Raw genomic sequence first — 55,070 nt, 5'->3', positions numbered from 1 at the left:
ACGGGGTGCTCCTGGTTCTTCGGTGGACGGTGGCGGTGCTGGTGCTGCTGGATCGGGTGGTGCCGGCCGGCTCAGCCGGCGTGGGACTCGTCGGCGACGACGACCTCTTCCTCGGTCACCTCGCCGTCGACGATCCGAAAGGACCTGAACTCCACAGGGCCGTCGTTATTCCCGTGCTCGCGCGTGCTGACGAGCACGTAGTGCGCGTTCGGCTCGCTGGCCAGGCCGATGTCGGTGCGGCTGGGGTAGGCCTCGGTGGCGGTGTGGGAGTGGTAGACGACCACCGGCTCCTCGTCGTTGGCCCACATCTGCTTGTAGAGGTCGAGCAGCTCGGTGGAGTCGAACTCGTAGAACGTGGGGCTCCCGGCGGCGTTGACCATCTCGACCAGGCGGGTCGGTCGGTCGCTGCCCTCGGGGCCGGCGACGATGCCGCATGCCTCGTCGGGGTGGTCCCGCTTGGCGTGGGCGACGATGCCGTCGTAGAGGGCCTGGCTCAGGTGCAGCACCGTTCCAGCCTAGGGGCTGCGCGGGCGTCGGCCCGCATCAGACCAGGAAGCGGGCCGCCTGCTCCTCCGACGTCGCGGCGTCGACGCGCTCGCGGTGGTCGGCGTCCATCGGCGGCAGCGCGGCCAGCGGCCACCAGGCGACCTCGAGGTTCTCGTCGTCGCCCACGTGGGCCTCGCCGGAGACCCACGCGCAGGCGAAGGCGAGGTCGAGGTAGACCGCACGGTCGCCGTTGGCATAGGTCCGCACGTCGGTGCAACGCACGCCGGCCAGCCGCTCGACGCGGATCTCGACGCCGCACTCCTCGAGGGCCTCGCGGGCGGCGCCGGCCGCCGGCTCCTCGCCGGGGTCGAGGATCCCGGTGATCGGCGCCCACGCGCCGGTGTCGGCCCGGCGGGTGAGCAGCACCTCGCCGTCGCGCACCACCACCGCCGTGACGCCGGGCATCCACAGCAGCGCATGGCCGACGTGCTCGCGCAGGGCCAGGACGAAGTCGGGGGTCGGGCTCATCGCTCGACCCTAGGCGGACGGCGTCTCCTGAGCGCCGTCTCGGAGCGCTCAGCGGCTCAGCGCGCCGACCAGCGTCTCCTGCAGGTAGCCGACCCACTCGTAGATGTCGTGGGCCTGCGAGCGGGGGTCGTCCTCGGGCAGCGAGGCCCAGTGGTCCTCGTCGTCCTCCTCGATCCCGAGCCGGGTGGCCAGGGCCAGGCGGAGGTCGGTGAAGGAGCGCATCCACGTCATCGCCTCGGGCTCGGAGAGCTCGACGTCGATCATCAGGCCGTCCTCGTCGAGCTCCGGCGGCAGGCCGGCGTCCTCGAGGAGGTCGATGATGCAGGAGGCCGCCGCGACCTTGCCCGAGCGCAGCCCCTGCTCGGTGTAGCGACGGAAGTCGGCCGCGGCCTCCTCGTCGTCGGGGTAGGCCGTGGGGAAGAGCCGCGCGAGGACGGGGTCCTCGGGCTCGGTGATCGGACCGGAGAAGTCGAGCATCGCCTCGAGCGGGTCGGTGGCGTCGACGGGCGCGGCCGCCTGGTCGCGCAGCAGCTCGACGAGCTGGCCGGCCAGCGAGCGCAGGAGGTCGGCCTCGAACCCGGTGAAGGTGGCGATGACCGAGCCGGACCGGCGGTGTCGGGCGAAGCCGCTCACTCCTGGTGCTCCATCGTGGCCCACAGGCCGTACTCGTGCATGGCCTGGACGTCGCGCTCCATCTCCTCGCGGGTGCCGGAGGAGACCACCGAGCGGCCGTCCTCGTGCACCTCGAGCATCAACTTCTCCGCGTGCTTCTCGTCGTAGCCGAAGTAGGTGCGGAAGACGAACGTCACGTACGACATCAGGTTGACGGGGTCGTTCCACACGATCGTCACCCACGGCTTGGCCGGCGAGAGCCAGGTCTCGCCGAGCTCGTCGGGCGCCGAGGTGGGGTCGACCTCGACCGGGCTGGGGGCGGACACGGCTCCATGCTGTCACATCGCCCGCCCCCACCTGCGGGTGCGGTGGCCGCGCCCTCGTGGCACGTCGACGGCACTAGGTTGGCCCCGTGACCCGGTCCACGGCGCTCCTCACCGACCACTACGAGCTCACCATGCTGCAGGCCGCGCTCGCCTCGGGCGCGGCGTCGCGACGCTGCGTGTTCGAGGTCTTCGCCCGTCGCCTGCCCGAGGGCCGCCGCTACGGCGTCGTCGCCGGCACCGGCCGGGTGCTCGACGCCCTGGAGGCGTTCCGCTTCGGCGAGGAGGAGCTCACGGTGCTCGCCGACGTCGTCGACGGGCCGACGCTGGAGTGGCTGGCCGACTACCGCTTCCGCGGCGACGTGTGGGGCTACGGCGAGGGCGAGGCGCACTTCGCCGACTCCCCCGTGATGGTCGTCGAGGGCGGCTTCGGCGAGGCCGTCGTCCTGGAGACCCTGGTGCTCTCGATCCTCAACCACGACGCCGCCATCGCCGCCGCAGCGTCGCGGATGACGACGGTGGCCCGCGGACGTCCCTGCATCGAGATGGGCTCGCGCCGCACCCACGAGGAGGCGGCCGTCGCCTCGGCCCGCGCGGCCTACGTGGCCGGCTTCGCGACGTCGTCGAACCTCGCGGCCCGGCAGCGCTACGGCGTCCCGACGGCCGGCACGAGCGCCCACGCCTTCACCCTCGTCCACGACTCCGAGGCCGACGCCTTCCGGGCACAGGTGCGCTCGCAGGGCACCGGCACGACGCTGCTCGTCGACACCTACGACGTCGCCGAGGCGGTGCGGCTCGGCGTCGAGATCGCCGGGCCCGAGCTCGGCGCGGTGCGCATCGACTCCGGCGACCTCGGCGTCCTGGCCGTCGAGGTGCGCCGCGAGCTCGACGCCCTCGGCGCGCACGACACCCGCATCGTCGTCACCAGCGACCTCGACGAGCACGCCATCGCCGCGCTCGCCGCAGCTCCCGTCGACGGCTACGGCGTCGGCACCCGCCTGGTCACCGGCAGCGACCACCCCACCTGCGGGTTCGTCTACAAGCTGGTGGCGCGCGAGGGCTCCGACGGCGTGCTGGCGCCGGTGGCCAAGCGCAGCCCGCACAAGGCGTCGGTGGGGGGCCGCAAGTGGGCCGGACGCCGCCTCGCCGGCGGCGTCGCCACCGCCGAGGTCGTCACCCGCTCCCCCGAGCTGGCCGACGACGAGCGGCCGCTGCTGGTGCCGCTGGTGCGCGAGGGCGAGGTCGTCGGCCGGGAGCCGCTGGAGGCCGCCCGGGAGCGGCACGCCCGCAGCATCGCCGAGCTGCCGCTGGCCGCCCGCTCGATGTCGCGCGGCGACCAGGTGATCCCGACCGAGCACCGCTGAGCCGCCGGGCGCCGCGACCCGCGCAGCGCGGTAGCGTCGCGGCATGACCCGTGCCCTGATCGTCGTCGACGTGCAGAACGACTTCTGCGAAGGCGGCTCCCTGGCCGTCACCGGCGGTGCCGCCGTGGCCGAGAAGGTCGCCGCGCTGCTGGCCGAGCCCGACGTCCGCGAGCGCTACGCCGCCGTCGTCGCCACCCGCGACCACCACATCGACCCCGGCGACCACTGGTCCGACACCCCCGACTACGTCGACTCCTGGCCGGTGCACTGCGAGGTCGGCACCCCCGGCGCCGAGCTGCACCCGGCGCTGGCCGACGCCGTCTTCGACGCGGTGTTCCTCAAGGGCGAGCACCGGGCCGCGTACTCCGGCTTCGAGGGCGCCGCCGACGGCCGCGACCTCGCCGGGTGGCTGCGCGAGCGTGCGATCACGCAGGTCGACGTGTGCGGCATCGCCACCGACCACTGCGTCCGGGCCACGGCGCTCGACGCCGTCGAGGCCGGGTTCGCCGTCCGTCTGCTCGAGGGTCTGTGCGCAGGCGTCGCGCCGGAGTCCACCGCCGACGCGCTGCGCACGATGGACGCCGCGGGGGTGGCCCGTGCCTGAGATCCCCGAGTCCGTCGCCGGGCGGATCAGCATCGAGCAGCGCGGGGCCGCGCTGTGGATCACCTTCACCCGCCCCGAGGTCCTCAACGCGCTCGACGGCGCGATGATGGCCGTCGCCAGCGAGGCCGTCGAGGAGGCCCGCGCCGACGACGGCGTCCGCGTCATCGTCCTGACCGGCACCGGCGCCGGCTTCTCCGCCGGCGCCGACATGGAGTCGCTGCGGATCGCGCCGCAGTTCCCCCACGAGACGATGGACGGCGCGAACCGGCTCGTCCGTGCCGTCGCCACCATCGACAAGCCGGTGATCGCCGCCGTCAACGGCATCGCCGCCGGCGTCGCCTGCGGCGCGGCGCTCGCCTCGGACCTCATCGTCGCCGCCGAGTCGGCCGCCTTCCTGCTGCCCTTCACCCGTCTCGGGCTGATGACCGACGGCGCCTCGTCCCTCACCGTCCCCGCCGCCATCGGCCGGGCCCGGGCGATGCGGATGGCGCTCCTCGGCGAGCCGATGCCCGCCGCCGAGGCGCTCTCGCTCGGCCTCATCACCCACGTCGTCCCCGACGCCGACCTGGTCGCCACCACCGAGGGCCTGATCGCCCAGCTCGCCGCCGGCCCCGCCCTCGCCCAGGCCGCCATCAAGAAGGCCATCAACGCCTCCGCCCTCGGCGACCTCGAGGGCGCCCTCGACCGCGAGCACTCCGGCCAGCGCACCCTCTTCCGCACCGCCGACTTCGCCGAGGGCCTCGCCGCCTTCGCCGAGCGTCGGCGGCCTGAGTTCCGGGGCGAGTAGGCATGTAACGCGGAGTCCCGTGCACTGGCCCCCGGTCATAACCGGTGGGAAGTGCACGGGACTCCGCGTTACATGCCGAGCCGGCCGACCTCAGGAGATCGTGATCGCCTGACCGCCCGAGACCAGCCGCCAGTCGACGGAGGCGAAGCGGGCGGGGTCGATGGTCTTGTTCTGGGTGACCCAGTCGATCAGCAGCTGACGGATCTCGCGCTGCTGGTTGTAGACGACGGGGGCGGTGGAGACGGCCGGGAAGCCGCCGCCGCCGGACTGGCGGTAGTTGTTGACGGCCAGCACGAACTGCTGGTCGTCGGCCACCGGGGTGCCGCCGTAGGCCAGGGAGCCGATCCGCGAGCCCGGGGCCGCGGCGACGTCGATGGTGTAGGTGAGCGGGGCGTCGAGGCCGGCGACGGAGTCGAAGTTGTAGTCCGGCGTCCCGTTCGGGGCGGTGGGGGTGACGGCGTTCGTCAGCTGGTCGACGGTGAACGGGCCGGTGCCGCTGACCTGCTTGAAGTACCGCGCGGAGTACTCCAGGTAGGCCCTCACCTGCGCGCCGGTGACCCGGACGGCCGCCAGGGTGTTGTCGTAGATGTACAGCCCGGCGACGTCGCGGACGGTGACCTGACCCGACGGGAAGGACGCCGAGCGGTTGAACGGCGCGGCGATCGAGAGCACCGGCAGGGCGGCGTCGGAGCCGGTGAGCGCGGCCTTGACCGCGTCGGCCTGCACGAAGTTCACGAAGTCGATGATCGGGACGTCCTCGACGACGGCCCGCGCGGCGGAGAGCGCGGTCGTCGAGGTGCCGACGACCGAGTTCACGTAGGCGATGACGGTGTCGTGGGACTTCTGCACGGCGGCGGCGACCTCGGGGTCCGCGGCGACGGTGTTGGAGTTGAGCACCTGCGAGGTCGCCGAGGCCAGGCGCCAGCGCGGACGGCCGTGACGACGCTCGAGCTCGACCTCGAGGTCCATGACGGCCAGGCGCATGCCCCAGTACGACGGCTCGCACAGCAGGACCTGCTGGCCGGTGGCGTCGCTGGGGACGTAGCGCTGGGCGATCTCCTTGTGAGCGTGGCCGACGAGGATCGCGTCGATGCCGGGCACCTGGGCGGCCAGCAGCGAGGAGGCGTTCTCCGGGTAGGGCAGGGCGTCGCCGTAGGAGCTGGAGGTGTCGGCGCCGGAGTGGGCGGCGACGACGACGAGGTCGCAGCCGCGTCGCTTGAGCTCGGGGACGTAGATCCGCGCCTGCTCGACGAGGCCCGGGAAGGCCATCTTGCCCTCGACGTTGGCCTTGTCCCAGATCGCGATGCCGGGGTTGGTGAGGCCGAGGACGCCGACGGTGAGCGTCTGGCCGTGCACGCGGAACCGCTTGATGACGTAGGGCGGGAAGACCGGGCGCTTGGTCTTCGGGTCGACGGCGTTGGCGCCGAGCAGCGGGAAGTCCAGCTGCGACTCGAAGGTGCGCAGGGTGTCGAGCCCGTAGTTGAACTCGTGGTTGCCGAGCGCGGCGGCGTCGTAGCCGACGAGGTTCATCGCCGTGGCCATCGGGTGCTTCGAGCCCTTCGTGATGGGGTCGATGCGCGCGTAGTAGTAGGCCAGCGGGGTGCCCTGGATGGTGTCGCCGGCGTCGAGGGTGAGGATCGGCTCCCCGCGACGCTCGTGGCGCACGGCCTCGATGAGGGTGCGGACCTTGGCCAGGCCGATGTCGTCGTGGGTGGCGTTGTCGAACTCGGCGTTCTTGAAGTAGTCCCAGTTGTAGACGTTGCCGTGCAGGTCGGTGGTGCCGAGCACGGTGACCCGGGCTCGACGGCTGGAGCCGTGCCCGTGGTGGCCGTGGTGGCCCCGTCCGGGGTGGGCGTCGGCGGGCGCGGCGTAGCCGGCGGCCGCGAGGGTGGCGGCGGCGGTGGCGCCGGTGAGGACGACGCGGCGCGAGGTGCTCGCGGGCGCGTCGAGGTCGTGCTGGGACAAAGGGTCCTCCCGAGTCAGGTCCGAGACAGCGGGATCCAACCTAGGCCGGACGACCCTCCGGCGACCACCCGGAGTCGGCACGGCGACGGTGAGGGTTCGCTCATCCGAACTCCTCGACGGCGCGGTCAGCACCAGCGACGCGCGACCTCGCGGACCACGGTGACGCGTCGGGCCGTCGCGGTGCCGAGGTGGCGCTCGACGACGGTGTTGCTCAGATGGGCCCGGTGGTACTCCGGACCGAGCAGCAGGTGCACGGCGCGCCCCTCGACGACCGCCCGCTCCCCCGGCCGGACGACCGCCTCGAGCGCGGCGACGGCCTCGGGCGTCGGCTCGTGCTTGAGGAAGGCGACGTGGTGGCCGACGTCGGAGCCGAGCTCGGCGTCGATCGCGTCGGCGGTGGCGACGACGGCGTGCATCTCCGCAGGCGTCAGGACGACGGTGGGCACCTCGAACCCGCCGGCCTCGAGGAACGCCGCCTCGAGGGCGGCCTCGATGCGGGCGCGCGAGCGCAGGGCGATGCCGAAGCCGACGTTGCCGGTGTTGAGGTGGCTGGCGACGTCGGTGCCCCCGGCCTCGCGCACCGCCTCCTCGACGACGGCCTTCGGCAGCCTGCGACGCGCACCGAGGTTGATGGCGCGGAGGAAGGCGACGTGGCGGGCCATGGGAGCACTGTGGCAGAGGCCACCGACGACCGGCCTGGCATTTACATAGGCATCCTATGTATAGTCGACGACGTGACCACCGATCCCCGTCTCGCCGAGCTCTCCAGCGAGCTGCTCATCCAGGCGGCCCGCCTGGTGCGCGCCGTGCGCCAGCACGGCCGCACGAGCACCGGCTTCCGGGTGCTCTCCGTGCTCGACCACCTCGGCCCCCTGGGCGTCACCCGCCTCGCCGAGATCGACCAGTGCTCCCAGCCGACGATGTCCGGCGTCGTGGCCGGCCTGGTGGAGCGCGGGCTGGTCACCAAGACCCCCCATCCGGACGACGCCCGCGCCAGCGTCGTCGCCCTCACCGAGGCCGGTGCCACCGAGCTGCGCGAGACCCGCGCCGCGCACGCCGAGATCGTCGCGGCCCTGGTCGAGGCCAGCGGCCACACCACCGACGACGTGGCCACCGCCGTCGCCGTCCTGAGCGACCTGCTCGGCCGCTCCCGTCCCGACTCCCTCGCCGTCCAGGAAGGAACCCGATGAGTCACCCCACGTCCACCCACGCCCCCGAGGAGCAGGGCTCGCTGCTGCGTCAGCCCCGCGCCGTCTGGGCGGTCGCCTTCGCCTGCGTCATCGCCTTCATGGGCATCGGCCTGGTCGACCCGATCCTCAAGGACATCGCCGCCAAGCTCGACGCCACCCCGTCGCAGGTCTCGCTGATGTTCACCAGCTACATGGCGATCATGGGCGTCGCGATGCTCATCACCGGCGTCGTCTCCAGCCGCATCGGCCCGAAGCGGACGCTGCTGGCCGGCCTCGCGCTCATCATCGTCTTCGCCGGCCTCGCCGGCGCCAGCGACACCGTCGGCCAGATCGTCGGCTTCCGCGCCGGCTGGGGCCTGGGCAACGCCCTGTTCGTCGCCACGGCGCTCTCGACGATCGTCTCGGCCGCCAAGGGCTCCACCGCCCAGGCGATCATCCTCTTCGAGGCCGCGCTGGGCATCGGCATCGCGTCGGGCCCGCTGCTCGGCGGCCTGCTCGGCGAGCAGTCGTGGCGCGCGCCGTTCTTCGGCGTCTCCGTGCTCATGGTGATCGCGCTCGTCGCGACCTCGTTCCTGCTGCCGGCCACGCCCCCGACCGGACGCCGCACCTCGCTGCTCGACCCCTTCCGCGCCCTGCGCCACCGCGCCCTGCTGCTGATCGGCGTCACCGCGATCTTCTACAACATCGGCTTCTTCACGATCCTGGCCGCCGGCCCGTTCGCGCTGCCGAGCTTCGAGATCCTCCAGGTCGGCTGGGTGTTCTTCGCCTGGGGTCTCCTGCTGGCCTTCACGTCGGTCTTCGTGGCCCCGGTGGTGCAGCGCGCGCTCGGCACCGTGCCCGCGATCATCGCGATGCTGGTGCTCTTCACCCTCGACCTCGCCGCCCTGGCGCTCTTCACCGAGCACACCGCGGTGGTCGTCATCGGCATCGTGCTCACCGGCGCCTTCATCGGCGTCAACAACACCCTCATCACCGAGGCCGTCATGGGCGCGGCGCCCGTCGAGCGGCCCGTCGCGTCCGCGGCCTACTCCTTCCTCCGCTTCACCGGCGGCGCCGTGGGCCCCTACGCCGCGCTGAAGCTCGGCGAGAACGTCAGCCCGCACGCCCCGTTCTGGTTCGGCGCGGCCGCCGTGCTGATCGGCGTCGTGGTGATGACCGCCGGACGCCGCCTGGTCGCCGGCCACACCCCGCACAGCGAGGTCGGCTCGCGCACCGAGGCCGAGGCCGTCCTGGTGGGCGACGCCTGAGCCCTGCTCCGCACGCACGAGGGCCGCCGCACCCCGCGAGGGGAACGGCGGCCGTCGTGCGTCTGCCAGGGGATCCGGAGCGACTCAGAGGTTGCCGCGGGCGTCCTGCTCGCGCTCGATCGCCTCGAAGAGGGCCTTGAAGTTGCCCTTGCCGAAGCCCAGCGAGCCGTGGCGCTCGATGAACTCGAAGAACACGGTCGGCCGGTCGCCGAGCGGCTTGGTGAAGATCTGCAGCAGGTAGCCGTCCTCGTCGCGGTCGACGAGGATCTTGCGCGCCTTGAGCTCCTCGATCGGCACCCGCACCTGGCCGATGCGCTCGCGCAGCTCGGGGTCGTCGTAGTAGGAGTCGGGGGTGTCGAGGAACTCCACGCCGCGGGCGCGCAGGGCGTCGACGGTGGCGAGGAGGTCGCCGGTGGCGAGCGCCAGGTGCTGGCAGCCGGGGCCGGCGTGGAACTCGAGGTACTCGTCGATCTGCGAGCGCTTCTGGGCGATCGCCGGCTCGTTGAGCGGGAACTTCACGCGGTGGTTGCCGCTGGCGACCACCTTGCTCATGAGGGCGGAGTACTCGGTGGCGATGTCGTCGCCCACGAACTCGGCCATGTTGGCGAAGCCCATGACCCGGCCGTAGAAGTCGACCCACTCGTCCATGCGGCCGAGCTCGACGTTGCCGACGGCGTGGTCGATGGCCTGGAAGAACCGACGCGGCTCGTCGTCGCGGCGCACCGCGGTGGAGCGGCGCTCGACGAAGCCCGGCAGGTACGGGCCGTGGTAGCGCGAGCGGTCGACGAGGGTGTGGCGGGTCTCGCCGTAGGTGGCGATGGCGGCGGTGCGCACGGTGCCGTGCTCGTCGGTGACGTCGTGCGGCTCGACGAGCACCGTGGCGCCCTGGGCACGGGCGTGCTCGATGCAGCGGTCGACGTCGGGGACGTCGAGCGCGAGGTCGACGACGCCGTCGCCGTGGCGACGCTGGTGGTCCAGCAGCGGGCTGTCGGGGGTGACGGCGCCGGTGAGCACGAAGCGCGCGCTGCCCGAGCGCAGCACGAACGACTTCGCCTCGCGGTGACCGGTCTCGGGGCCGCGGTAGGCCTCGAGCTCCATGCCGAGCGCGAGCTGGTAGAAGCTCGCGGCCTGGGTGGCGTTGCCGACGACGAACTCGACGGCGTCGAGCGCGTTGACGGGGAAGGGGTCGGTGGCGGGGTCGTGGTCGACCAGGCCCACGAGCTGGCGCAGCTGGTCGGCGGTGAGGTCGGCGTCGCGTTCGTCGGCGGTGAGCTCCATGCCCGAAGCCTGGGCGCGCAGGACAGAGTGTGCAACCGTAGGCTCCAGCACTGGTCAGACTGCTCGAATCAAAGGTGTGACGTGGACGACCTGGACCGCAATCTGCTCGACCTGTTCAGCACCGAGCCGCACGTCGGCGTGCTCGGTGCGTCACGACGCCTGGGCGTGGCGCGCGGCACCGTGCAGGCGCGGCTGGACCGGCTGGAGGCCCGCGGCCTGATCACCGGCTGGGCCCCCACCCTCTCCCCCGAGGCGCTCGGCTACCCCGTCACCGCGTTCCTGACCCTGGAGATCCAGCAGGGCGTCGACGGCGGGCACGTCGTCGTCGGACGCCATCTCGAGGCGATCCCCGAGGTGCTCGAGGTGCACACCACCACCGGCGCCGGCGATCTCCTCGCGCGCGTCGTCGCCGCCTCCAACGCCGACCTGCAGCGGGTGATCGACCGCGTGGTCGCCCACCCCTCGATCGTCCGCTCCTCCACCGTCATCGCGCTCGCCACCCAGCTGCCGTACCGGGTGCTGCCGCTGGTGCGGGCGGGGTCCGGGCCGGCAATGACCCGGCCAGCCGGGTAATCGTCTGGTTGGCACGCGAGATGTCGTGTGCCAACCAGACAGGTCGCGTGCCAGGTCGTCCGAGGACGGACCCCTCAGACGGCGGCGAGGATGGCGGCCAGCCGCCGGGCGGCGTCGAGGACGGCGTCGCCGACCTCCGCCTCGTCGACCTCGCCGAGGGTGACGACGCCGACGCTGGCCTCGAGGTCGGGCGAGCCGAGCGGAGCGGCGATGCCGCGGGCGCCGCGCTGCAGCTCGCCGACGGTGGTGACGTAGGGCTCGGTGCTCTCCTCGTCGCGGCCGAGCAGGATCGCCTTGCCGGCGGCGCCGGCCTCGAGGGCGTGCCGGGTGCCGACGCGGTAGGAGACGTGGAAGTCGGTGCGGGTGGGCTCGACGACGGCGATGGCCAGCGCCTCGCCGCCGTCGGCGACGGTGAGGTGGGCGGTGCAGCCGACGGCGTCGGCGAGCTCACGGAGCACCGGGACGGCCGCCTCCCGCAGCACCGGGTGGACGGCCGAGGCGAGGTGCAGGACGCCCAGGCCCACCTGGATCCGGCCGCCCGGCTCGCGCCGCACCAGGGCGTGCTGCTCGAGCGTGGTCACCAGCCGGTAGACGATGGTGCGGTTGACGCCGAGCGCCGCCGCGAGCTCGGTGACCGTGAGGCCGTCGGGCGCCGCGGCGAGCGCGCCGAGCACGCGGAGTCCGCGGTCGAGGGTCTGGGAGGTCTCGGTGGGCACGCGGGGAGTCTAGGCCGCGCGACGGCGCCGCCCCGTGCCCAGCCCGTCAGGACGAGCGGCGCTCGCTGGCCCACTGCCGGACGCGGTCGATGCGCGCACGCAGCTGCTCGGCGTTGGCGATCGCCGCCGCCGGTCCGCCGCACTCCTTGCGCAGGGCGGCGTGGGTGACGGCGTGGGGCTGGTTGGTGCGGTGGTGCCAGGCGGCGACGAGGCCGTTGAGCTCGCGCCGCAGGACGGCGAGCTGCTCGTGGGCGGTGACCTCGCCGACGGTGTCGGGTGCGGGCGCGGCGGCCGGACGGGCGGCGCTGCGCCGGCTGGCGCGGTCGCTCTGGCGCTTCTGCAGCAGGGCGCGCATCTGGTCGGGCTCGAGCAGGCCGGGGATGCCGAGGAAGTCCATCTCCTCCTCGGAGCCGACGTGCACCTCGCCCTCGTGGCCGAAGGCGGCGCCGTCGTAGAGCGCGTGGTCGAAGCGGGCCTGGGAGTCCAGCGCCTCGAACGCCCCTCCCATCTCCTCGGCCGACGCGCTCTCGCTGGCCTGGGCCTGGGCGAGGAGGTCGTCCTCGGCGGCGAAGATGTCGGCCTCGTCGGTGATCCGCTTGCCCAGCACGTGGTCGCGCGAGCGCTCGAGCTCGGCGGCGAAGCCGAGCAGCGTCGGCACCGAGGGCAGGAAGACCGACGCGGTCTCGCCGCGGGTGCGCGCGCGCACGAAGCGGCCGACGGCCTGGGCGAAGAACAGCGGGGTGGAGGTGGTGGTGGCGAAGACGCCGACCGCGAGCCGCGGCACGTCGACGCCCTCGGAGACCATGCGGACGGCGACCATCCAGCGCTGCTCGCCGGCGGCGAACTCCGAGATGCGCTTGGAGGCGCCCTTGTCGTCGGAGAGCACGACGGTGGGGCCCTCGCCCGTGATCTGGCGCAGGATCTTGGCGTACGCGCGGGCGTCGTCCTGGTCGGTGGCGATGATCAGGCCGCCGGCGTCGGGCACGTGGCGCCGTACCTCGGAGAGCCGCTTGTCGGCGGCGGCCAGCACCGAGGGGATCCACGAGCCGTTCGGGTCGAGGGCGGTGCGCAGCGCCTGGTTGGTGAGGTCCTTGGTGAGCGGCTCCCCCAGGGTCGCGGCGACCTCGTCGCCGGCGCGGGTGCGCCACTGCATCTCCCCGGAGTAGGCGAGGAACAGGACGGGTCGGACGACGTGGTCGGCCAGCGCGTGGGCGTAGCCGTAGGTGTAGTCGGCCACCGAGCGCGGGATGCCGTCATCGCCGGGGGCGTAGGTGACGAACGGGATCGGGTTGACGTCGGAGCGGAACGGCGTGCCGGTGAGCGCGAGGCGCCGGGCGGCCGGCTCGAAGGCCTCGCGCACGCCCTCGCCCCACGACAGGGCGTCGCCGGCGTGGTGGACCTCGTCGAGGATCACGAGGGTCTTGAACCGCTCGGTGCGGATGCGCATGGCCAGGGGGTTCACCGCGACGCCGGCGTAGGTGACGGCGACGCCGACGAAGTCGTCGGCGGTGCGGCCCTTGCCGGCCGAGTAGGTGGGGTCGATCGGGATGCCGGCGCGCGCGGCCGCCTCGGCCCACTGCAGCTTGAGGTGCTCGGTGGGCGCGACGACGATGATCCGGTCGACCTGGCGTCGGCCCAGCAGCTCGGCGGCCACGGACAGCGCGAAGGTGGTCTTGCCGGCGCCGGGGGTGGCGACGGCGAGGTAGTCACGCGGCTGGCGTCCGAAGTAGTCGCTCATCGCGGCCTGCTGCCAGGCGCGCAGGGACGTCGCGGTGCCCCAGGCGGCGCGGTCCGGCCAGGCCGGGGGCAGGCCGGAGGCCAGCGACGGCGCCTGCGAGGGGACGGACGACGGGTGTCCGCCCGTCACGCGTCGGAGCCCTCGTCGCCCGAGAGCGACTCCCAGATCTCCTTGCAGTCCGGGCACACCGGGAACTTCTCCGGCGCCCGACTGGGCACCCACACCTTGCCGCACAGGGCCACGACGGGCGTGCCCATGACGGTGGCCTCGGTGAGCTTGTCCTTGTCGACGAAGTGCGAGAAGCGCTCGTGGTCGCCGGCATCGGTGGGGACGGTGCTGCGGTCCTCGCGGACGCGCTCGTCGACGGCGGTGCCGGTCCCGAATCCGATGGTGCTCACAGGCCCCAGTGTAGGTCAGACCGGCCGCGTCCCGGGCCTCGGCGACGTCCGCTGGGCCCGTTCACGTCCGCTAGTTCATGTCCGGGTCGACCGGACGGGTGGCGTGCCAGGCCAGCTCGCCGGGCTGGCGCCGCATGACGACGCGCCACAGGTCGGAGTTGTCCTCGCCGAAGGGGTCCATCGGCTGGGCGGGCACGACGTACCAGGAGCCCTCGGCGATCTCCGCCTCCAGCTGTCCCGGCCCCCAGCCGGCGTACCCGGCGAAGATCCGCAGCTCGTGGACGTAGGCGGTCATGAGGTCGTGGTGGTGCTCGAGGTCGACGACGCCGAGCCGGCCGCCGAAGACCTCGGGCGCGACGGCCCGGAAGCCGTCGGGGGCGGGGGCGTCCTCGGCGAGGAGCCCCAGCCCGAGCGCGCCGTCGGAGCCGACCGGACCGCCCTGGTAGAGCACCTCCGGGAAGCTGCTCATGTGGCCCCAGTCCGGCAGGACGTCGTCGACGGGGACGCCGGAGGGCCGGTTGAGCACGACGCCGAGCGCGCCCTCGGCGTCGGCGTCGAGCAGCAGGACGACGGAGTCGGCGAAGTGGGGGTCGGTGAGCTCGGGGCTGGCGACCAGCAGGAGCCCGGGCCCGAACGCACTCATGGGCCCCATCATCGCGCCACGGTGCGCCGGGAGGGTGCGCGGGGCGGGGATGGGGCCCATGAGTCGGCGCCGAAGGGGAGGGGCGCCGGAGGGGTGGATCAGTCGATCACGCGGCCAGGGCGGCCCGGAGCCGGTCGATCAGGGAGCCGCGGCCGGCGTCCTCGACGCGCGGTCGGGCGACGTGCCCGGCGCGGGCCTGGGCGACCAGGCGGGCGCCGACGGCCTCGGTGGCCGGGCCCTCGCCGCTGGCCAGACCGGCCATCATCGCCAGGAGCACGTGCTCCTTGCGGGTGGCGGTGGCCAGGGCCTGGGCGAGCTCGGGGTCGAGCTCGCCGCGCTCGGCACGGGCGGCGTGGGCGTCGATGACGGCCCGGATGCCGGGGTGCTCGTCGACGGTGGCGCGCCAGGCGGCGACGACGGCGTCGGGGAGGCGGTAGGGGTCGGCGAGGATCTCGCGCTCGATGCGACCGGCGAGGCGGGTGTGCCAGCGCAGCATGAGCGCGCCGAGCAGGTCGGAGTCGGAGGCGAAGGCCTCGTGCTGGCCGTCGATCCCGGACGGCAGGGTGCCGTCAGGACGGGCGTCGGCGGCGTCGATCACCTGGCGGAGGATCTCTCCGCGGTTGCGATAGGACGTCCAGGTCATGGGGGATGCTCCTGTGTGGGGAGGGTTTCGGGGCTTCACATACCCCGAGTACGGTTCCCACGGTACGGAGACATACTCTCGGTATCCAACATTCCGAGGCGTGATCCTCCCCACCCGCCCAGGGTGTGGTGCCTAGACTCCGCAGGTGCCGAAGACCCCCAAGCAGAGCGTCGCCAAGCTCGTCCCGCGCGTCTCCGACGTCGCGAAGGCCGCCGGCGCCGTGCCCGGCGTGAGCCGTCGCCAGCAGTACTCCGCCTCCACCAAGCGGGCCCTGGTCGACGTCGCGCAGGAGCTCTTCACCGCCCAGGGGTACGCCGCCACCTCGCTCGACGCCATCGTCTCCGGCGCCCGCGTCACCAAGGGCGCGCTCTACCACCACTTCAGCGGCAAGCAGGCGCTCTTCGAGGCCGTCTTCGAACGCGTGGAGGCTGAGACCAGCAAGGCGATCCAGCGCGCGCTCAAGGGTCACCGCGACCCCTGGGCCAAGGCCCGCGCGGGCCTGGAGGCCTTCATCGTCGTGGTCCAGGACCCCGGCTACCGCCGCGTCGTGATCCAGGAGGGCCCGGCCGTCCTGGGCTACGAGCGCTTCCGCGAGCAGGAGGAGCGCTCGACCTTCGCGATCGTGCTCGACATCGTCCGCGCCGTGCTCAATGCCGGCACCTGGGAGATGGAGGAGGAGATGCTGCAGACCTTCGCGCGGATCTTCTTCGGCGCCCTCTCCTCGGCCGGCGACGCCGTCGCGAGCGCCGAGGACCCCGAGGCCGCCGCCGAGCGCGTCGAGGTGGCGCTCGGCTTCATCATCGCCGGCTTCCAGGCGCTGGTCGACAACGGCGTGCAGCTGCCGACGTCGGCCGAGGGCGCCGCCGACGCCTGACCGCCACGCCAGGAGCGCGCACCTACTAGCGGTAGGTGACGTTCCCGCCCGAGGCGGGCACCAGCTCGATCCAGGTGCGACCGGCCGGGACGGCCAGCGTCGAGCCGCCCGCGGAGAGCTCGATCGGCGAGGTGAGATCGGCCTTGCGCCACGTCGCCGCGATCGCCTTGCCGCCGCTGAAGAGCACGGCGCGGCCCGAGCCGACCAGCTTGGTCTCCGGCACCGGGTTGCCTGCCGGGTCGCGGTAGCCGGCGTCCCCGACGCGCACCCGCAGCACCAGGACGTTGGTGGCGTTGAAGCGGTCGCCCTGGGCGGCGAAGGAGTTGGTGTTGCGGTAGGTGCCGGACTGGTAGGTCCACTGCGAGGTGCGGCCGCCGCCGAAGGTCGCCGAGACGCTGCGGGCCGAGCGTCCCGCGGGCAGGTCGGAGGCCGAGCCGAAGGTCAGGTACGACGCCGGCGCGCCGTCGCTCTTCGCGAGCGTGGCGGTGGCGGCGAGGTCGGAGAAGAGGTTGTAGGGCGCCCGTCGTCCGTAGTCGCGGCTCAGGCCCTTGGCGCCCTCCTCGAAGAAGGTGAGGCCGGCGTTCTGGATGCGCTTGATGGTGCGGGTGGCCGCGCCGCTGGTGACGATGTCGCCCTTCACCGGCGAGACGATGCCGATGTCGCTGGCGCGCATCGAGCGCACGGGGCCGACCTTCGACGGGAACCCGGACTGGTAGAAGGCCGCCAGGCGCGTGAGCCCGCCCTCGACGAGCTCCTCGACGACGAGGTCCGCGCGGCCCAGGCCCAGCTGGGGCGAGCTGGCGTAGGTGTTGTCGATCTTCACCACCATCACCCGACGCCCGGCGACCTTCGCGCTGACCTTCCGCCCGGTGAGCGGGGAGAGGATCGGGGCGTCGGGGGCGGGCGACGAGCCCGTCACCGGCGTCTTGGCGGCGCCCGGAGCGGCGGCGTCCTCGCCCCCGCAGCCGGCCAGGCCGAGCGAGGCGACGAGCGCGAGGGCGGGCAGGACGGCGGTGGTGCGGCGCACGGTGACTCCCGGGTGCTCGGCGTGGCGGGTGGCTCCACCCGTTCGGGTGCTGCGCCCAGCATGGACAACGGGCGCGCCTCCGCTCGGGAGGCGCGCCCGTCGAGGGTGCGTCAGGGGCGGGACGCCGGGCCTCAGCCCAGGGTGGCACCGCCGTCGACGTAGAGGGTCTGACCGGTGATGTAGGACGCCTCGTCGCTGGCCAGGAAGGTGACCGCCGCGGCGATGTCCTCGGGGCCGCCGACGCGCTTGACCGGGTTGGCCTCGGCGGAGAGACGACGGAACTCCTCGACGTCCATCTTCAGGCGGGCGGCGGTGGCGTCGGTCATCTCGGTGGCGATGAAGCCGGGGGCCACGGCGTTGACGTTGATGCCGAACGGGCCGAGCTCGATGCCGAGGGTGCGGGTGAAGCCCTGGATGCCCATCTTGGCCGCGGAGTAGTTGGCCTGGCCGCGGTTGCCCAGCGCCGAGGTGCTGGAGATGTTGACGACCTTGCCGTACTTCTGCGCGGTGAAGTGCTTCTGCGCGGCCTGGGTCATGAGGAACGCGCCCTTGAGGTGCACGCCGATGACGAGGTCCCAGTCCTGCTCGGTCATCTTGAACAGCAGGTTGTCGCGGGTGATGCCGGCGTTGTTGACCAGCACGTGCAGACCGCCGAGCTCCTCGACCACGCGGGCGATCGCGGCGTCGACCGAGGCGGCGTCGCTGACGTCGGCGCCGACGCCGATCGCCTGACCGGGCAGCCGGGACGCGGCCTCGGCGGCGGCGGTCTCGTCGAGGTCGATGATCGCGACCGCGGCGCCCTCCTCGGAGAAGCGCGTGGCGGTGCCGAAGCCGATGCCGCGAGCGGCGCCGGTGATGACGGCGACGCGTCCGTCGAAGCGACCCATGATGACTCCTGTTCTGATCGGTGGAGCCACCGGACGGTGGCCGCTGGCCACCCTAGGACAGCCTCAGGCCAGGGCCTCACGCAGTCTCGCCGCGTACGCCGCCCGCTCCCCCTCGGCGTAGCGGGTGCGCGGCCAGAAGAAGCCGCGCAGCCCGTCGCCCTTGGTGCGCGGGACGACGTGCAGGTGCAGGTGCGGCACGGACTGGCTGACGACGTTGTTGATCGCCACGAAGCTGCCCTGGGCGCCCAGCCCGTCGACGACCGCGGTGGCCAGGCGCTGGGCGGCGGCCAGGAACGGGTCGCGCAGGTCGGCGGGCAGCTCGGGCAGCGTGACGACGTGGACGCGCGGCACCAGCAGGACGTGGCCGCGGAAGACCGGGCGCTGGTCGAGGAACCCCAGCAGGTGCGGCTCGTCGAGCACGACGTCCGCGGGCGTCTGCCCCGCCACGATGCCGCAGAAGACGCAGTCGCTCGGGGCGGTCGGGGTGGTCGGGGCGCTCACGGACGGCCTCAGGCGTCGAAGTGCTGGGTGTCGCCGATGCCGTAGGTCCAGCGCAGCCCGTAGAGCGCCATCACGCGAACGACGATGTGGGAGCGCGTGCGCCAGGCGTAGCGGGCATTGCTGCGCGAGATCCACCAGGTGTTCGGGACCACGCCCTGCCGCGAGCGGTAGGGGTTCTCCCAGGTGTTGACGTCGAGCGAGCGACCGGTGGCGTGCGGCGAGCGGACGCCCGGCGTGCCGACGACGTTGCGGCAGTTGAAGGCCGAGGTGTTGCCGGCCTCCATCGACTTGTAGTCGTTGGCGCCGTGCAGCGTCGCGGACCAGCCGAAGCGGTCGACGCGGTACATCGAGCGGATCGGCAGCCGACGATCGTGCATGCTGCGCAGCGCCTTGGCCATGTTGTCGATCGCGCTGGTGGCGGCGACGAGCTCGCCGCGGTGCCGGTAGCCGTCGTAGCCGTAGTAGTTGATGCGCAGCAGCCGCAGACCCGAGCGGCCGACGGGGCACCCGGCGTGCCACGAGCGGCCGACCATGTCCTTCCAGACCGAGTCGGGGATCGAGGTGATCACCGCGTTCGCGCCCGAGCCGACCGCGCGCGGCTGCGCGGGCAGGGTGATCTTCGGGCTCGGCGCACCGGCCGGCAGGACGACGGGGGTGCCCGGCGGACGGTTGTCGACCGAGCGCTCCGCGCTGAGGCCGGCGAGCAGCCAGGAGTACACCTTGGGGGTCCGGACCCGGTAGCGGGTGTCGACGCGGGGCGTGAGCGCCACGGACCCGATGCCGTTGGACGCCGTGCGCACCGAGGCCACCTTCCTCCAGGTGCCGCCGGCGGGGCGGGCCTCGACGGCGGCGATGCCGCGCACCGGGGCGCCGCCGCCGGTCCAGGTGACCGTGAGCCGCAACGAGTGCTCGTCGACCACCGAGCTCGGCACCGACACCGAGATGCGCGGCGTGCGGGGCTTGAAGACCATCTGGTGGTCGGTGGTGACGGCGGCGTGCTCGGGGGTGCCGTCGTAGACGAGGCGGACGACGTTGAGCACCGGGGAGCGGTCGAGCCGCTGGGTGGTGCTCGCGCGGCCGGCGGCGTCGGTGGTGAGCTCGGCGACGGTGCTCCAGGCGCCGTCGACGCGACGCTGCACGTGGACCGGCGCGGAGGCCACGGGCGAGCCGCCGTCGAGGAGCGTGAGGCTGACGACGCTGTCGCGCTCGGGCCAGGAGACGGTGGACGTCGCCTGGAGCCCGGTGGCCCCGCGGGCCGAGGCGGCGCCGGCGCTCAGGCCCAGGCAGGTGGCGACGAGCGCCACCACGACGAGCCCCGCCAGCGCGGCCGGACGCCGGCGACGACGGTGACCTCCGCGGACCTCGCCGACGGACAGGTGCACACCCCGAGGGCGCCGAGCCGCTGCTGCCATGGCGGGCATCATGCCCCGCGCGCCTGTGATCATGCGCTCCCGCGCCGCGGCGTCCGCGACCAACCGACGGGGCGAGGTCGCCGGCGCTCTGGACCAGGGATCCGAAGTCGACCAGATCGCTCTACTATCGCTGCGTGCGTCCCTCCCCCTCCCCCCGCGTCCCGAGCGGCGATCGCCGCCGTCCCCGGACCGCGGCCCTCCTCGCCCTCGCCCTGCTCGGTCTCCTCGCCGGCCCCGCGCTCGCCGCCGGCGACGGCGTGGTCGTCCCGGTGCCCTCGACCCCGACGACGGCTCCCGCGATGGTGGGCGCGGCCGCGACCGCGCGTCCGGTCCGCGGCGTGCCCGCGGTGCCGCAGAACCCCTACCTGGCGGCCAACGGCCGCTCGGGCATCCACGACGACGGCTGGCAGAGCGACACCTACCGCTACCCCGGTCCGCTCGGCGTCTCGCCGCGCACCGCGTCGGCGAGCCTCGGCGGCATCTGCGGCTCGATCGCCTTCGACGCGCGGGGACGCCTCGTCACCACCTGCATCGGCGTGACCCGCGCCCTCTACCTGCTCGACCCCGACACCCTCGACGTCATCGACTCCTACCCCCTGCCTCGGCCGACGCCGGGCTCGGGCCTGGGCGGCAACCCCTTCCAGTACTTCAGTGGCGGCGCCTACTTCTACCTCGACCACCGCGACCGCGCGGTGATCGGCACCGTGGACGGGCACCTCCTGGTCATCGCGGTCGAGCCCGACGGGCTGCGGCTGGTCCGCGATCACGACCTCACCGGGGTGCTGCGCTCCGGCGAGACCCTGAACTCGGCCCTGCCCGGCACCGACGGCCGCATCTGGTTCGTCACCAAGGCCGACGGCGGGGTCGGGACGCTCGACCCGCGCACCGGCCGCGCGGCGATGATCCGGCTCGGCAGCGGCGAGGACGGGCAGATCCAGAACTCGCTGGCGGTGGGGTCCGACGACGAGGCGTACGTCGTCACGAACCGGCGCCTCTACCGGCTGGCCCACCGCGCCGACGGCACGCCGCGGATCGTGTGGTCGGTGCGCTACCGCAACACCGGCGTCGCCAAGCCCGGCCAGGCCGACGACGGCACCGGCACGACGCCGACGCTGCTGCCCGGCGGGTACGTCGCGATCGCCGACAACGGCGACCCCATGAACGTCGTGGTCTACCGCACCGCGCCGCGGGTGCGCGGCTCCCGGACGGTCTGCGAGGTCCCGGTGTTCGGCCGCGGGGGCGGTGCCACGGAGAACAGCCTGATCGGCGCGGGCCGCACCCTCGTCGTCGAGAACAACCTGGGCTACACCGGACCGGAGGCCGTCGCCCTCGGACGATCGACGACGCCGGGCTTCGCGCGCGTCGACATCGCCGCCGACGGCAGCGGGTGCCGGCTGCAGTGGACCAGCCGCACCACCGCGGCGCCCACGGTGGTCGCCAAGCTCTCGCTGGCCACCGGGCTGATCTACGCCTACACCAAGCCGGCGGGCGATCCCACCGACCCCTGGTACTGGACGGCCCTGGACCTGCGCACGGGCCGCGAGGTCTGGCGGATCCGCGCGGGAGCGGGCCCGCTGCTCAACAACAACTACGCCGGTCTGGCGATCGCTCCCGACGGCACGGCCTATCTCGGCGTGCTCGCGGGCCTGATCAGCCTGCGCGACGGAACCACGCGCTGATCCCTCGACCGGCGATTATTCCCGTCGCCGGGTCCCGCTCACCCCTTCGGTCCTACTTGTCGACGGAGCAGGTCGTTCGGGTTTCAACCTGTGTGTGATCAGGGCAAGTGACTCCTCGGACGCTGCGGCGTCCTCCCCGTCACCTGCCGACCTCGGGTAGGCGTCCCCCGTCGAAAGGTCTGATCCTCCGTGCGTGCACCGATCCGCGTCGCCGTCGTCGACGACCACCCGCTGACCGAGCCTGGCCTGCGGACCATGCTCAGCGCCCACCCGGCGCGCATCCGCCTGATCCAGGTGGGCCCGGCCCTCCAGCCCTCCGAGATCGACCTCGTCCTCTTCGAGCCCGTGCGCCTGACCGTCCAGAGCCGCGCCCTGCTGCGCCGCCTGACCTCCGCCGGCGCCGCGGCCGTCGCCTACACCTGGCGCGAGTCGACCTCCACCGGCCACGCGATCATCTCCAAGGCGCTCAACGGCGCGGCCCTGGCCGACGCCATCGAGGAGACTCACCGCAAGCTCACCTCCGCGATCCCCTCGGCGACGCCCATCGCCGGTGCGCACCGCTCGGTCGGCGACCTCTCGCCGCGCGAGTCGGAGATCCTCCACCTCATCGCCGAGGGCCGCTCCAACGACGAGATCGCCGACGACCTCGGGCTGTCGATCAACTCCGTGAAGACCTACATCCGCCAGGCCTACCGCAAGATCGACGTCGTGCGTCGCTCGCAGGCCGTGGCCTGGTACGTGCAGCACCGCGAGGCGACCCAGGCCGCCGAGCAGCTCACCGCCGTCTGACGTCCCTCGACGGGGACCCGGCCCTCAGGGCCGCGGCTCGTAGACGTACCCGGTGCCCTCGACGGTGCGGATCCACTCGTGATCCGCACCGTCGCCGGCCTTGCGCAGCTTGCGGCGCACCGAGGCGATGTTGAGGTCGACGAGGTAGTCGGACTCCATGAAGTCGCCGCGCCACACGCGGGCGACCAGGTCGCCGCGGTCCCAGACGCGTCCGGGCTCGGAGGCCAGCGCGCCGAGCAGGTCGACCTCCACCGGCGTCAGCGGCAGCGGGACGCCGTCGAGCACCGCGACGTGCGCCACCGGCACCAGCACCAGACCGCCGCCGGCGTCGACCGTGACGTCGTCCTTGGCCGTCGTGGCTCGGGGGCGACGCATGAGCGCCGCGACCCGCGCCCGCACCTCGCGGGCCGAGAACGGCTTGGAGAGGTAGTCGTCGGCGCCCACCTCGAGGCCGACGAGCCGGTCGACCTCGTCGCTGCGGCCGGTGATCATGATGACGTAGGCGTCGGTGAACGAGCGCAGCTCGCGACAGACCTCGGTGCCGTCCATGTCGGGCAGCGAGAGGTCGAGCGTGACGACGTCGGGCGAGAGCTCGCGCACGAGCGCGAGGGCCTCGGCGCCGCTCTCGGCGGTGGCGACCTCGAAGCCGTCGGACTCCAGCGCGAAGCCGAGCAGAGCGCTGATGTCGGGGTCGTCCTCGACCACCACGATCCGCCGAGCCTGATCCACCGTGCGCTCCTCCTCGCCTGCGAGCCGTCCGCCGACCCGATGGCCCACGCTACCGGCCCATCGGCGAGGTCCCGCACCACCTGAGGAGGCGCCGGGACGGGTCGACCAACGCAGGGTGACGGATCAGCCACGGCTCGACCACCCGCGGGCCACGTCCCGGCAAGGCCCGGGCCACACCGCTCGTCCGAACGGCCAGGATCGGCCCACAGGGCTGGAAGCGGCCAGGGGCATGTGACAGGTTGATCCGGTGACTCCCGGTTCTTCCCTCGGGCGCGAGGAGCGGCGTCAGCGTGCGGTCGAGAGCCTCCTGCTCACCGAGGAGCAGCTCGGCGAACGACTCGCCCGCGTGACCCGCGTGGCCCGCCTCCTCTTCGACGTCGCCTGGTCGTCGGTGACGGTGCTCGACGGCGAGCAGGCGCTGTTCCCCGCCGCCGAGGGCTTCGCCGGCGAGCCGACGCCGCGTCGCCAGACCTTCTGCCACACCACCACCGATCTCGGCGAGACGGTGCTGGTGCCCGACGCCCGCCTCGACGACCGGTTCTCCGGGCTCGACCTCGTCGTCACCGGCCAGGTCGTGTTCTACGGCGGCGTGCCGCTGCGCGACGGGCAGGGCAACGTCGTCGGCACCCTGTGCCTCTTCGACTCCCGGCCCCGCGAGCTCACCCACGAGCAGCGACGCGCCTTCGCCGACCTCGCCTACTGGGCCGAGCGCGAGCTGACCTCCTCCCACGACATGGCCGCCGCCGAGCGCGTGCAGGCCTCGATGCTCCCCTCCAGCGCCCTCACCGCCGAGGGCTGGGACATCTCCGGCATCTGCCTGCCGGCCCTGGCCGTCGGCGGCGACTTCTTCGACTACGGCGTCAGCAACGGCGTCGCCGACCTCGTGCTCGGCGACGTCATGGGCAAGGGCACCGGCGCGGCGCTGGTCGGCGCCGGCGTGCGCGCGGCGGTGCGCGGCACCCACAGCGCGGTCACCGCGGGCGTCGACCTCGGCATCACCTCCACCCAGGTCGCCCGCGCGCTGCTGCCCGACCTCGAGCGCACCGGCGCCTTCGTCACCCTGCTGCAGGTGGCCGTCGACCTCGACGACGGCTGGACCCGCTACGTCGACGCCGGCCTGGGCCTGGCCCTCGTCGTCCGCGCCGACGGCGGCGTCGAGGCGCTCGGCTCGGAGGACCTCCCGTTCGGGGTCGTCGTCGAGGCCCACTGGACCGAGCAGCGCCTCTCCCTGGCGCCCGGGGACCGGCTCGTCGTCTTCAGCGACGGCCTCCTCGACCTGCTCGAGGACGACCAGGCCTGGGTGGAGGAGGTCGGCGCCCTCACCCGGGCCGCCGCCGACGCCCGCGACCTCCTCGCGCGCGTCACCGAGCTGGCCCGCGGCTCCGTGGCCTCCGACGACGTCACCGTGCTGGCCGCCTTCCGGGACGCAGCGCCGGCATGACCGCCCAGGAGCCGACCCGCCTGACCCGCCGACTCGTGCTGGTGCGGGTGATCGTCGTCCTCACCACCGTCCTCGGGCTGAACTACCTGATCTGGCGCTGGGGCTTCTCGGTGCACTGGTCGGCCTGGTGGATCGCGGTGCCGCTGGTGATCGCGGAGACCTACAGCCTCATCGACTCCCTGCTCTTCGGGCTGACGATGTGGCGGCTGCGCGAGCGCGGCGAGCCGCCGCCGGCGCCGGAGGACGTCACGGTCGACGTCTTCATCACCACCTACAACGAGCCGCTCGAGCTGGTCATGGAGACCGCACGCGCGGCCAAGGCCATCCGATACCCCCACCGCACCTGGATCCTCGACGACGGCAACCGGCCCGCGATGCGCGAGCTCGCCGAGGCCGAGGGCATCGGCTGGATCACCCGCTCGGCCGACTGGGTGGGCATGCCGCGGCACGCCAAGGCCGGCAACCTCAACAACGCGCTGCTGGCCACCGACGGCGAGCTGATCCTCATCCTCGACGCCGACCAGGTGCCGACGCCGGAGATCCTCGACCGCACCGTCGGGTACTTCTCCGACGAGCAGGTCGCGCTCGTCCAGACCCCGCAGTACTTCGTCAACGTGCCCGACTCCGACCCCCTCGGCAGCCAGGCCCCGCTGTTCTACGGCCCCATCCAGCAGGGCAAGGACGGCTGGAACGCCGCGTTCTTCTGCGGCTCCAACGCCGTCATCCGCCGCGAGGCCCTCATGCAGCTGGGCATCGCGCGCTACGCCCACGAGGTGCAGGTCGGCGTCCGCAAGGCGCTGCGAGCCGCCCGCACCGTGCTCAGCGAGGCACGTGAGGCCCTCGAGCCGGGCCAGGAGCGCATCGGCGAGGCCCTCGACGCCATCGCCCACGACGTCAAGCGCGCCCAGCGCGAGCTCGACCGCGGCGTCGCGCTCTTCGACGTCACCTACCGCTTCCAGCGGCGCGTCGACTCCGTGCACCGCGAGCTCGTCGAGGCCGATCTGAGCGCGGTCGCCGAGGACCTCGCGATCATCGCCGAGCTGGAGGCGCTGGCCGACGACCCCGTCGACACCCTCGCCGGCGTCTCGGCCACCGCGCTGGACCGCCTCGCGCACCGCCAGTGGTCGCCGCTGGGCGCCGTCGACGCCGTGCGCGCGCTCGTCGACGCCGTCGACGTCGGCCGCTCCGGGGAGGCCCAGCCGATCATGCCGCTGGCGACGATCTCGGTCACCGAGGACATGGCCACCTGCATGCGCATGCACGGCCTGGGCTGGCGCAGCGTCTACCACGACGAGGTGCTCGCCCACGGCCTCGCGCCGGAGGACCTCGAGACGATGCTGACCCAGCGGCTGCGCTGGGCGCAGGGCACGGTGCAGGTGATGTTCCGCGAGAACCCGCTGACCCAGCGCGGCCTCTCGATCACCCAGCGCCTCATGTACTTCGCGACGATGTGGAGCTACCTCTCGGGCTTCGCGGCGCTGGTCTACCTCGCAGCGCCGATCACCTACCTGACGATCGGCGTCCTGCCGGTGCAGGCCTACAGCGTCGACTTCTTCGCGCGGCTGGTGCCGTTCCTCATCGTCAACCAGCTGCTGTTCATCGTCGTGGCGGCCGGCAGACCGACCTGGCGCGGCCAGCAGTACTCCCTCGCCCTCTTCCCGACGTGGATCAAGTCCTTCACCTCCGCCTTCGGCAACGTCTTCCTCGGCCGCGACCTCGACTTCGCCGTCACCCCGAAGACCAAGCGCGAGGACGTCGGCCCGCGCTGGGACCTCGTCAAGCCCCAGCTGATCGCGATGGGCCTGCTGGTGCTGGCCCTCGTCGTCGGCGTGGTGCGCATCGCCGTGGGCCAGGCACCGCTGTTCGGGGCGATCTTCAACATGGTCTGGGTCGTCTTCGACCTGGCGATCTTCTCCATCATCGTCCGGGCCGCCCGATACAAGGGCTACGAACCCGCACCCCGGCCCGACTCGACCGACCCCACCCCCCGGCACGCAGCCCAAGGAGCACCATGATCGACATCGACGTCAGCACCGACTCCCAGGGCATCGGCGTCGTCGTCCCGCGTGGTCGGCTGACGATGGTCTCGGCGCCGCAGCTGCGCACGACGCTGGAGGCGCTCATCGCCGACGGCACCAGTCGCATCGTCGTCGACCTCGCCGAGACGTCCTTCCTCGACTCCTCCGGGCTGGGCGCCCTCATCGGCGCGCTCAAGACCGCCCGTCAGGCCGGCGGCGACCTGCGCATCGCCCGGCCGACCCAGGCCGTGCTCACCGTCCTCAAGCTCACCAACCTCGACAAGGTGCTGCGGCCGCGCGACACCGTGGAGGGCGCGTTCTATGTCTGAGGCCACGAGCCCCGGAGCTCCTGGGACGCTGCGGCTCACCGCCCCGGCGGAGCCCCCGGTCGTCGACCAGGTGCAGGAGCGCCTGGTGGCGGTGTGGGAGGCCGTCCCCGACCTCTCCCCCGACGTCACGATGCGCTTCGAGATGGGCCTGGTGGAGATCCTCGGCAACATCGTCGAGCACGCCTACGCCCCCGACGCGCCCGGCCGCCTGCTGACCGTCGAGGTCGACGCCTCCGCCGACGGCGTCCTGGGCACGCTCTTCGACAACGGCCAGCCGGCCGCCATCGACCTCAGCACCGTGACGATGCCGCCCGACGACGCCGAGTCCGGGCGCGGCCTGGCGCTGGCGCTGGCCGCCCTCGACCACCTCTCCTACGAGCGCGACGGCGACCGCAACCGCTGGCACCTGCGCTGCGGAGCCGCCGGATGAGGCGCCCGCTGCTGGCGCTCCTAGCACTCGCGGCCCTGCTCGCGCTGCTGGTGCCCGCGCCGGCCCAGGCGGCCGAGGACCCCTCGCCCGACCCCGTCCCGGAGCTCCCCGCGGCCGGGGCGCCGTGGTTCGGGCCCGCCCTGGACTGGACCAAGGACACCGCGAAGGCCTACGCCCAGCGGCTGGGCACCCAGCCCTCGCTGTACTCCCAGCGGGTGCACTACCCGCTCACCGACGACGACGTCACCTACCTGCGCCAGTTCGCCCAGCAGGCCGCCTCGCAGGGCGCCGTGCCGGTCGTCGACCTCGAGCCGCAGATCGGCCTCGGCGACCTCACCATCGCCGACGCCCGCCGTCTCGGGCAGGTGCTCGACCAGATCCACACCGACTTCGACTCCTACACCCTGGTGCGGTTCGCCCCGGAGATGAACGGCTCCTGGGTGATCTGGGGCCAGCAGCCCCGGGCCTACGTCGCGGCGTTCCAGCGCGTGGCGCGGGCGGTGCACGCGGCCACCGACCAGGCGGCCATGGTGTGGTCGCCCTCGTACGGCGCCGGCTACCCGTTCGGGCGCGCGTACGGCGAGGTGGACCCCGCCGGCACCCGCGACCCCGCCCAGCTCGACACCAACGGCGACGGCCGCGTCACCGACGCCGACGACCCCTACGGCCCCTACTGGCCCGGAGCCGACGCCGCCGACTGGGTCGGGCTCTCGGTCTACCGCTTCGGCACCGCCCAGCCCTTCGGCGCCAACACCGAGCCGGCGCCCGAGGAGTACCAGGACCGCCTCAGCGAGACGTGGGCCTACGCCAGCACCACCGCGCGGCGCTCGTTCTACCAGCGCTTCGCCGAGGGCCAGGACCGCCCGATGCTGGTGGCCACCTCCGCGCTCTACAACGCCGACGCCCCCGCCGGCCCCGGCGTGCTGGCGATCAAGCAGGCGTGGTGGCGTCAGGTCTTCGCCGCCGACGCCGATCATCCGATGATCCGCGGCATCACGTGGCTGGAGCTGACCCGTCCCGAGGACGAGATCGACGGCGACGAGGCCCGATGGGGCGCCACCCGCCCGCGGGCCGTGGCCGGCGCGCTGCGGCGCGATCTCGACTCCTCCGACCTCAGCCTCGGCCCGGTCACCCGCGTCCTCGACCAGGCCGTCAGCAGCGCCGCCACCGCCCAGGGGCGTCAGACCGACGACCCCAGCGGCGAGATGGGCTGGATCGTGTTCTGCGTCGCGCTGCTCGCCGTCGCGTACCTGCTGGCCGGCCTGATCGGGCGGTTCGTTCCCTCGTGGCGCTATCAGGGCGACGGCACCAGCCGCGACCACCGGCTCGACCTGTTCCGCGGCTGGATCATCATCACGGTGGTCGCCACCCACATCGAGGTCTCCGGCGTCTGGAGCTACGTCTCCCTCAACGCCATCGGCGCCATCACCGGCGCGGAGATGTTCGTGCTGCTCTCCGGCGTCGTCCTCGGCATGGTCTACCGGCCCGCCCTCAAGCGGGCCGGGGAGTGGGCCACCGCCGTCATCATGTGGCGGCGCGCCCGCAAGCAGTACGTCACCGCTCTGGTGGTCGTGCTGCTGGTGCCGCTGCTCGGGCTGATCCCGAAGGTCAACAGCGAGGTCGTCACGACCTTCGTCGACCGCGGCACCGGCGAGGGCGGCGGGGCCGACGTCGGCCAGGTCTACGACCTCTACCCGAACCTGCCGCGCCTGCTCGACTACCCGCCGCCCTGGTACGCCGTCAAGCAGCTGCTGCTGCTGGAGATGGGCCCGTGGGTCTTCAACATCATGGGCCTCTTCGTGGTGCTCAGCCTGCTGCTGCCGGCGTGCATGTGGCTGATCAAGCGGCGCCTGTGGTGGGTGCTGCTGGCGATCTCGTGGGCGCTGTACGTCGTCGAGACCCAGACGGGCTACCACCCGCTGCCCTCGCAGTTCGAGTACGTCTTCCCGCTGCTGACCTGGCAGCTTCCCTTCGCCCACGGCCTCGTGCTCGGCTGGTACCGACGCCAGATCGTCTCGTCCCTCACCACGCGGCTGGGCAAGGTGCTCGTCGGCCTCGCGGTCGCCGCCTACGCCGGGGTGCTGGTCTACCTGTGGGTCTGCCACCACCAGGGCGTGACGCCGCAGCTGCTGCCGGCCGACTCCTACGCCTGGCTCTACCAGAACGCCTACGTGCGCGTGTTCCTGCAGCCGGGCCGCCTCGTCGACCTCGCGCTGATGATCGTCGTCGCCTACGCGGTGCTGACCACCTGCTGGAAGCCGATCGACAAGGCCGTCGGCTGGTTCTGGACGCCGATGGGCGAGAACAGCCTCTACGTCTTCATCGTCCACGTGTTCTTCGTGATCGCCGTCGGCTCGATCCCCGGCCTCGACCGAGGCTCGTTCTGGATCGGCACCCTCGTGCACACCGTCGTGGTGCTGATGATCTGGGCGATGGTCAAGCGGCGGTTCCTGTTCTCGGTGATCCCGCGGTAGCGGGCGTCGGTCAATGACCCGGCTGACCGGGTAGTTGTCTGCTCGGCACGCGAGATGTCGCGTGCCAAGCAGACAACTCGCGTGCCACGTCGCGACGGATCGGCCCTCAGGACGGGTCGGACGCGCGGGCGGCGACCCACTCGCCGCGCATCATCGAGTACAGCCAGCCGTCGCGGTAGGCGCCCTGACGCCACTGCGCGCCGCGGATGACGCCCTCGCGCCGGAAGCCGATCCGCTCGAGCGCGCGCTGCTCGGCGAGGTTCTCCACGTCGGTGTGCGCCTCGACGCGGTGCACGCGCAGGTGCTCGAAGAACAGGTCGACGAGCGCGGCCTGGGCGGCGACGCCGACGCCCCGGCCACGCGCCTCGCGGCGCAGCCAGATGCCGATCATCGGGTTCGACGACTCCGGGTTGGGGCCCCAGCGCTGCCAGACCCAGCTGACCATGCCGAGCAACGCATGGCTCTCGGGGTCGACGACGGCCAGGCCGCCGGGGCTCGCGCGCAGGTCGGGCGAGGGCGGGGACGTGCGCGGCGCGCGCGGACCGAAGTCGTCGAAGGGCGAGTCGCCGCCGGGCAGCAGCCCGAGGTCGACGCCCTCGATCGCGCGGAGGCGGACGCGGGGCGGCATCGTTCCACGGTAGTCCGCGGAGCGCGGGCCGGAGGCCGGTTCGGGAAGGACGAGCACCCGGACGTCGGGGGCCTCCGGACCGGGCTCGCCCAGCCATCCCGGACGCACCCGGCCGGCCTCGATCCAGCCAGTCTCGGTGTAGAGCGCGAGCGCCGCCGGGTGCACCGGCAGCACCTCCAGCGCAGGACGCCGGCCGGCGGCGCGGATGCCGGCGACGGCGGTGGCCAGCAGCGCCCGACCGACACCGGTCCCCCGCGCCTCCTCGGCCACGACCAGGCTCGACACCCAGCCGAGCGCCTCGGGCTCGCAGCCGTGGGCGGCCGCGGCCAGCCCGAGCGAGGTGGCGTCGGCCAGCCGGGAGCCGGGCTGGGTCCAGGCGACGTGCCCCACGATGCGTCCGCCGTGCTCGGCCACCCAGGCGCCGCGGGCGTCGTGGCCGTGGAGGAACTCCGCGGCGGGCATCGGCAGCGGGTCGCGGTAGGGGTAGTGCGAGCCGGCCTGCTGGGCCAGCAGCATCCGGCCCGCGGCCGGCAGGTCGTCGGGACGACGCTCGCGCACCACCGGTCCCTCGAGCAGGGCGAGCGCCTGCGCGACGGCGGCGCGGGGGCTGGCGAGCACCGGGACGCCGAGGTCGCCGAGCAGGTCCGCGGCCGGGGCCATGCTGGCCTGGGCGAGCACGACGACGTCGACGGGCTCCTGCGCCACGCGGCGGCGCACCCCGTCGGCGATGGAGGCGACGAAGCCGTCGCGGTCGCCGTCCTCGAACAGCGGCCAGGCGGCGGTGAGGACGAGCTCGCTGACCTCCAGGCCCCGCTCCTGGGCCGCGGCCTCGTCCTCGAGCAGGGCCCGGCTCGGCTCGAACGTCGAGGCGAGCGCGGCGACGAGCAGCACCCGCGGCCCGGCCGCGACGGCGGCCGCGGCCATCGGGCGATCGACCCGCACCACCGGCAGGCGCAGCGCCGGGGCGAGGGACTCCGCGACGGCGCCGAGGGTGGAGCAGGTGCACACGATCACGCCGGCGCCGTCCTGACGCAGCCGGCGCAGCGCGGCCTCCACCGAGGCGGTGACGGGCTCGCCGGCCCGGGCGGCGGTGAGCAGTCCGGGCTCGACGACGTGCCAGCGGTCGAGCTCGGGTGCGAGGTCGTCGAGCAGCGCGTCGAAGGTGGCCACGTGGACGTCGGCGGTGTGCAGGAATCCGAGGCGGGCCATGGCTCCATCCAACCTCACCCGGTCTCGCCCGCTCTCGCCGAACCTGATCGACCGCACGCTCCGGCATCCCTAGGCTGCCGGGCGTGAGCGATCTCTGGAGCACGCTGGACGACGCCGAGCGCGCCGTCACCGAGGCCGCGACGCTGGAGCGTCGCCTCGCCTCCGCCCGGGCCGAGCTGGACGCCGAGCGCGGCCGCCTGCGCACGACCCGCGCGGTCCTCGACCTCGAGGACGCCGACGTCACGCGCCTCGAGCGCGTCGGTCCTACCCGGATCTGGGCGGCGCTGCGCGGCGTCCGGGACGCCGAGCTGACGCGCGAGCGCGCCGAGCAGCAGGCGGCGCTCTACGCGCACGCCGCCCAGGAGCAGCGGGTCGCGCAGGCACAGGATCGCCTGCACGCCCTCGACGCGGCCCGCTCCCGCCTCGGCGACGTCGCGGCCCGGCGTCGTCGCGCTCTGGACGCCGTCGAGCAGGCGCTCGTCGAGGGCGGTGGCCCGCACTCGGCCGCGCTGGCCGACGTCGCGGTGGCGCTCGGCACCGCGAGCGCCCGGCAGCGGGAGGTCGACGAGGCGATCACCGCCGCGGCCCGTGCCGACACCGCCCTGGGCTCGGCCGCCGACCTGCTCGGCCGCGCCGGCGACTGGGCCACCTACGACACCTTCCTCGGCGGCGGCCTGCTCACCGACGCCATGAAGTACCAGCGGATGGACGAGGCCGAGGCCCGCCTGCGCGACGCCGACGCCGCCCTGCGCGCTCTCGCCCGCGAGCTGGCCGACCTCGGCCAGGCCGGCGTCGACGGGGTCGGCGTGTCCGGGCTGCTGACGACCTTCGACGTCTGGTTCGACAACATCTTCAGCGACTGGTCGGTGCGCTCGCGCATCCGCGAGGCCGCCGAGCGCACCCACGAGGCCGCCCGTCAGCTGGCGGGGCTGCGCAGCCGGCTCGAGGCCGAGCGCCGGCGTCTGGGCCAGGAGATCGTCGACCTCGGACGCCGCCGCGCCGAGATCCTGGCGGCCGCGCGATCGTGAACGACCCTCGCCGCGCAGGCGTCAGTCGTCGGCGAACGCGAGCAGCCGTCCGTCGGTGACCCCGATGACCAGGGCACCGTCGGCGGTGAGCGCCGGGTAGGAGTCGACGGTGGCTCCCGCGTCGTGGGTCCACAGACGGCGACCGTCGCGATCGACCGCGTAGACGAGTCCCTGGCGGGTGCCGGCGTACACGGTGTGGCGGCCGTCGACGAGCACCGAGGTCCAGATGCCGATGCCCCCCGGGCCGTCGTCGACGGTCGAGCCCTGGTGGCTGAAGAGCCTCGCACCGGACTCGGCGTCCAGACCCACGATCCGGTTGCGGTGATCGCCGAAGTAGGCGACGCCGTCGCGGGTGACGCCCGGCGAGGAGTAGGTCCAGACACCTCGACGGTAGCGCCAGCGCACCGAGCCGTCAGCGGGGTCGAGGCCGTACTGGAAGTCGTCGTTGGTGCCGATCACGACCGTGCCGGACGGCGAGACCGCCGGGCTGACCTCGATGAGGCCTCGCGGCACCCGCCAGCGCCAGGCCACCGCGGCCTTCCGCACGGCGACGACCCCGGAGAGCACCGACTGGTAGACGGTCCGACCGTCGTCGGAGAGCACGGGCGAGCCGTAGCCGCCCTCCCCGAGATCCAGGCGCCACCGCACGCCCGGGCCGGCGAACGACGGGATCAGGGCGAGGAGCAGCCCCGTGTCGGTGCCGACCACCACCTTCCCGTCGGCCCGGACTGCGGGCGAGGTGACCAGTCCGCCGAGGCCGAGGCGCCATCGCTCGGTGCCGTCGGGTGCCACGGCGATGAGCGCACCTCGCGGGCCGGGCCAGAGGATCAGGCCGCTCGGCAGGACGGCCGGGCTGGTGGAGAGGTCGAGGCCGTAGGAGCCACCCCCGTCGAGGGTCCACCGGTCCCGCCCGGTGGCCGGATCGAGGGCGTGGAGGATCCCGGCGTTGGACGCCGCGTAGATCGTGCCGTCGGCGGCGACCACCGGGCCCGGGGTGACGTCGCCCTCCAGCCGCCGGGTCCAGCGCAGCCGTCCGGTCGTCGGCCCCGCGGCGGGGCTGGCGCCGGAGTGTCCGGCGTCGTGGAGCGCCTGGGGCCACGGCGTCCAGGACGACGTCGCGGGCGCGCCTCGATGGCCGGCGAGGGGACGATCGGCCGGACCCTGGGACACCGACCGGCCACCGCAGCCGGCCGCGACCAGGAGCGCGACGAGGAGTGCAGCGAGGAGCTGGGCCCTGCTCCGAGGACCGTCAGCGCTCACCGGACCAGCATGCATGCCCGACCTCTGCGTCGGAGGCCGCGGACCTGACGATCCGGTGACGATCGACCGGACCTCCCACGCTCGCCGCGCGCTGATGGCACCGAGGCGTCGCTGGCGGCACGAGACGAGCCCCTCGACCACGAGAGCCGCCCGACGACGTCGGGCGGCTCTCGTCCAGCAGGGGCTGTGCGCAGTGGAGCTGCGGGGAATCGAACCCCGGTCCTCGAGCGCCGAACCAGGTCTTCTCCGGGTGCAGTCAGTGAGGTCGCTTTTCTCGGCCCCGGTGCTCACACTGACATGTCACCGACAGGCTCAGTCGGGTTTGAGTCCCACGCATCCACCCCGACAGCAGATGCAAGGCAAGTCTCCTAGATGACGCCTGGGTCCGGGACGGAGACGGATGCCCGGTCAGACGCTTCGATCACCGCTCAGGCGGCGAGAGCGAAGGAACTGCGCTTAGCGTTGGCAGTTATGGGTTTCCAGCGGTCGTTTACGAGATGTCGCTGGCTCCTCGACCCGCTTCCCCTGGAACTAACGTCCCAAGTCGAAACCGATCAGCCCCCTGTTGAGTTGTGGCACCAGTCTAGCGGCCGGTGCCAGCGTCGAGCATCCGGTTAACGCAGGCGAGCGGCGAGCACCTCGACGCCGGGGCCGCGCAGGTCGTCGAGGGCGACGACGCGCCCGCCGAGGGCCATCGCGAGCGCCTCGCTGGGGCCGGCGACCTCCGCGCCGCGCCCCCACGCCCACGCCTGGTCGGCGGCCACGAGGCGCAGGCCCTCGCAGCGGCGGCGCGGCACCAGGCCCGGCATCCCGCGGGGCAGGCGATCGAGCAGCACCCGCCAGTCGTCGAGGCCGGCGTCGTCGTCCAGACCGAGCGGACGAGCGCAGTCGCGCAGGTGCAGGCAGCAGTCGGCGAGCTGACCGAGGGGCCCGACACCCGGCGCCGGGCGGTGGACGTCGGGCCCGCTCCCGCAGCGCGGAGGTGAGCTCGCCGACCGGGCGCTGCGCCAGCCGTCGAGCGACCGCGACGCTGGCGCGGTCGAGCGAGCCCCAGGCCCGCACGATCTCGCGCATCAGACCGCTCCCCGCGACCAGCGGCATCGCGAGGTGACCGAGCACCTCGCGCACCGTCCAGGCGTCGCAGAGACTCCGGGTCTCCAGCTGAGCGTCGTCGAGGCGGTCGAAGAGGTCCGCCAGCCGACGCCGCTGAGCCGTGGTCCGAGCCCGAGGATCCATCCGGCGAGCCTAGGTCGTCGACGCGCCGGCGTCAGCCCTCCGTCAGCCCTCCGTCAGCCCTCTGTCAGCCCTCTGTCAGTCCGGCGGCGCCCCGAACAGCGCGACGCCGTTGTGCCAGCACACCGCGCGCAGCCACTCCTCCCCCAGCCCGAGGCGCTCGAGCGACTCCAGCTGGTGGAGGTAGGGGTAGGGGATGGTCGGGAAGTCGCTGCCGAAGAGCACGCGGTCCTGCAGCGCGAGCAGGCGCGGGCCGAGCTCGTCGGGGTAGGCGGTGTCCCAGAAGTCGGTGAAGACCATCGTGGTGTCGAGGTGGAGGCGCTCGTAGCGCTCGGCGAGGTCGCAGAAGTCGAGGTAGTCCGGCGCCCCGAGGTGGGCCGCGACGACGGTGAGGTCGGGGTGGGCGGCCATCAGCCGCGCCATCGGCCCCGGGCCCGTGTGGTCGGTGCCGACGGGCGCGTGGCCGGCGTGGATCAGCACCGGCACCCGGGCCTCGGCGAGCAGCCGCCAGGCGTCGTCGAGGAGCGGGTCGACGAGGTCGAAGGCGCCCACCTGCACGTGCACCTTGACGATCTCGACCCCGGCCTCGATCGCCGCGGCGACGTAGCCGGCGGCCCCCGGCTCGGGATAGAGCGTCGCCGACCACAGCGACTCCGGCGCCTCGGCCTTCACCTGCGCGCCCCACGCGTTGAGCCCCTCGGCGACGCCGGGACGGTGCGCGTAGGGCAGGGAGGAGAACCGCCGGACGCCGAAGTCGCGCAGGATCGCGAGCCGCTCGGCGTGCGGCAGCCGGTAGCGGATCGGCCAGGGTCGGCCGATGAGCGGGCCGGCGTCGTCGAACTGCGCCCAGACCTTGGCCTGCAGCCGCTCGGGCAGGAAGTGGGTGTGGACGTCGAAGAGCCCCGGCAGGCCCAGCCGCGTCCAGAACGCCCGGACGTCGGCGGCCTCGCCGGCCGCGACGACCGCAGCGTCAGTCACGCATGCCCTTCAGGCGACGGCCGACCTCGACCTCCACCTCGCGCTTGGCGGTGCGCTCGGCGATGGCGTTGCGCTTGTCCCACGACTTCTTGCCCTTGGCCAGGGCGATCTCGACCTTGGCGCGGCCGTCCTTGAAGTACAGCGACAGCGGGACGACCGTGAGGCCCTTCTCGCTGATGCGGCGCTCGATCTTGTCGATCTCGTCGCGGTTGAGCAGCAGCTTGCGCTTGCGGCGGGCCGAGTGGTTGGTCCAGGTGCCCTGGGAGTACTCGGGGATGTGGACGGCGTGCAGCCACGCCTCGTGGCCGTCGATGTCGACGAACCCGTCGACCAGCGACGCGCGTCCCTGGCGCAGCGACTTCACCTCGGTGCCCTGCAGGACCAGCCCGGCCTCGTAGGTGTCCTCGATGTGGTAGTCGTGGCGCGCCTTCTTGTTCTGCGCGACCAGCGTGCGCCCCTTCTCCTTCGGCATCCCGCCATCCTCCCAAACGAGGTCAACCGAGTTGCCGGCGGCGCCGCCTCGGCGCCGCCTCAGCGTCCGGTCAGAGCCACTTCTCGGGGTCGACGGGCGTGCCGTTGACCATGACGATGAAGTGCAGGTGGCAGCCGGTGGACCAGCCGGTGGAGCCGACCCAGCCGACGGTCTCGCCGCGCGTCACGCGCTGACCGACGTTCACCCGGTACCCCGAGGCGTGGTTGTAGACCACGGTGAGGTTCTTGCCGTTGACGCTGCCGAGGCTGACGTAGAGCCGGTTGCCGTACACCTCGTCGAAGTAGCGCTGGGTGACGACGCCGTTGCCGGCCGCCTTCATCGCCTCACCGCACGAGACGCCGAAGTCGGTGCCGTTGTGCAGGCCGTAGTAGCCGTAGATCGGGTGGATCCGGTAGCCGTAGGGCGAGGTGACCGGGCCGTTGACCGGCGGGGTCAGGTAGCCGTCGCCGGCGCGGATGTTGCCGGTGGCGCGCGCCTGCTGGGCGAGGATCTGACGGCGGATGCGGTCCTCGCGGGCCTTGAGGCGGGCCAGCACCCCGCGATCGGCGCGGGCCGCCGCGGCGGCCTTGGCCTGGACGGCGGTGCGCTCGGCGACGAGGCTGCGCACGGAGTCCGCGGCCTTCTTCGCGCTGGCGCGCAGCGTGGAGATGCGGGTGAGGTTGTCGGCGGCGGCCTGACGCTGACGTGCGACGTCGGCGGTGGCCTGCTGCACCTCCTGCTCGCGGTCGGCGAGCTGGTCCTCGGTGGCGAGGAGGTCGTCGTAGAGCCCGGCCTCGTGGGCGATGACGGCGTCGTTGAGGCCGTCGCGCCGGGTGAGGTCCTCGGGACTGTCGGAGCCGAGCAGGTTGGCGAAGGCCCGCAGCCGCGGGTCGCCCTGCGCGTAGTAGGTGCCGACCGTGGTGCGCACCCGCTGGCGCTGCGCCTCGACGGCGGCCGTCGCCTCCTCGAGCGCCGCGCGGGCGTCCTCGAGGCGCTGCCGCGCGGTGACCAGCGCTGCGGCCAGCCGCGCGTCGGTGCGCTTGGCCTCGGCCAGCTGGACGGTGAGCCCGGAGAGCCGCTTCTTGGCCGCCGCGAGGCGCTTCTCGGCCGCCTGCACCGCGTAGGCGGCCTTGCGCGTGGCCGCGCTCGACTCGTCGAGGTCGCGCTGGGCGCCCTTGATCTGCGAGCGCACCTGGTTGCGGCGGTCCTTGAGGCTGTCGTCGGCGTTGGCCAGCGGCAGCGTCAGGACGCCGAGCAGCAGCGCGATCATCGCCGCGACGGCGAGCAGGCGTGGGTGGGTACCGCGCGGGAGCACGGCGCCGGGGAAGAGGCGCATGTCAGTCCAAGGTGTTCGGGGAAGTGAACCCCTCGACGGTAGCCCGCCGAGGTCAGACCTTGATGTATTTGCGGGTCAGCAGGAGTGTCGGGAGCAGGGTGATGACCGGTCCGAGGATCGCGACGACGACCAGCGCGTAGAGGAAGTCGTTCATGCCGATCCACGGGATGAAGCCGAGGAAGTCCTTGAGCCATTGGTGCACGCCGAACCACATGCCCGCCGCGAGGGCGCCACCGGCGAGCACGACGCCGATGAGCGCGGTGATCAGCGCCTCCAGGAGGAAGGGCAGGGCGATGTAGAGCGTGGAGGCGCCCACCAGTCGCATGATCGCGATCTCCTTGCGGCGGGCGAACGCCGCGAGGCGGATCGTGTTGGCCACCAGGAGCAGCGCTGCGATGACGAGGAACACCGCCACGCCGAGCGAGGCGATCTGCATGACGTCCATCGAGCGCAGGATGGGCTGGACGACGTCGCGCTGGTCCTTGACGCTGGCCACCCCGTCGAGGCCGAGCACGGCGCTGGTGATGCCCTTGAACTGCTTGGGGTCCTTGAGCGTGATCCAGATCGACTCCGGGAAGTCCTTCGGGGTCAGCACCGGCTGGTCGCCCTCGAAGAGCTTGGGGTCGAAGAGCTTCTGCGCCTTCTCGTAGGCGGTCTGCTGGGACTCGAAGTAGAACGACTTGACCTCGGGGTTCTCCTTCACGACCTTCGAGATCGCGGCCTTCTGCTCGTCGTCGACGGCGCCGAGGCAGCGCTGGTCGGGGTCGTCGTCACGGCACAGGTAGGCGGTGATCTGCAGGTCGTTGCCCCACTGGTACGCGGCGGCGTCGGCCTGCCGCTTCACCAGGACGCCCGCGCCGACGAGGGCGAGGGAGACGAAGAGGGTGAGGATCACGGCGAGGTGCATCGACAGGTTGCGTCGCAGGCCCTGGCCGAGGTTGGAGAAGACGTAGCGCATGAGGACTCTCTGGATCGGGGTCGATGGCGCGGAGGCGGGCGCGGGTGGGCCCGCGCGTGGTCAGATCGGGATCAGATCGGGAGGGAGTGGGACGGCCTCAGTGCTGGAAGCCGTAGGCGCCGGACGCCTCGTCGCGCACGACGCGGCCGTGGTCGAGCTCGACGACGCGCTTGCGGAAGGTGTCGACGATGCCGTGGTCGTGGGTGGCCATGACGACGGTGGTGCCGGTGCCGTTGATCTCCTCCAGCAGCGTCATGATGTCGGCCGAGGTGGAGGGGTCGAGGTTGCCGGTGGGCTCGTCGGCGATGAGGATCATCGGCCGGTTGACGAAGGCGCGGGCGATGGCGACGCGCTGCTGCTCGCCGCCGGAGAGCTCGTCGGGCAGGCGGTCGCCCTTGTCGGCGAGGCCGACGAGGTCGAGCGTGGCGGGCACGACCTTGCGGATCTCGCGGGACGGGGTGCCGATGACCTGCAGGGCGAAGGCGACGTTCTCGGCGACGGTCTTGCTCTGCAGCAGGCGGAAGTCCTGGAAGACGGTGCCGATCTGGCGGCGCATCCGGGGCACCTTCCAGCCGGCGAGCCGGTTGATCTCCTTGCCCGCGACGTACACGCGGCCGGCGGTGGGGCGCGCCTCGCGCAGCACCAGGCGCAGCGCGGTGGACTTGCCCGAGCCGGAGGTGCCGACGAGGAAGACGAACTCGCCCTTCTCGATGTCGACCGACACGCCGTCGAGGGCGGGCACGGTGGTGCCGGGGTAGGTCTTGGTGACCTTCTCGAAGCGAATCACCCGATCGAGGTTAGTCGAGCCTGCCCAGCGGATCGCGCACCCGCACCGGCACGGCGGGATTCGGTGATCTGGCTCATGTCGGGGCTCGCACGGCCGTTGTGAGGGCTGAGCCGTGAAGGAGTCCCCCATGCGCCTGCCCCGACACGTCCGCCCCCTGCTGCGTCCGGCGGTGCCGGCGCTCGCCCTGCTCGCGGTGGTCGCGACGACCTCCGTCGGCGCGCTCGCGGCGGGCTCGCCGGGCGACTCCGGCGCCGCGCGCATCGCCGCGTCCGACGGCCCGACGCCGCGGCCGATCGTGCCGCAGCTGCGTGGCCCGCAGGCCCTGGCGCGGCTCGGCGACGACGACCTCGCGACGGTGGCCCGTCTCAACGGCCGCACGCCCGCGGCGCTGGCCCGGCTGCTGGAGGACCCCACGACGGTCGTGACGCGCCCGGGCCTCGTCGCCTTCCGCGACCAGCTCGCGCAGCGCACCGACCCCGGCTCGATCTCGCAGCGGCTGGTCGTGCCGGCCGCCGACACCTTCGCCCTGCACAGCCGTCCGGGCTCGAAGCGCACCATCTACCTCGACTTCGACGGCGTCACCCTCGCCGAGGGCAGCAACGGCTACGGCGCGGCCTGGATCGGATCGGGCATGGCCGCCGGCGCCTACGGCGGCTGGTCGCTCGACGCCGACTACGCCACCTTCTCCACCACCGAGCGCGGCGTGATCCAGGCGGTGTGGCAGCGCGTCGCTGAGGACTACGCGCCCTTCGACGTCGACGTCACCACCCAGGAGCCCTCGGCCGCCGCGATCGACCGCGCCGGCTCCTCCGACGCCGTCTACGGCGCCGTCGCCGCCATCACCGACAGCGCCGCGGCCCACGGCTCGTCGGCCACCTGCCAGGGCCAGTCGGGCTGCACCGGCATCTCCTACGTCGGCACCTACGGCCGCACCTCGGGCCACCAGGCCACCCAGCCGGCCTGGGCCTTCACCCGCTACTACGACGACACGGTCTCGATCGCGGAGACGGTGAGCCACGAGATCGGCCACCAGCTCGGCCTCTCCCACGACGGCCTGACCAACGGCACCTCCTACTACGGCGGCGCCGGCGGCTGGGCGCCGATCATGGGCTCGGGCTCGCAGCCGGTGATCACCTGGAGCAAGGGCGAGTACGCGGGCGCGAGCAACACCGAGGACGACCTCGACGTCATCAGCCGCAACGCGCCGGTGATGGCCGACGACGCCGGCGACACCGTCGCCACCGCGGCCACGACCCTGCCCACCACCGCGGCACCCGGCCTGATCGCCACCCGCTCCGACGTCGACGTCTACGCCCTGGGCACCTGCACCGGACCGGTCTCGGTGCACGCCTCCCCCGACGCCGAGAGCCCCGACCTCGACGTCCGCCTGCGGCTGCTCGACTCCACCGGCACCGCGCTGGCCACCGCCGACCCGGCGATGGTGCGGCAGAGCTACCAGGCGGCCACCGGCCTCGACGCCACCGCGACCCTCGGCGACGGCGGCGGGCGCAGCCTGTTCGTCGAGGTGGACGGCGTCGGCTACACCACCGCCCAGGACGCCGTGATCTACAGCGACTACGCCAGTCTGGGCCGCTACTCCCTCACCGCCTCGGGCTGCACGCCGGGCGGCGCCGTCGATCCGACGCCGGTCGATCCCAGCCCGACCACCCCCACGCCGACCGACCCCACGCCGACGAACCCCACGCCCACCGACCCGCCCGTCGACCCGACCCCGGCCTCGCCTCCGGGCGTCCCGCTGAGCCTGGCCGCCACCGCGGTCGGCACCGGCTCGGCGCGCCTGGCCTGGAGCGCCCCGACCACCGACGGCGGCAGCCCCGTGACGGCCTACGTCGTCGCCGTGCCCGGCCAGCCGCTGGTGCAGCTGGGCGCCGACGCCCGCGGCGTCACCCTCACCGGGCTGAGCGCCGGCACCACCTACGCCGTGTCGCTGGCGGCGGTCAACGCCGCCGGCACCGGCACGACCGCGACGCTGAGCGTCCGCACCGCCTCGGCCCGGGTGCCGAGCGCGCCGGCACGGCCGACGCTGACCCGCGGCGCCTCCGGCGGCTGGCTCTCGCTGACGGCGCGCTGGAGCGCCCCGTCGGACGGCGGCTCTCCGATCACCGGCTACCTGCTGCGCGCCACCCGGCTGAGCCTGAGCGGACGACTGCTCGAGACCCGCTGGTTCCGCACCGGACCGGTCGGCGGCGCGACGCTGCGGCTCGCCGACGGCCTGTGGGCCGTGCGGGTGCGGGCGGTCAACGCCGTCGGCACCGGACCGGAGAGCCCGCGCTCGCTGCTGGCGCGGCCGCGCTGAGCCCGGTCTGTCAGATCAGGCGTCGGCCTTCTCGGTGTTGCGGCGCCAGCGGATGCCGGCCTCGAGGAAGTCGTCGATCTCGCCGTCGAAGACCGAGCTCGGGTTGCCCGACTCGTAGCCGGTGCGCAGGTCCTTGACGATCTGGTACGGGTTGAGCACGTAGTTGCGCATCTGGTCGCCCCAGGACGCCGCGACGTCGCCGCGCAGGCCGTCGAGCTGGGCCTTCTCCTCGGCCTTCTTCAGCGCCAGCAGCTTGGCCTTGAGCACCACCATGGCGCTGGCCTTGTTCTGCAGCTGGGACTTCTCGTTCTGGCAGGAGACCACCGTGCCGGTGGGGAGGTGGGTCAGGCGCACCGCGGAGTCGGTGGTGTTGACCGACTGCCCGCCGGGGCCGCCGGAGCGGAAGACGTCGACGCGGATCTCCTCGTCGGGGATCTCGATCTCGTCGGTCTGCTCGAGCACGGGCACGACCTCGACCGCGGCGAAGGAGGTCTGGCGGCGGCCCTGGTTGTCGAAGGGGCTGATGCGCACCAGGCGGTGGGTGCCGGCCTCGACGCTGAGCGTGCCGTAGGCGTAGGGCGCGTGGATGGCGAAGGTGGCCGACTTCAGGCCGGCCTCCTCGGCGTAGGAGGTGTCGAAGACCTCCACGGAGTACTTGTGCTGCTCGGCCCAGCGCGTGTACATGCGCATGAGCATCTCGGCGAAGTCGGCGGCGTCGACGCCGCCGGCGCCGGCGCGGATCGTCACGAGCGCCTCGCGGGCGTCGTACTCGCCGGAGAGCAGGGTGCGGACCTCGAGGGACTCCACCGAGCCCTTGATGGAGCCGAGCTCGCGCTCGGCCTCGGCGAGGGAGTCCGCGTCGCCCTCCTCCTGGCCGAGCTCGACGAGGACGCCGAGGTCCTCGATGCGGCTCATCAGGCCCTCGTAGCGCTCCATCTGACCCTGGAGGTCGGAGAGGCGGCCGGTGACGCGGGTGGCGTTGGCCTGGTCGTCCCAGAGGTCGGGTGCGGCGACCTGCTCGCCGAGGTCGGCGATCTCCGAGCGCATCTGGTCCAGGTCGAGCACCTGGCCGATGGTCTTCATCGTCGCCTGGAGCTGCTTGATCTCGACGTCGTAGTCAGGGCCTGCCACAAGGGGTCACCCTACGGGGCGCTCCCGCCTGCGGCCCACTCCCCGGCGTCGTCTGCGGGGCCACCAGCGGTCAGCGGGCGCGGCCGAAGACCTGCGAGACGTACCAGGTGCCGTCGCTGGACTGGCGCGCGGCGAGGCCGATCAGCTTGAAGTTGCCGTTGAGGATGTTGGCACGGTGGCCCGGCGAGTTCATCCAGGCGTTGACGAGCGACGTGCCGTTCTTGAAGCCGTAGGCGACGTTCTCGCCGGCCAGGTTGAGACCGCAGGTGCGCATGATCGGGCTGAGCGACTGGTGGTACATCTTCCGGCGGCTGGCCTGGTTGGTCGCCTGCTTGGCGGCGAAGCGCTGCAGGCAGGTGCTCTGCTTGAGCGCGACGCGGCCGTTCTTGGTGCGCTGGGCGTTGGTGGCGGCGATCGCCTCCTGCTGGTACTTGCCGGCCGCCGACACCTTCGCGCTGGCGGTGGGCGCGGTCGCAGCGGGGGCGGGGGCAGCCAGGACGCCTGCGGTCATGAGGACGGCTGCGAGCACTGCGCCGACGGCGGCGGGGGTACGACGTCGGGAGCTCTCGGAGCGCCGGGGGAAGCTCCACTCCATGCTCGGCAAACTACGCCGCCGACCGGGCTCCCGACAGGGGAATGGGTCCTTCGGGCTCCCTGCGTGAGCACATTCTCATCCGGTCTAGTCCACTCCCGCGTCGCATCCGGTACGCCCCCGGGCATCGGCTCACGCAGCGCCCGGGCGGACGCCCCCGCTGAGTCCCAGATCCCCCCGGGGGCCGGCACCCTTGCGGACCGGAGGGCGGTCCTTCAGCGTGGACTCATGACTCGGGGCGGATCTCGGAGAGGGCCTTCGCTGCCGCGCAGCGTGCGGCTGTGGTGGGTGGCGATCGGCGCGGGCGTCTTCGAGACGCTGCTGGTGCTGGCCGCGGTGGCGGCCGGGCACGGCCCGGATCTCTCGACGGGGGCACTGGTGGCCCAGGTGGCGGTGCGCAGCGTCGTGTTCGTGGTGGCGGGCGTGATGGTGGTGCGGCTGGCGCGGGGCTCCCGTGCGGCGGCCTGGGTGCTGACGCTGGGGCTGGGCGTCGTGGGTCTGGCCTCGCTGCTGGTGGGTCCGCTGGGGTGGCTGCTCGACGGCGCGCCCCTCGACGCGGTGCCGACCTCGGGGCTGGATCTGGCGTTCGCGCTCAGCCGCGTGGTGCACGTCGCGGCGGTGCTGGGCGCGACGGCCCTGATGTGGCGCGGCCCCAGCCGGGCGGAGCGAGCAGCGCGGGCGGCGCGGGCGACACGGGCCTGAGTCAGGGGTCGATCGTCGTGACGGCCGCTCCCGTGGAGCCGATCGTCGGACGGGCGGGCGAGCCGGGGATGGCGAGCGGCAGGTCGAGTCCGGCGTCGAGGCGCACGACGACCTCGGTGGGCCGCACCTCGACGGCGTAGCGCAGACCAGGGTGCTCGGCGAAGGCGCCGACGTCGCGCAGGTAGTCCTCGACGGCGGCCCGAGCGCTGGCGTCGTCGACCACGAGCCGCTGGTCGGCCACCCCGCCCTGGTAGGCGCGTCCGGCGGCGCCGAGGTCGGCGGCCTGGAGTGCAGCGCCGTCGGCGAGGGTGTCGAGCGACTGCCGCTGCAGGAACGCGGCGGTGGCGTCGACGACCAGGGCCACCGCGAGGGCCAGCACCAGCGCGAAGCCGATGATCAGCGGGGTCACCGAGCCCCGCTCATCGCGCACCGTCCGCCGGCTCATCGGTCGCGCTCCTGGAACTGGCCCACGGGCACCCGGTGGCTGGCGTCGAGCGCCACGCTGGGCGCGCCCCCGCCGAGGATGCGCGGCAGCAGCGGGAGGTCGACGCGGGTGTCGATGCGGACGCTGACGATCGAGGTGCCGGCATGGCAGTCGGTGGGGATCGGCTCGCAGGCGATGCTCACCCACACCGGCGCGTCGACGCCCTGGTCGCGCAGCGCGAGCCGGGCGGCCTCCTCGGCCCGCTGCCGTCCGGTGGCGTCATCGGGCGCGAGCACGAACGCGCGTCCGGCCGCGCGGGCGGCGCTGGAGGTGCCGTAGGCGCCGCGCTGCACCTCGAAGACGCTGAGCAGGATCCAGATCAGCGGGATCAGGAGCAGGATGCCGAGCCAGACGAACTCCACCAGCGCGGTGCCCCGCTCGTCGCGCGCGGCGGCTCGCCGGTGCCGCCTCACGGCTGCTCCTCGATCGCGCGGGAGGTGACGTCGAGCTCGACGGCAGGACCGCCGAGGCCGAGCGCTGGCACCCGCACGTGCACGGTGATCTGCGCCGCGGGCGCCCCGTCGACCAGCGTCGGCTGGTAGCGCACGCCCTCGGCGAAGCGGGCCGCGAGCGCCTGCGCGATCAGCTGACGGGTGCGCAGCACGCCGTCCCCGCCGTCGCGATCCAGGGTCGCGGCGTAGCGGGCGCCCTCGGCCGCGGCCGAGGCGACCGAGTTGCGCACGAACAGCACCAGCGCCACCTGCAGCACGCCGAGGACGAGCGGCACGAGCAGCACCAGCACGAGGACGACGTCGACGACGGCGGCTCCCCGCGCGTCGTGAGGCCGTCGGCGCCGGCTCACTTCACCGAGGACAGGGCGTCGGAGAGCATCTGCGAGAGCAGCGGCCCCGCGGTCTTGGTGAGGATGCCGACCAGCGCGACGCTCATGACGGTGACGAGCACCCAGCCCGGCACGTCGCCACGATCGTCGCGGCCGTCGCGGTGCTCACGCGTCGGTAGCGCCCCGGTGAGCAGGGCGATCAGCCGCAGGGCGAGGCCATCGCCGGTGTTCCGAATGGTTCCCATGGTGGTGCTCCTCTCGGTGCGGGGCGGCCCGATCCGCCCCGCGCGGGGGTCTAGGGGGCGGTGAGGTGAAGGCCCACGAGCCCGGGCCAGAACGCGAAGACGACGGTGATGGGCAGCACCAGGAAGACGACCGGCACCATCATCGCGATCTCCTTGCGCGAGGCGGACTCGATGAGCTCGCGGCGTCCGGACTCGCGGACGTCGGCGGCTTGGGCGTGGAGGACGTCGGCCAGCGGGGTTCCCCGCTCGACGGCGACGGCGAGGGCCTGGGCGAAGCGGGCGACCGACGGCAGCCCGGAGCGGCGGGAGTAGGCGTCGAAGGCGGCGGCGACCGGCTCGCCGGTGCGGATCTCGGCCAGCACGCGACGGAGGTCCTCGGCAAGCGCGCCGCTCCCGCGGCGCACCACTCGCTCCAGCGCCGCGACGGGGCTCTCGCCGGCGGCGACGGCGAGCGCGAGCAGCTCGGCGATGGTGGGGAACTCGACCAGCACGCGTCGGTCGCGAGAGGTGGCCTGCTGGCTCAGCCACCAGTCGCGCACGACGATGCCCCCGGCCAGCGAGGCGCCGAGCACGAGCACCGACGGAACGACGTCGGCCGGACGTCCCGGCGGCTGGAGGATCGTCCAGGCAGCGGCGACCGCGAGCCCGATCAGTCCCCATTGCACCTGCTGGACGCGGAAGGCCTGCACGTCGGGCTCGAGACCGGCCCGCTCGAGGCGGCGGCGCACCGATGCGGCCCCGCCGAGGACGTCGTCGACGCGGTAGGCGGCGGCCTCGAGGAGGTTCTGGACGATGCCCGTGCCGCCGCGCGCCGACCGCAGCCGCGACGCGGGGACCGCTGGGAGGTCCTGCAGGTAGGGCAGGACGCGGTCGGCCAGGCTCGGGCGCAGGATCGCGCGCACCCGCGCGAGGGCCAGCACCAGGCCCAGGCCCGCGATGAGGCCCAGGCCGGCTCCCGTCCAGGCCGGGCTCACGAGAGCACCCTCGGCTCCTCGGGCAGACGCCCGATCCAGATCATCGCCCGGTAGGCGACCACGCAGGCGACCGCGCCGCCGATCAGCACCGCCACGCCGCCCGGAGAGGAGTAGCGCCGGATCGCCTCGGACTGCCAGGCCATCAGCAGGAGCACGAGCCAGGGGGCCGCGACGGCCAGGCGCGCGGCGTTGACGGTCCAGGACTGGCGGGCCTCGAGCTCGGAGCGGGTGCGGGCGTCGTCGCGGAGGTAGCCGGAGAGGTTGCGCAGCAGCCGGCCGAGGTCGCCGCCGCCGACCTCGCGGGCCACCCGCAGGCCCTCGCAGACGCGATCGCCGGTGGGGTCGGCGAGGCGCTCCTTGAGCCGGTCCAGGCAGTCGCCGAAGCGCCCGGTGGACTGGTAGTCGAGCGCGAAGGCGCGGAAGGCGGCCTGCAGCGGCTCGGGGCCGCGCTCAGCCAGGCCGGCGAGCGCGTCCGGCAGGGACAGCCCGGCGCGGACGCCGCTGGCGAGATGGTCGACCGCCTCGGGCCAGACCTCGGCGAGCTCGCGCTGGCGCCGCCGTGCCCGGGTGGCGAGGGCGGTGTAGGGCAGGTAGCCGCCGAGAGCGGCGAAGACCAGCGCGACAGGGACGGTGCCGGAGACGGCCTGGACGGTGAGTCCCGCCACCAGACCCGAGACGAGGCAGACGGCGCCGAGGCCGCCGGCTCCCAGCCGTCCGGCGCCGGCGCGGGTGAGCATCTGCGCCGTGCGTCCCCCCGTGCGCGGGGCGCGGGGACGGCGCGGGATCGTGAAGGAGCTCCACACCAGGAACAGCCCGATGCCGAGCAGCAGTCCGAGGACGACGCCCATCGGCCCTCACTCCCCCGCCCCATGCGACGGCTCGTGCAGGAGCCGGCGGACGTCGATGCCGACCCGCGCGAACGCCTCAGCGCGCGGTGCGGCGCCCCCGGTGCGACGCAGCTCTCCGTCGGTGCGCACGAAGAGCGGCTCGGCCTCGATGACGCCGTTCTCGACCCGTCCGGGCACCCCGACGATCTCGAGCACGCGCCGCTGCCCCGCGGCGTCGAGCCCGAGGTGGACGACGAGGTCGACCGAGGAGGCGACGGTGGGCACCACGAACGCCGAGGAGATGTTCTCGCCGGCCAGCAGCGGCAGCGTGCAGAGCTTGACCAGGGCCTCGCGCGCGCTGTTGGCGTGCAGGGTGCCCATGCCCGGCAGCCCGGAGTTCAGCGCGAGCAGGAGGTCGAGCGCCTCGGCGGCACGCACCTCGCCGACGATCAGCCGGCTCGGGCGCATGCGCAGAGCCTCCTTGACGAGGTCGCGCAGCACGACCTCGCCCGTGCCCTCCAAGCCGGACTGACGGGTCTGCATGGCGACCCAGTCGGGGTGGGGGAAGCGCAGCTCGAAGACCTCTTCCGCGCTGACGATGCGCTCGCCGCCGGGCACCGCGGCGGCCAGGCAGTTGAGCAGCGTGGTCTTGCCGGCCTGGGTGCCACCGGCCACCAGGACGTTGAGCCCGGCCCTGACCGCGGCCTCCAGGAAGGAGGCGGCCAGCGGGGTCATCGACCCCAGGGACACCAGGTCGATGAGCCGGTTGGCGCGGACGGTGAACTTGCGGATGTTCACCGCGGAGAAGCCCCGGCTGATGCCCTCGAGGACGACGTGGAGACGGTGGCCGCCCGGCAGCATCGCGTCGACGAAGGGCGTCGAGAGGTCGATGCGACGGCCGCTGGAAGCCAGCATGCGCTCGACGAGCTCGTCGACCTGGGCGCTGGTGAGGATCAGGTTGGTGAGCTCGTGGCGTCCGTGCCGCGCCACGAAGACGCGGTCGGGGGCGTTGATCCACACCTCCTCGACGTCGGGGTCCTCCAGGAACGGCTGCAGCGGCCCGAAGCCGGCCACGCGCGCCAGCAGCTCGGTGACGACCGCCTCAGGGTCGACGAGCGCGGAGACCGAGCCCGTCAGCGCCCGCTGGTCGTGCTCGGCGACGGCCTGCCCGGCCACCCGCCGCACGACGTCGGGCTCTCGCTGGGGGTCGACGCCCTCAGCGCGCACCAGCTCGCGCACCCGGCGATCGAGGGCGTCGAGCACCGCGGAGGGCACCGGCGGCGCCGCAGGCGCGACCGGCTGGCGCGCAGGCGCGGCGGCATGCGTCACGGTCATGCGGACTCCGTCCCGAGATCAAAGGAGGCCTGGACTGCGAAGGTACGTGCAGGCCCGTCTACCCGGAAGAGGGCCGGATCAATCTGTGGAGAACGCGCGCCGCGGCGCGAGGGGTCAGGACAGGCGGTCTGCGACGACCTTCGCGGCCGCCGCGACCAGCGCGTCGTCGGTGGCGGCACTCGGGTCGTCATGGGTCGTGAGCACCGCGACGAGGATCGGCGCGCGGCCCGGCGGGCGCACGACGGCGAGGTCGTTGCGGGTGCCGTAGGAGGCCGAGCCGGTCTTGTCGCCCACCCTCCAGCCGGCCGGGAACTGGGCCCGGATCAGCGTCAGCCCGGTGCTGGCGCGATCCAGCGAGCGCAGCAGCAGGCGACGGTCGAACGGCGGCAGCGCGGAGCCCAGGACGTAGCGGCCGAACGAGCCGACGAGCGCCCGGGGCGTGGTCGTGTCGCGAGGATCGCCCGGGATCGCGGAGTTGAGGTCGGGCTCGATCCGGTCGACCGACGTGGTGCGATCTCCCAGCGCCCGCAGCGAGCGCTCCACCCCCGCCGGCCCACCGAGCAGCTCGAACAGCTCGTTGCCGGCGGTGTTGTCGCTGACCTCGATCGCGGCCGCGATGACCTGCCGCACGGTGAGGCCGTCGGCCACGTGCTGGGAGGTCACCGGCGAGTTGGCCACCACCTCGTCGGCGGTCCAGGTGAGGCGACGGTCGAGGTCGCGCGCGTCGAGGCGACGCAGCACCGCGCCGGCCGCCAGCGCCTTGATCGTCGAGGCGTAGGCGAACCGCTCGTCGGCCCGGTAGGCCACCGTCCGGCCCGTGCCGGTGTCGACGGCGTAGACGCCCAGTCGGGCGTCGGCGGCGCGCTCCAGCGCGGCTAGCCGCGCGGTGACGTCGGAGGAGCAGGCAAGGGCGGTGATCGGCGGACGGTCGCGGGCCTCGGCCGACGACGGGCCGAGCGGCGCCGCTGCGGCGAGCACGGCGGCGAGGCAGGCGAGGGATCCGGCGGCACGGCGGGAGATGCGGCTCATGGCCTCGATGCTGCGCCGAGCCGCTCATGCCGTCGAAGACGGATGCGTGCTGTTCCATGCCGGATCGACATGAGTGCCTCGGCTAGCCTCGGCGCGTGGACCTGCTCCCCCTGTGCCGCGCGTTCGTCGCCGTGGCCGAGCGCGGCAGCTTCACCCGCGGAGCCGCGGCCGCCGGCATGTCGCAGCCGGTGGCCAGCCGCCGCATCGCCGCCCTGGAGCGGCACGTCGGCGGGCTCCTGCTCGACCGCTCCGCGCGGCGGCCCTCCCCCACCCCGCTGGGTCGTCGCCTCCTGCCGGGAGCGCGTCGGCTGATCGCCGCCGCCGACGCCTTCGAGCTCGACGCCGAGGAGGGCCGGCTCGACGCACTGCACCTGGCCGTGCCCGACGGCTGGGACGCCCGCGACGCCGCCGCCGTCGAGATCGCCGGAGCCGACCACGGACTGCGCCTGGTGCTGGTGCCGACCGCACCCGGCGAGCGCGTCGCCGCGCTGACCGAGCACCGGGCCGGGGCCGCCGTCGTGCCCACCGCCGCCGACCTGGCGCACTGGACCTGCCCGCTCGGCCTCGCCAGCGCCGTCCCCGGCGACGACGTCGCGCACCTGCACGCCCTGCGGCCATACCGCGGCCGTCAGGACGCGCCGCGGGTGTGGCTGCTGCCCGAGGACGACGTGCCGGCGGTGCGCGATCCGCTCGCTGCCGCCGTCGACGCCGCCGGACTGCGGCCGCGCCAGCTCGTCGTCGCGGCGTCCGCCGGATCAGCGCTCGCGGCCGCCCTGACCAGTCACGACGTCGTGGTGGCCGGCAGCGCCGATGCCGCGCGGTGGCAGCTGGCGTGGTCCCCGCTGGCGCACCCCGCCCTGGTGCGCGCGCACGCGCTGGTCACCGACGGCAGCCGGGCGGTGTCCGCGCTGCTGCCGGCCCTGGCCGAGCCGATCGCCCGGGCCCTCGGCGCGACGGCGGCGTCACGGTGAGCCGTCTCGAGCGGGATCTGCGTCGCGAGCTCGACGACGCCGGCCTCGACGGATGGTTCCTCGTGCGCGACCTGCGCACCGGCGAGGAGATCGGCCTCGACCCCGACATCGTGGTGCCCGCGGCGTCGCTGGTGAAGGTGCCGCTCGGGCTGGCGGTGCTCGACCGCATCAGCGCCGGCGAGCTCGATGCCGCGGCACCGCTGCCGCTGGAGCCCGGTGCCGGCGCCGTGCCCGGGGCGCCGGGCGTGCCGCAGTTCCGTCACGCGGTCGCGCCTGCGCTGGAGGACGTGCTCTACCTGGCCGTCGCGCTCAGCGACAACGCCGCCGCCGATGCGCTGCTGGCCCTGGTTCCGCCGGACGACGTCACCGCCTGGCTGCGCACGCACGGGATCGACGGCCTGGTGGTGCGCCACGACGTCGGCGAGCTCGGGCGGACTCCGCTCGAGGCGATGCCGGACGACCCCGACCTCGCGCTCACCCTCGCGACGCGGGGCGCAACGACGGGCAGCGGCCACCGGGTGCGCCAGCTCGACGTCGGCCGCGCCAGCACCACCACCGCCCGCGCCCAGGCCGACCTCCTGCGGCTCGTGTGGCGGCCCGACGGCGCGCTCGACGAGCCGGTGGCCGCCCACATGCGTCAGCTGCTCGGCCAGAACGTGATGCGTCAGCGGCTGTGGCCCGACTTCGCCTCGGACTCCACCACCTGGTCCTCGAAGACCGGGACGCTGCTCACCCTGCGGCACGAGGCCGGCGTGGTCGAGCACGCCGACGGAGACCGACTCGCCGTCGTCGCGCTGACGTCGTCGCGGGTGACGGCCGCGACCCAGCCCGCGGCCGAGGCGACCGCCGGATCGGTGGCGCGGCGCCTGCACGACCACCTGCGCGGACGGGGGCCGGGCGGCGGCTCGGCCTGAGCCTCCTCAGTTCAGGACGACGATGCCGGCGTTGAGCGCGGTCGCGAACGCCACCCACGCCAGGTACGGCACCAGCAGCCAGGCGGCCGTCGTCGAGGTGCGCCGGAACACCGCGATCGTGGCCGCCACGGCGACCAGCAGCGCCACGATCTCCACCAGCGCCACGGTGTAGAGGTCGGCGGCGAAGAACAGCGGCGTCCACGCCAGGTTGAGCACCAGCTGCACGCCCCACACCACCAGCGCCGGACGTCCGCCGCCGCTGCGCCAGGCCAGCCAGCCGGCGACGGCGATCATCACGTAGAGCACCGTCCACACGGGGCCGAAGACCCACGACGGCGGTGCGTACGGCGGCAGCTCGAGGCTGCGGTAGGTCTGCGAGGACGACGCCGCCGCCAGCCCGCCGACGCCGGAGGCGATCGCCACCGCCACCAGGAACGGCAGCAGCGTCAGCCATCCCCGGGCGCCCGAGGACGCGGGGGCGGAGGGGACACGGTGCGTGGAGGTGGTGGCCATGCCTCCAGCGTTCCCTGCTCGCGGCTCCATGCCGCCTCTCACGCCCCCTGGGGTGAGAGGCGCTCGCGGAGGGCGCGGATCGCGGGGTCCTGCGCCACGTCGCGGCCGACCAGGACCACGGGGGTGGCGGACGTCAGCACCGCCACGGTCGGCGGATCGCTCCACTCGGTGCGCGGCACGTCGACCACCGCGAGCAGGTCCGCGACGGGCAGCTCGACGGCCACGCGATCCGTCCCGCGGGCGTCCGCGATGCGCAGGCTCGCGTCGGTGACCTCCAGGCGCACCGGGCGCGGGCGGGCGCCCTCGAGCACGGTCTGCTCTCCCTGGAGCAGGGGCCACAGGCGCACCCCGCGGCGCCGCCGCTGCCGCGTCCAGATCAGGCCGAAGGCACTGCCGTACAGGACGGCGAGGAACGCGACGACGCCCAGCAGCTCGGCACCGGAGAGACGCGTCGCGGCCACCAGCACGACGACCCCGACGCCGAGGAGGTTGACCGTGATCAACGCCAGCCGCAGCGACACCGCGAGCGTCTCCCGGGACTGCGCCGAGCGCGAGGACGAAGCCCACCACGATCGCCGCTGACAGCGCGAGCAGGTAGAGGACGTGCACCTGATAGAGGGCCGAGACCCTGCGGGTGGCGGGCTCGACGCGCTGCTCGCGCAGCAGCGGGTCGTCGCGCAGGTCGAAGGCCGTGGCGGTGGCGGGGTCGACGTCACCGGCCGGCAGGGCCCGGGCGGGCACCGTGCGCTCGACGAGGGCCCAGTCCGTGGCCACCGACGCGAGCCGCCGGTGATCGCGACGGGCCCGCGCCAGGCCGGAGGCCGCCGTGAGCGAGTGCGCGACCGCGAGGCTCCCGGCGACGGCACGAGGCCTGGCGGCGCCCGGCGTCAGGGCGATGCCGGCGAGCCAGCCCGCCCCGGCTCCGAGCAGCACCCACGGAAGGCCCTCCAGGCCGCGCCGCCATCGCAGCGGAAGGGCACGCACCTGGGCGGCCCCGACCCGCTCGGCCCGCGCGCGGAGCAGCTCGCCGCGCGTGGCCGGCACCGGACGACCGTCCGGGAGCAGCACCGGCGACCCCTGGGGCAGGCCCGGAGAATGGACGGCTGCGAGGGACCGGCCGAGCAGCACCAGGCCCCGCTCGGGCGTCAGCACGGCGGCGCGCTCGCGGCCGCCCGCGCGTGGGAGCCGCAGCGCCCACCCGAGGCCGAGCAGCGCGACGACGAGGAGCGGGACGGCGAGCGCCCAGCCCACGCCCCGGCCGCCGTCGGGCTCCAGGGCCAGGGCGAGCCCCACCACAGCACCGGCCAGGGCGACCAGCCCCGGCAACGCCTGCAGGAGGGCGAGCGCGGCGGTGCCGCGACGACGCGCCGAGCGCAGCCCGTCCCGCTGACGACGCAGCAGCTCCAGGCGGGTCGGCGCGTCTCGCAGGACGTCGTCGCGGACGGGGTCTGGCACGAGCGGCTCCCGAGATGCTGAGGCGGGGACGGGCGTCCAAGGGACACCGCGCCGGCTCGGACGGCAGACGCCGGATCCTCGCGACCCACCCGGCGGAGCGCTTCCCACGGGACCCGCGGTGGGCGACGATGGCCGCCGACCCCCTTGGAGGAACCCGTGCGCCGCAGCCCCGCCCTGATCCTCGTCGCTCTCGTGATCGCCCTGACCGGCACCCTCGTCGGTCCGGGCGCCGAGGCGTCGAGCACCCTCGCCACCCAGCAGCGTCAGCTGCGCTACCTCGGCTGCAACCCCGGCCCGGTCGACGGGAAGGCGGGGCTGATGACCAAGGCGGCCGTCATCCGGTTCCAGGCCGCCAACTCGCTGAGCCAGAGCGGCCGCATCGACACCGCCACCCGTCAGCGACTCTCCTCGGCCAAGCGCATCTGGTGCAGCAAGCGGCCGATCCCCGCGAAGTCCGGATCGGGTCGACGCATCGTCATCGACCAGTCGCAGAACTGGGTGTGGCTGGTCGGCAGCGACGGTCGCTCGGACTGGCAGAACGGCATCATCGACAACACCGGCGAGCTCAAGCCCGGCAGCTACACCACCGGCTCGAAGTGCGGACGCGCGGCGCGGATCCGTCGCAACACCTCGATGAGCGGCTCGGTGGCGCTGGACTACTTCGTGCGGTTCGCGCCCTGCGGCATCGGCTTCCACCGCATCCCCACCGACCGCCAGGACCACGACGACCAGATCCACCCCGACTGGTGGCTCGGCACGAACTTCTCCGAGTCCCACGGCTGCATCCGGCTGAGCAAGACCACCGCCGCGAAGGTCTGGTACTTCACCAGCAAGGGGACGACGAAGGTCGTCGTCGTCCGCTGACCCGCTCCCCGGCCCGGGTGCTCAGCCGGCGGCGGGCGTCTCGGCGTCGTGCCGCACCGGGCAGCCGCGCAGCCCCGGGACCGGGAAGGTGCCCAGCTCCTCGACGCGGTGACCGTCGGGGTAGGAGCGGATCCACGGCAGGTCCTCGACCTGCAGGGGCGTCACCCGGGCCGGGAAGCGGCGCAGCGCCCGGCCGCGCGCCTTGAGCGCGCCGCGGGAGAGGGCCTGCACCAGCGGCGACGGGGCGGCGTACCCGAAGGCGCGGCGCAGGTCGTCGTCCATGAGGGCTCGGCTGAACGTCTCGACGGCGCGGCCAGCAGCGCGAGCGCCGAGACCGCCAGCCAGGCGAGCAGCACCGAGCG

59 protein-coding genes, 1 other RNA gene and 2 pseudogenes (1 of these 62 running past the window's edge) are annotated in these 55,070 nt (G+C 73.7%); 21 read left to right on the top strand and 41 right to left on the bottom strand.

Annotated elements, in window-relative coordinates:
* The 5 genes from ACZDWJ_RS15850 to clpS form a co-directional block, all read right to left on the bottom strand.
* On the bottom strand, positions 1-2 hold a 2-nt sliver of the coding sequence (locus tag ACZDWJ_RS15850) for a MoaD family protein (RefSeq protein ID WP_463522396.1). It extends 277 nt beyond the left edge of the window; a 2-nt sliver of its 279-nt coding sequence is all that appears in the window; only part of the start codon is in view: it crosses the left edge, with 2 bases visible at positions 1-2; the stop codon falls past the left edge of the window.
* A 69-nt stretch (positions 3-71) separates the two neighbouring features.
* Complete coding sequence (locus tag ACZDWJ_RS15845; protein ID WP_463522394.1) at positions 72-506, bottom strand: M67 family metallopeptidase; 435 nt, start codon at positions 504-506, stop codon at positions 72-74.
* 37 nt (positions 507-543) lie between these two features.
* Positions 544-1,014, bottom strand: a complete 471-nt coding sequence (locus ACZDWJ_RS15840; protein ID WP_463522392.1) for an NUDIX hydrolase — start codon at positions 1,012-1,014, stop codon at positions 544-546.
* 48 nt (positions 1,015-1,062) lie between these two features.
* Positions 1,063-1,647, bottom strand: a complete 585-nt coding sequence (locus tag ACZDWJ_RS15835) for a DUF2017 domain-containing protein (RefSeq protein WP_463522390.1) — start codon at positions 1,645-1,647, stop codon at positions 1,063-1,065.
* A complete protein-coding gene (clpS, locus tag ACZDWJ_RS15830) occupies positions 1,644-1,952 on the bottom strand; it encodes an ATP-dependent Clp protease adapter ClpS (protein WP_463522388.1) in 309 nt (102 codons plus the stop codon). The genes ACZDWJ_RS15835 and clpS overlap by 4 nt, the downstream gene beginning before the upstream one ends.
* Positions 1,953-2,038: 86 nt before the next feature.
* Here clpS and ACZDWJ_RS15825 point away from each other — a divergent pair, with 86 nt between their 5' ends.
* Genes ACZDWJ_RS15825 through ACZDWJ_RS15815 form a run of 3 tightly spaced genes read left to right on the top strand, consistent with a single transcriptional unit; the run spans position 2,039 to position 4,704 of the window.
* Positions 2,039-3,313, top strand: coding sequence for a nicotinate phosphoribosyltransferase (locus ACZDWJ_RS15825; protein ID WP_463522386.1), 1,275 nt, complete (start codon positions 2,039-2,041; stop codon positions 3,311-3,313).
* Between the two features lie 43 nt (positions 3,314-3,356).
* Entirely contained in the window at positions 3,357-3,917 is a 561-nt protein-coding gene (locus ACZDWJ_RS15820) for an isochorismatase family protein (RefSeq protein ID WP_463522384.1), read from the top strand.
* On the top strand, positions 3,910-4,704 hold the full coding sequence (locus ACZDWJ_RS15815; RefSeq protein WP_463522382.1) for an enoyl-CoA hydratase: 795 nt from the start codon (positions 3,910-3,912) through the stop codon (positions 4,702-4,704). The genes ACZDWJ_RS15820 and ACZDWJ_RS15815 overlap by 8 nt, the downstream gene beginning before the upstream one ends.
* Before the next feature lie 90 nt (positions 4,705-4,794).
* Here the strand turns inward: ACZDWJ_RS15815 and ACZDWJ_RS15810 are convergent, their stop codons facing one another.
* Both ACZDWJ_RS15810 and ACZDWJ_RS15805 read right to left on the bottom strand, forming a co-directional pair.
* Positions 4,795-6,669: a bifunctional metallophosphatase/5'-nucleotidase gene (locus tag ACZDWJ_RS15810; RefSeq protein ID WP_463522380.1), complete on the bottom strand. Its 1,875-nt coding sequence runs from the start codon at positions 6,667-6,669 to the stop codon at positions 4,795-4,797.
* Between the two features lie 125 nt (positions 6,670-6,794).
* Positions 6,795-7,331 (bottom strand): DUF1697 domain-containing protein, encoded by a 537-nt coding sequence (locus ACZDWJ_RS15805; protein WP_463522378.1) that lies wholly within the window; start codon positions 7,329-7,331, stop codon positions 6,795-6,797.
* A 72-nt stretch (positions 7,332-7,403) separates the two neighbouring features.
* Between ACZDWJ_RS15805 and ACZDWJ_RS15800 the strand changes: the two genes are divergently transcribed.
* Together ACZDWJ_RS15800 and ACZDWJ_RS15795 are read left to right on the top strand one after the other, a co-directional pair.
* Positions 7,404-7,859, top strand: coding sequence for a MarR family winged helix-turn-helix transcriptional regulator (locus tag ACZDWJ_RS15800; RefSeq protein ID WP_463522376.1), 456 nt, complete (start codon positions 7,404-7,406; stop codon positions 7,857-7,859).
* Entirely contained in the window at positions 7,856-9,106 is a 1,251-nt protein-coding gene (locus ACZDWJ_RS15795; RefSeq protein ID WP_463522374.1) for an MFS transporter, read from the top strand. Before ACZDWJ_RS15800 ends, ACZDWJ_RS15795 begins: the two co-directional genes overlap by 4 nt.
* 84 nt (positions 9,107-9,190) lie before the next feature.
* On the opposite strand, the gene hppD is transcribed toward ACZDWJ_RS15795, so the two are convergent.
* The gene (gene hppD, locus ACZDWJ_RS15790; RefSeq protein ID WP_463522372.1) at positions 9,191-10,384 is read right to left on the bottom strand and encodes a 4-hydroxyphenylpyruvate dioxygenase; all 1,194 of its coding nucleotides are present in this window, start codon (positions 10,382-10,384) and stop codon (positions 9,191-9,193) included.
* A gap of 81 nt (positions 10,385-10,465) precedes the next feature.
* Between hppD and ACZDWJ_RS15785 the strand changes: the two genes are divergently transcribed.
* A complete protein-coding gene (locus ACZDWJ_RS15785) occupies positions 10,466-10,957 on the top strand; it encodes an Lrp/AsnC family transcriptional regulator (RefSeq protein ID WP_463522370.1) in 492 nt (163 codons plus the stop codon).
* A 74-nt stretch (positions 10,958-11,031) separates the two neighbouring features.
* On the opposite strand, the gene ACZDWJ_RS15780 is transcribed toward ACZDWJ_RS15785, so the two are convergent.
* The 5 genes from ACZDWJ_RS15780 to ACZDWJ_RS15760 all read right to left on the bottom strand — a co-directional run bounded on the left by ACZDWJ_RS15780 (position 11,032) and on the right by ACZDWJ_RS15760 (position 15,095).
* Positions 11,032-11,673, bottom strand: coding sequence for an IclR family transcriptional regulator (locus ACZDWJ_RS15780; protein ID WP_463522368.1), 642 nt, complete (start codon positions 11,671-11,673; stop codon positions 11,032-11,034).
* 46 nt (positions 11,674-11,719) lie between these two features.
* Positions 11,720-13,411 carry a DEAD/DEAH box helicase gene (locus ACZDWJ_RS15775; protein WP_463522412.1) on the bottom strand — a complete coding sequence of 564 codons (1,692 nt, stop codon included), beginning with the start codon at positions 13,409-13,411 and terminating at the stop codon, positions 11,720-11,722.
* Between the two features lie 125 nt (positions 13,412-13,536).
* Positions 13,537-13,809 carry a DUF3039 domain-containing protein gene (locus ACZDWJ_RS15770; RefSeq protein ID WP_463522366.1) on the bottom strand — a complete coding sequence of 91 codons (273 nt, stop codon included), beginning with the start codon at positions 13,807-13,809 and terminating at the stop codon, positions 13,537-13,539.
* A gap of 70 nt (positions 13,810-13,879) precedes the next feature.
* Complete coding sequence (locus tag ACZDWJ_RS15765) at positions 13,880-14,452, bottom strand: YqgE/AlgH family protein (protein ID WP_463522364.1); 573 nt, start codon at positions 14,450-14,452, stop codon at positions 13,880-13,882.
* Positions 14,453-14,558: 106 nt separating this feature from the next.
* Positions 14,559-15,095 carry a hypothetical protein gene (locus ACZDWJ_RS15760; protein ID WP_463522362.1) on the bottom strand — a complete coding sequence of 179 codons (537 nt, stop codon included), beginning with the start codon at positions 15,093-15,095 and terminating at the stop codon, positions 14,559-14,561.
* 145 nt (positions 15,096-15,240) lie between these two features.
* Between ACZDWJ_RS15760 and ACZDWJ_RS15755 the strand changes: the two genes are divergently transcribed.
* On the top strand, positions 15,241-15,969 hold the full coding sequence (locus ACZDWJ_RS15755) for a TetR/AcrR family transcriptional regulator (protein ID WP_463522360.1): 729 nt from the start codon (positions 15,241-15,243) through the stop codon (positions 15,967-15,969).
* Between the two features lie 25 nt (positions 15,970-15,994).
* Here ACZDWJ_RS15755 and ACZDWJ_RS15750 read toward each other — a convergent pair whose 3' ends face one another.
* The 4 genes from ACZDWJ_RS15750 to ACZDWJ_RS15735 form a co-directional block, all read right to left on the bottom strand.
* Positions 15,995-16,996: a DUF3048 domain-containing protein gene (locus tag ACZDWJ_RS15750; RefSeq protein ID WP_463522358.1), complete on the bottom strand. Its 1,002-nt coding sequence runs from the start codon at positions 16,994-16,996 to the stop codon at positions 15,995-15,997.
* A gap of 131 nt (positions 16,997-17,127) precedes the next feature.
* Entirely contained in the window at positions 17,128-17,883 is a 756-nt protein-coding gene (locus ACZDWJ_RS15745) for an SDR family NAD(P)-dependent oxidoreductase (protein ID WP_463522356.1), read from the bottom strand.
* Between the two features lie 63 nt (positions 17,884-17,946).
* Complete coding sequence (locus tag ACZDWJ_RS15740) at positions 17,947-18,384, bottom strand: HIT family protein (RefSeq protein WP_463522354.1); 438 nt, start codon at positions 18,382-18,384, stop codon at positions 17,947-17,949.
* Positions 18,385-18,392: 8 nt separating this feature from the next.
* A complete protein-coding gene (locus tag ACZDWJ_RS15735) occupies positions 18,393-19,766 on the bottom strand; it encodes a M15 family metallopeptidase (protein ID WP_463522352.1) in 1,374 nt (457 codons plus the stop codon).
* A gap of 164 nt (positions 19,767-19,930) precedes the next feature.
* Here ACZDWJ_RS15735 and ACZDWJ_RS15730 point away from each other — a divergent pair, with 164 nt between their 5' ends.
* Both ACZDWJ_RS15730 and ACZDWJ_RS15725 read left to right on the top strand, forming a co-directional pair.
* A complete protein-coding gene (locus tag ACZDWJ_RS15730) occupies positions 19,931-21,475 on the top strand; it encodes a hypothetical protein (RefSeq protein WP_463522350.1) in 1,545 nt (514 codons plus the stop codon).
* Between the two features lie 189 nt (positions 21,476-21,664).
* Complete coding sequence (locus ACZDWJ_RS15725) at positions 21,665-22,264, top strand: response regulator transcription factor (RefSeq protein ID WP_463522348.1); 600 nt, start codon at positions 21,665-21,667, stop codon at positions 22,262-22,264.
* A gap of 24 nt (positions 22,265-22,288) precedes the next feature.
* Here the strand turns inward: ACZDWJ_RS15725 and ACZDWJ_RS15720 are convergent, their stop codons facing one another.
* Positions 22,289-22,993: a response regulator transcription factor gene (locus ACZDWJ_RS15720; protein ID WP_463522346.1), complete on the bottom strand. Its 705-nt coding sequence runs from the start codon at positions 22,991-22,993 to the stop codon at positions 22,289-22,291.
* A 247-nt stretch (positions 22,994-23,240) separates the two neighbouring features.
* Between ACZDWJ_RS15720 and ACZDWJ_RS15715 the strand changes: the two genes are divergently transcribed.
* From ACZDWJ_RS15715 to opgC, 5 genes are read left to right on the top strand one after another with little or no spacing between them, the layout of a single operon-like run.
* On the top strand, positions 23,241-24,434 hold the full coding sequence (locus tag ACZDWJ_RS15715; RefSeq protein ID WP_463522344.1) for a PP2C family protein-serine/threonine phosphatase: 1,194 nt from the start codon (positions 23,241-23,243) through the stop codon (positions 24,432-24,434).
* Positions 24,431-26,449 carry a glycosyltransferase family 2 protein gene (locus tag ACZDWJ_RS15710; RefSeq protein ID WP_463522342.1) on the top strand — a complete coding sequence of 673 codons (2,019 nt, stop codon included), beginning with the start codon at positions 24,431-24,433 and terminating at the stop codon, positions 26,447-26,449. Before ACZDWJ_RS15715 ends, ACZDWJ_RS15710 begins: the two co-directional genes overlap by 4 nt.
* On the top strand, positions 26,446-26,781 hold the full coding sequence (locus ACZDWJ_RS15705; protein WP_463522340.1) for an STAS domain-containing protein: 336 nt from the start codon (positions 26,446-26,448) through the stop codon (positions 26,779-26,781). Before ACZDWJ_RS15710 ends, ACZDWJ_RS15705 begins: the two co-directional genes overlap by 4 nt.
* Entirely contained in the window at positions 26,774-27,211 is a 438-nt protein-coding gene (locus ACZDWJ_RS15700) for an ATP-binding protein (RefSeq protein ID WP_463522338.1), read from the top strand. Before ACZDWJ_RS15705 ends, ACZDWJ_RS15700 begins: the two co-directional genes overlap by 8 nt.
* On the top strand, positions 27,208-29,685 hold the full coding sequence (gene opgC, locus ACZDWJ_RS15695; protein WP_463522336.1) for an OpgC domain-containing protein: 2,478 nt from the start codon (positions 27,208-27,210) through the stop codon (positions 29,683-29,685). Before ACZDWJ_RS15700 ends, opgC begins: the two co-directional genes overlap by 4 nt.
* Before the next feature lie 106 nt (positions 29,686-29,791).
* Here the strand turns inward: opgC and ACZDWJ_RS15690 are convergent, their stop codons facing one another.
* Positions 29,792-31,522 (bottom strand): GNAT family N-acetyltransferase, encoded by a 1,731-nt coding sequence (locus tag ACZDWJ_RS15690; RefSeq protein WP_463522334.1) that lies wholly within the window; start codon positions 31,520-31,522, stop codon positions 29,792-29,794.
* An 83-nt stretch (positions 31,523-31,605) separates the two neighbouring features.
* Between ACZDWJ_RS15690 and ACZDWJ_RS15685 the strand changes: the two genes are divergently transcribed.
* Positions 31,606-32,550 carry a hypothetical protein gene (locus tag ACZDWJ_RS15685; protein ID WP_463522332.1) on the top strand — a complete coding sequence of 315 codons (945 nt, stop codon included), beginning with the start codon at positions 31,606-31,608 and terminating at the stop codon, positions 32,548-32,550.
* 21 nt (positions 32,551-32,571) lie between these two features.
* Here the strand turns inward: ACZDWJ_RS15685 and ACZDWJ_RS15680 are convergent, their stop codons facing one another.
* The 9 genes and pseudogenes from ACZDWJ_RS15680 to ftsE all read right to left on the bottom strand — a co-directional run bounded on the left by ACZDWJ_RS15680 (position 32,572) and on the right by ftsE (position 39,574).
* A complete protein-coding gene (locus ACZDWJ_RS15680) occupies positions 32,572-33,810 on the bottom strand; it encodes an outer membrane protein assembly factor BamB family protein (RefSeq protein WP_463522330.1) in 1,239 nt (412 codons plus the stop codon).
* A 191-nt stretch (positions 33,811-34,001) separates the two neighbouring features.
* Positions 34,002-34,372, bottom strand: a transfer-messenger RNA (tmRNA) gene (ssrA, locus tag ACZDWJ_RS15675).
* A 52-nt stretch (positions 34,373-34,424) separates the two neighbouring features.
* Entirely contained in the window at positions 34,425-34,646 is a 222-nt protein-coding gene (locus ACZDWJ_RS15670; protein WP_463522414.1) for a hypothetical protein, read from the bottom strand.
* Between the two features lie 34 nt (positions 34,647-34,680).
* Positions 34,681-35,046, bottom strand: a pseudogene (locus ACZDWJ_RS15665) (maleylpyruvate isomerase N-terminal domain-containing protein); the annotation flags it as partial.
* Between the two features lie 75 nt (positions 35,047-35,121).
* Entirely contained in the window at positions 35,122-36,021 is a 900-nt protein-coding gene (locus ACZDWJ_RS15660; RefSeq protein WP_463522328.1) for an amidohydrolase family protein, read from the bottom strand.
* Positions 36,014-36,493, bottom strand: a complete 480-nt coding sequence (gene smpB, locus ACZDWJ_RS15655) for an SsrA-binding protein SmpB (protein ID WP_463522326.1) — start codon at positions 36,491-36,493, stop codon at positions 36,014-36,016. The genes ACZDWJ_RS15660 and smpB overlap by 8 nt, the downstream gene beginning before the upstream one ends.
* A gap of 70 nt (positions 36,494-36,563) precedes the next feature.
* On the bottom strand, positions 36,564-37,829 hold the full coding sequence (locus ACZDWJ_RS15650) for a peptidoglycan DD-metalloendopeptidase family protein (RefSeq protein ID WP_463522324.1): 1,266 nt from the start codon (positions 37,827-37,829) through the stop codon (positions 36,564-36,566).
* Between the two features lie 52 nt (positions 37,830-37,881).
* A complete protein-coding gene (gene ftsX / locus ACZDWJ_RS15645) occupies positions 37,882-38,787 on the bottom strand; it encodes a permease-like cell division protein FtsX (RefSeq protein ID WP_463522322.1) in 906 nt (301 codons plus the stop codon).
* A 97-nt stretch (positions 38,788-38,884) separates the two neighbouring features.
* The gene (gene ftsE / locus ACZDWJ_RS15640; protein ID WP_463522320.1) at positions 38,885-39,574 is read right to left on the bottom strand and encodes a cell division ATP-binding protein FtsE; all 690 of its coding nucleotides are present in this window, start codon (positions 39,572-39,574) and stop codon (positions 38,885-38,887) included.
* Positions 39,575-39,701: 127 nt separating this feature from the next.
* Between ftsE and ACZDWJ_RS15635 the strand changes: the two genes are divergently transcribed.
* Entirely contained in the window at positions 39,702-41,891 is a 2,190-nt protein-coding gene (locus ACZDWJ_RS15635; RefSeq protein ID WP_463522318.1) for a fibronectin type III domain-containing protein, read from the top strand.
* 15 nt (positions 41,892-41,906) lie between these two features.
* Here the strand turns inward: ACZDWJ_RS15635 and prfB are convergent, their stop codons facing one another.
* Complete coding sequence (gene prfB / locus ACZDWJ_RS15630; RefSeq protein ID WP_463522316.1) at positions 41,907-43,022, bottom strand: peptide chain release factor 2; 1,116 nt, start codon at positions 43,020-43,022, stop codon at positions 41,907-41,909.
* Positions 43,023-43,092: 70 nt separating this feature from the next.
* Positions 43,093-43,617: a CAP domain-containing protein gene (locus tag ACZDWJ_RS15625; protein WP_463522314.1), complete on the bottom strand. Its 525-nt coding sequence runs from the start codon at positions 43,615-43,617 to the stop codon at positions 43,093-43,095.
* Positions 43,618-43,887: 270 nt separating this feature from the next.
* Between ACZDWJ_RS15625 and ACZDWJ_RS15620 the strand changes: the two genes are divergently transcribed.
* A complete protein-coding gene (locus ACZDWJ_RS15620; protein ID WP_463522312.1) occupies positions 43,888-44,316 on the top strand; it encodes a hypothetical protein in 429 nt (142 codons plus the stop codon).
* A gap of 1 nt (position 44,317) precedes the next feature.
* Here ACZDWJ_RS15620 and ACZDWJ_RS15615 read toward each other — a convergent pair whose 3' ends face one another.
* The 8 genes from ACZDWJ_RS15615 to bla form a co-directional block, all read right to left on the bottom strand.
* Positions 44,318-44,761 (bottom strand): pilus assembly protein TadG-related protein, encoded by a 444-nt coding sequence (locus ACZDWJ_RS15615; protein WP_463522310.1) that lies wholly within the window; start codon positions 44,759-44,761, stop codon positions 44,318-44,320.
* Entirely contained in the window at positions 44,758-45,213 is a 456-nt protein-coding gene (locus ACZDWJ_RS15610; protein ID WP_463522308.1) for a hypothetical protein, read from the bottom strand. The genes ACZDWJ_RS15615 and ACZDWJ_RS15610 overlap by 4 nt, the downstream gene beginning before the upstream one ends.
* Complete coding sequence (locus ACZDWJ_RS15605; protein ID WP_463522306.1) at positions 45,210-45,602, bottom strand: TadE/TadG family type IV pilus assembly protein; 393 nt, start codon at positions 45,600-45,602, stop codon at positions 45,210-45,212. Before ACZDWJ_RS15605 ends, ACZDWJ_RS15610 begins: the two co-directional genes overlap by 4 nt.
* On the bottom strand, positions 45,599-45,826 hold the full coding sequence (locus ACZDWJ_RS15600) for a hypothetical protein (RefSeq protein ID WP_463522304.1): 228 nt from the start codon (positions 45,824-45,826) through the stop codon (positions 45,599-45,601). The genes ACZDWJ_RS15605 and ACZDWJ_RS15600 overlap by 4 nt, the downstream gene beginning before the upstream one ends.
* Before the next feature lie 50 nt (positions 45,827-45,876).
* On the bottom strand, positions 45,877-46,800 hold the full coding sequence (locus ACZDWJ_RS15595) for a type II secretion system F family protein (protein ID WP_463522302.1): 924 nt from the start codon (positions 46,798-46,800) through the stop codon (positions 45,877-45,879).
* Positions 46,797-47,648, bottom strand: coding sequence for a type II secretion system F family protein (locus ACZDWJ_RS15590; RefSeq protein WP_463522300.1), 852 nt, complete (start codon positions 47,646-47,648; stop codon positions 46,797-46,799). Before ACZDWJ_RS15590 ends, ACZDWJ_RS15595 begins: the two co-directional genes overlap by 4 nt.
* A 6-nt stretch (positions 47,649-47,654) precedes the next feature.
* Positions 47,655-48,962 (bottom strand): CpaF family protein, encoded by a 1,308-nt coding sequence (locus ACZDWJ_RS15585; protein ID WP_463522298.1) that lies wholly within the window; start codon positions 48,960-48,962, stop codon positions 47,655-47,657.
* 114 nt (positions 48,963-49,076) lie between these two features.
* Positions 49,077-49,991, bottom strand: coding sequence for a class A beta-lactamase (gene bla / locus ACZDWJ_RS15580; protein WP_463522296.1), 915 nt, complete (start codon positions 49,989-49,991; stop codon positions 49,077-49,079).
* A 95-nt stretch (positions 49,992-50,086) separates the two neighbouring features.
* Between bla and ACZDWJ_RS15575 the strand changes: the two genes are divergently transcribed.
* Together ACZDWJ_RS15575 and ACZDWJ_RS15570 are read left to right on the top strand one after the other, a co-directional pair.
* Entirely contained in the window at positions 50,087-50,962 is an 876-nt protein-coding gene (locus ACZDWJ_RS15575; RefSeq protein ID WP_463522294.1) for a LysR family transcriptional regulator, read from the top strand.
* Positions 50,959-51,876 carry a serine hydrolase gene (locus ACZDWJ_RS15570; protein ID WP_463522292.1) on the top strand — a complete coding sequence of 306 codons (918 nt, stop codon included), beginning with the start codon at positions 50,959-50,961 and terminating at the stop codon, positions 51,874-51,876. Before ACZDWJ_RS15575 ends, ACZDWJ_RS15570 begins: the two co-directional genes overlap by 4 nt.
* A gap of 6 nt (positions 51,877-51,882) precedes the next feature.
* Here the strand turns inward: ACZDWJ_RS15570 and ACZDWJ_RS15565 are convergent, their stop codons facing one another.
* Positions 51,883-52,389 (bottom strand): TspO/MBR family protein, encoded by a 507-nt coding sequence (locus ACZDWJ_RS15565; RefSeq protein ID WP_463522290.1) that lies wholly within the window; start codon positions 52,387-52,389, stop codon positions 51,883-51,885.
* Between the two features lie 38 nt (positions 52,390-52,427).
* Positions 52,428-52,910 (bottom strand): hypothetical protein, encoded by a 483-nt coding sequence (locus ACZDWJ_RS15560; protein WP_463522288.1) that lies wholly within the window; start codon positions 52,908-52,910, stop codon positions 52,428-52,430.
* A gap of 574 nt (positions 52,911-53,484) precedes the next feature.
* On the opposite strand from ACZDWJ_RS15560, the gene ACZDWJ_RS15555 reads away from it, so the two are divergent.
* A complete protein-coding gene (locus ACZDWJ_RS15555) occupies positions 53,485-53,865 on the top strand; it encodes a hypothetical protein (protein ID WP_463522286.1) in 381 nt (126 codons plus the stop codon).
* A gap of 135 nt (positions 53,866-54,000) precedes the next feature.
* On the top strand, positions 54,001-54,708 hold the full coding sequence (locus ACZDWJ_RS15550) for a L,D-transpeptidase family protein (protein ID WP_463522284.1): 708 nt from the start codon (positions 54,001-54,003) through the stop codon (positions 54,706-54,708).
* 21 nt (positions 54,709-54,729) lie between these two features.
* On the opposite strand, the pseudogene ACZDWJ_RS15545 reads toward ACZDWJ_RS15550, so the two are convergent.
* A pseudogene (locus ACZDWJ_RS15545) lies at positions 54,730-55,070 on the bottom strand (hypothetical protein); the annotation flags it as partial.

Source organism: Nocardioides sp. B129/18 (assembly GCF_055282735.1).
This window is presented reverse-complemented; position numbering and strand designations above follow the sequence as displayed.

What these genes read in the sequence shown, in the direction of transcription:
- ACZDWJ_RS15840 (WP_463522392.1), bottom strand. Translation starts at nt 1,014, where the DNA reads ATGAGCCCGACCCCCGACTTCGTCCTGGCCCTGCGCGAGCACGTCGGC.
- ACZDWJ_RS15820 (WP_463522384.1), top strand. Translation starts at nt 3,357, where the DNA reads ATGACCCGTGCCCTGATCGTCGTCGACGTGCAGAACGACTTCTGCGAA.
- ACZDWJ_RS15805 (WP_463522378.1), bottom strand. Translation starts at nt 7,331, where the DNA reads ATGGCCCGCCACGTCGCCTTCCTCCGCGCCATCAACCTCGGTGCGCGT.
- ACZDWJ_RS15795 (WP_463522374.1), top strand. Translation starts at nt 7,856, where the DNA reads ATGAGTCACCCCACGTCCACCCACGCCCCCGAGGAGCAGGGCTCGCTG.
- hppD (WP_463522372.1), bottom strand. Translation starts at nt 10,384, where the DNA reads ATGGAGCTCACCGCCGACGAACGCGACGCCGACCTCACCGCCGACCAG.
- ACZDWJ_RS15775 (WP_463522412.1), bottom strand. Translation starts at nt 13,411, where the DNA reads ATGAGCGACTACTTCGGACGCCAGCCGCGTGACTACCTCGCCGTCGCC.
- ACZDWJ_RS15765 (WP_463522364.1), bottom strand. Translation starts at nt 14,452, where the DNA reads ATGAGTGCGTTCGGGCCCGGGCTCCTGCTGGTCGCCAGCCCCGAGCTC.
- ACZDWJ_RS15760 (WP_463522362.1), bottom strand. Translation starts at nt 15,095, where the DNA reads ATGACCTGGACGTCCTATCGCAACCGCGGAGAGATCCTCCGCCAGGTG.
- ACZDWJ_RS15745 (WP_463522356.1), bottom strand. Translation starts at nt 17,883, where the DNA reads ATGGGTCGCTTCGACGGACGCGTCGCCGTCATCACCGGCGCCGCTCGC.
- ACZDWJ_RS15710 (WP_463522342.1), top strand. Translation starts at nt 24,431, where the DNA reads ATGACCGCCCAGGAGCCGACCCGCCTGACCCGCCGACTCGTGCTGGTG.
- ACZDWJ_RS15705 (WP_463522340.1), top strand. Translation starts at nt 26,446, where the DNA reads ATGATCGACATCGACGTCAGCACCGACTCCCAGGGCATCGGCGTCGTC.
- ACZDWJ_RS15700 (WP_463522338.1), top strand. Translation starts at nt 26,774, where the DNA reads ATGTCTGAGGCCACGAGCCCCGGAGCTCCTGGGACGCTGCGGCTCACC.
- opgC (WP_463522336.1), top strand. Translation starts at nt 27,208, where the DNA reads ATGAGGCGCCCGCTGCTGGCGCTCCTAGCACTCGCGGCCCTGCTCGCG.
- ACZDWJ_RS15690 (WP_463522334.1), bottom strand. Translation starts at nt 31,522, where the DNA reads ATGGCCCGCCTCGGATTCCTGCACACCGCCGACGTCCACGTGGCCACC.
- smpB (WP_463522326.1), bottom strand. Translation starts at nt 36,493, where the DNA reads ATGCCGAAGGAGAAGGGGCGCACGCTGGTCGCGCAGAACAAGAAGGCG.
- ACZDWJ_RS15650 (WP_463522324.1), bottom strand. Translation starts at nt 37,829, where the DNA reads ATGCGCCTCTTCCCCGGCGCCGTGCTCCCGCGCGGTACCCACCCACGC.
- ftsX (WP_463522322.1), bottom strand. Translation starts at nt 38,787, where the DNA reads ATGCGCTACGTCTTCTCCAACCTCGGCCAGGGCCTGCGACGCAACCTG.
- ACZDWJ_RS15635 (WP_463522318.1), top strand. Translation starts at nt 39,702, where the DNA reads ATGCGCCTGCCCCGACACGTCCGCCCCCTGCTGCGTCCGGCGGTGCCG.
- ACZDWJ_RS15625 (WP_463522314.1), bottom strand. Translation starts at nt 43,617, where the DNA reads ATGGAGTGGAGCTTCCCCCGGCGCTCCGAGAGCTCCCGACGTCGTACC.
- ACZDWJ_RS15615 (WP_463522310.1), bottom strand. Translation starts at nt 44,761, where the DNA reads ATGAGCCGGCGGACGGTGCGCGATGAGCGGGGCTCGGTGACCCCGCTG.
- ACZDWJ_RS15600 (WP_463522304.1), bottom strand. Translation starts at nt 45,826, where the DNA reads ATGGGAACCATTCGGAACACCGGCGATGGCCTCGCCCTGCGGCTGATC.
- ACZDWJ_RS15590 (WP_463522300.1), bottom strand. Translation starts at nt 47,648, where the DNA reads ATGGGCGTCGTCCTCGGACTGCTGCTCGGCATCGGGCTGTTCCTGGTG.
- ACZDWJ_RS15585 (WP_463522298.1), bottom strand. Translation starts at nt 48,962, where the DNA reads ATGACCGTGACGCATGCCGCCGCGCCTGCGCGCCAGCCGGTCGCGCCT.
- bla (WP_463522296.1), bottom strand. Translation starts at nt 49,991, where the DNA reads ATGAGCCGCATCTCCCGCCGTGCCGCCGGATCCCTCGCCTGCCTCGCC.
- ACZDWJ_RS15565 (WP_463522290.1), bottom strand. Translation starts at nt 52,389, where the DNA reads ATGGCCACCACCTCCACGCACCGTGTCCCCTCCGCCCCCGCGTCCTCG.
- ACZDWJ_RS15555 (WP_463522286.1), top strand. Translation starts at nt 53,485, where the DNA reads ATGGACGGCTGCGAGGGACCGGCCGAGCAGCACCAGGCCCCGCTCGGG.